36 protein-coding genes and 1 riboswitch (1 of these 37 running past the window's edge) are annotated in these 57671 nt (G+C 43.6%); of the genes, 13 read left to right on the top strand and 23 right to left on the bottom strand.

What is annotated here, in order from left to right; all coding sequences use genetic code 11:
* The 10 genes from DXD68_RS17140 to DXD68_RS17095 all read right to left on the bottom strand — a co-directional run.
* Positions 1–1655, bottom strand: partial view of a choice-of-anchor J domain-containing protein gene (locus tag DXD68_RS17140; RefSeq protein WP_122362750.1) — the 5' portion only. 16 nt of this gene lie to the left of the window's left edge; 1655 of the gene's 1671 nt are visible here — the first part of the coding sequence; it begins with the start codon at positions 1653–1655; its stop codon lies beyond the left edge, outside the window.
* A gap of 11 nt (positions 1656–1666) precedes the next feature.
* The gene (locus DXD68_RS17135; protein WP_122362749.1) at positions 1667–2731 is read right to left on the bottom strand and encodes a choice-of-anchor J domain-containing protein; all 1065 of its coding nucleotides are present in this window, start codon (positions 2729–2731) and stop codon (positions 1667–1669) included.
* 17 nt (positions 2732–2748) lie between these two features.
* A complete protein-coding gene (locus DXD68_RS17130) occupies positions 2749–4182 on the bottom strand; it encodes a RagB/SusD family nutrient uptake outer membrane protein (protein WP_122362748.1) in 1434 nt (477 codons plus the stop codon).
* Between the two features lie 20 nt (positions 4183–4202).
* Positions 4203–7274 carry a SusC/RagA family TonB-linked outer membrane protein gene (locus DXD68_RS17125; RefSeq protein WP_122362747.1) on the bottom strand — a complete coding sequence of 1024 codons (3072 nt, stop codon included), beginning with the start codon at positions 7272–7274 and terminating at the stop codon, positions 4203–4205.
* 237 nt (positions 7275–7511) lie between these two features.
* Positions 7512–10178 (bottom strand): glycoside hydrolase family 2 protein, encoded by a 2667-nt coding sequence (locus DXD68_RS17120; protein WP_122362746.1) that lies wholly within the window; start codon positions 10176–10178, stop codon positions 7512–7514.
* A 34-nt stretch (positions 10179–10212) separates the two neighbouring features.
* Complete coding sequence (locus DXD68_RS17115; protein ID WP_122362915.1) at positions 10213–12264, bottom strand: glycoside hydrolase family 20 zincin-like fold domain-containing protein; 2052 nt, start codon at positions 12262–12264, stop codon at positions 10213–10215.
* A gap of 8 nt (positions 12265–12272) precedes the next feature.
* Positions 12273–14726: a sugar-binding domain-containing protein gene (locus tag DXD68_RS17110; protein WP_122362745.1), complete on the bottom strand. Its 2454-nt coding sequence runs from the start codon at positions 14724–14726 to the stop codon at positions 12273–12275.
* 121 nt (positions 14727–14847) lie between these two features.
* Complete coding sequence (locus DXD68_RS17105; RefSeq protein ID WP_122362744.1) at positions 14848–16398, bottom strand: RagB/SusD family nutrient uptake outer membrane protein; 1551 nt, start codon at positions 16396–16398, stop codon at positions 14848–14850.
* Between the two features lie 12 nt (positions 16399–16410).
* The gene (locus DXD68_RS17100; RefSeq protein ID WP_122362743.1) at positions 16411–19698 is read right to left on the bottom strand and encodes a TonB-dependent receptor; all 3288 of its coding nucleotides are present in this window, start codon (positions 19696–19698) and stop codon (positions 16411–16413) included.
* A gap of 223 nt (positions 19699–19921) precedes the next feature.
* Positions 19922–20866, bottom strand: a complete 945-nt coding sequence (locus DXD68_RS17095; RefSeq protein WP_122362742.1) for a FecR family protein — start codon at positions 20864–20866, stop codon at positions 19922–19924.
* A 423-nt stretch (positions 20867–21289) separates the two neighbouring features.
* On the opposite strand from DXD68_RS17095, the gene DXD68_RS17090 reads away from it, so the two are divergent.
* The 10 genes from DXD68_RS17090 (at position 21290) to DXD68_RS17045 (ending at position 40513) form a co-directional block, all read left to right on the top strand.
* Entirely contained in the window at positions 21290–21958 is a 669-nt protein-coding gene (locus DXD68_RS17090) for a FecR family protein (protein ID WP_122362741.1), read from the top strand.
* A 207-nt stretch (positions 21959–22165) separates the two neighbouring features.
* Positions 22166–25549, top strand: coding sequence for a TonB-dependent receptor (locus DXD68_RS17085; protein ID WP_122362740.1), 3384 nt, complete (start codon positions 22166–22168; stop codon positions 25547–25549).
* Positions 25550–25585: 36 nt separating this feature from the next.
* Positions 25586–27214 carry a RagB/SusD family nutrient uptake outer membrane protein gene (locus DXD68_RS17080; RefSeq protein WP_122362739.1) on the top strand — a complete coding sequence of 543 codons (1629 nt, stop codon included), beginning with the start codon at positions 25586–25588 and terminating at the stop codon, positions 27212–27214.
* A gap of 83 nt (positions 27215–27297) precedes the next feature.
* Entirely contained in the window at positions 27298–28662 is a 1365-nt protein-coding gene (locus tag DXD68_RS17075; RefSeq protein WP_122362738.1) for an alpha-L-fucosidase, read from the top strand.
* 222 nt (positions 28663–28884) lie between these two features.
* A complete protein-coding gene (locus DXD68_RS17070) occupies positions 28885–29469 on the top strand; it encodes an RNA polymerase sigma factor (RefSeq protein WP_122362737.1) in 585 nt (194 codons plus the stop codon).
* A 93-nt stretch (positions 29470–29562) separates the two neighbouring features.
* The gene (locus DXD68_RS17065; protein WP_122362736.1) at positions 29563–30777 is read left to right on the top strand and encodes a FecR family protein; all 1215 of its coding nucleotides are present in this window, start codon (positions 29563–29565) and stop codon (positions 30775–30777) included.
* 112 nt (positions 30778–30889) lie between these two features.
* Complete coding sequence (locus tag DXD68_RS17060; RefSeq protein ID WP_122362735.1) at positions 30890–34189, top strand: TonB-dependent receptor; 3300 nt, start codon at positions 30890–30892, stop codon at positions 34187–34189.
* Between the two features lie 22 nt (positions 34190–34211).
* Positions 34212–35798 carry a RagB/SusD family nutrient uptake outer membrane protein gene (locus DXD68_RS17055; RefSeq protein ID WP_122362734.1) on the top strand — a complete coding sequence of 529 codons (1587 nt, stop codon included), beginning with the start codon at positions 34212–34214 and terminating at the stop codon, positions 35796–35798.
* A gap of 153 nt (positions 35799–35951) precedes the next feature.
* Positions 35952–39266 carry a DUF5107 domain-containing protein gene (locus DXD68_RS17050; protein WP_122362733.1) on the top strand — a complete coding sequence of 1105 codons (3315 nt, stop codon included), beginning with the start codon at positions 35952–35954 and terminating at the stop codon, positions 39264–39266.
* A gap of 680 nt (positions 39267–39946) precedes the next feature.
* Positions 39947–40513 carry an RNA polymerase sigma-70 factor gene (locus tag DXD68_RS17045; protein ID WP_122362914.1) on the top strand — a complete coding sequence of 189 codons (567 nt, stop codon included), beginning with the start codon at positions 39947–39949 and terminating at the stop codon, positions 40511–40513.
* A gap of 3 nt (positions 40514–40516) precedes the next feature.
* On the opposite strand, the gene DXD68_RS17040 is transcribed toward DXD68_RS17045, so the two are convergent.
* The 9 genes from DXD68_RS17040 to rimP form a co-directional block, all read right to left on the bottom strand.
* Complete coding sequence (locus DXD68_RS17040) at positions 40517–40969, bottom strand: GNAT family N-acetyltransferase (RefSeq protein ID WP_122362732.1); 453 nt, start codon at positions 40967–40969, stop codon at positions 40517–40519.
* Position 40970: 1 nt separating this feature from the next.
* On the bottom strand, positions 40971–41351 hold the full coding sequence (locus DXD68_RS17035) for a VOC family protein (protein WP_122362731.1): 381 nt from the start codon (positions 41349–41351) through the stop codon (positions 40971–40973).
* A gap of 95 nt (positions 41352–41446) precedes the next feature.
* Positions 41447–42799 (bottom strand): Fe-S cluster assembly protein SufD, encoded by a 1353-nt coding sequence (gene sufD, locus DXD68_RS17030; protein WP_122362730.1) that lies wholly within the window; start codon positions 42797–42799, stop codon positions 41447–41449.
* Positions 42792–43547 (bottom strand): Fe-S cluster assembly ATPase SufC, encoded by a 756-nt coding sequence (gene sufC, locus DXD68_RS17025; protein ID WP_122362729.1) that lies wholly within the window; start codon positions 43545–43547, stop codon positions 42792–42794. The genes sufD and sufC overlap by 8 nt, the downstream gene beginning before the upstream one ends.
* A gap of 24 nt (positions 43548–43571) precedes the next feature.
* Positions 43572–45017: a Fe-S cluster assembly protein SufB gene (sufB, locus tag DXD68_RS17020; protein WP_122362728.1), complete on the bottom strand. Its 1446-nt coding sequence runs from the start codon at positions 45015–45017 to the stop codon at positions 43572–43574.
* Between the two features lie 96 nt (positions 45018–45113).
* Entirely contained in the window at positions 45114–45605 is a 492-nt protein-coding gene (locus DXD68_RS17015) for a CvpA family protein (RefSeq protein WP_122362727.1), read from the bottom strand.
* Positions 45606–45607: 2 nt separating this feature from the next.
* Positions 45608–48652, bottom strand: a complete 3045-nt coding sequence (infB, locus tag DXD68_RS17010; protein ID WP_122362726.1) for a translation initiation factor IF-2 — start codon at positions 48650–48652, stop codon at positions 45608–45610.
* A gap of 21 nt (positions 48653–48673) precedes the next feature.
* On the bottom strand, positions 48674–49951 hold the full coding sequence (gene nusA / locus DXD68_RS17005; RefSeq protein ID WP_122362725.1) for a transcription termination factor NusA: 1278 nt from the start codon (positions 49949–49951) through the stop codon (positions 48674–48676).
* A 9-nt stretch (positions 49952–49960) separates the two neighbouring features.
* Positions 49961–50428 (bottom strand): ribosome assembly cofactor RimP, encoded by a 468-nt coding sequence (rimP, locus tag DXD68_RS17000; protein ID WP_199715723.1) that lies wholly within the window; start codon positions 50426–50428, stop codon positions 49961–49963.
* Positions 50429–50583: 155 nt separating this feature from the next.
* Positions 50584–50699, top strand: a riboswitch (TPP riboswitch).
* A 63-nt stretch (positions 50700–50762) separates the two neighbouring features.
* Between rimP and DXD68_RS16995 the strand changes: the two genes are divergently transcribed.
* The 3 genes from DXD68_RS16995 to DXD68_RS16985 are packed head-to-tail and all read left to right on the top strand — an operon-like array spanning position 50763 to position 54187.
* A complete protein-coding gene (locus DXD68_RS16995; protein ID WP_122362723.1) occupies positions 50763–52961 on the top strand; it encodes a TonB-dependent receptor in 2199 nt (732 codons plus the stop codon).
* 4 nt (positions 52962–52965) lie between these two features.
* Positions 52966–53565 (top strand): nicotinamide riboside transporter PnuC, encoded by a 600-nt coding sequence (gene pnuC / locus DXD68_RS16990; protein WP_122362722.1) that lies wholly within the window; start codon positions 52966–52968, stop codon positions 53563–53565.
* Positions 53549–54187 (top strand): thiamine diphosphokinase, encoded by a 639-nt coding sequence (locus tag DXD68_RS16985; protein WP_122362721.1) that lies wholly within the window; start codon positions 53549–53551, stop codon positions 54185–54187. The genes pnuC and DXD68_RS16985 overlap by 17 nt, the downstream gene beginning before the upstream one ends.
* A 132-nt stretch (positions 54188–54319) precedes the next feature.
* Here the strand turns inward: DXD68_RS16985 and DXD68_RS16980 are convergent, their stop codons facing one another.
* From DXD68_RS16980 to DXD68_RS16965, 4 genes are all read right to left on the bottom strand, one after another.
* Positions 54320–54688: a hypothetical protein gene (locus DXD68_RS16980; RefSeq protein WP_233577207.1), complete on the bottom strand. Its 369-nt coding sequence runs from the start codon at positions 54686–54688 to the stop codon at positions 54320–54322.
* Between the two features lie 57 nt (positions 54689–54745).
* On the bottom strand, positions 54746–56242 hold the full coding sequence (locus tag DXD68_RS16975) for a DUF3868 domain-containing protein (protein ID WP_122362720.1): 1497 nt from the start codon (positions 56240–56242) through the stop codon (positions 54746–54748).
* 8 nt (positions 56243–56250) lie between these two features.
* On the bottom strand, positions 56251–56805 hold the full coding sequence (locus DXD68_RS16970) for a DUF3575 domain-containing protein (protein ID WP_122362912.1): 555 nt from the start codon (positions 56803–56805) through the stop codon (positions 56251–56253).
* A gap of 373 nt (positions 56806–57178) precedes the next feature.
* On the bottom strand, positions 57179–57631 hold the full coding sequence (locus tag DXD68_RS16965; RefSeq protein ID WP_122362719.1) for a DsbA family protein: 453 nt from the start codon (positions 57629–57631) through the stop codon (positions 57179–57181).
* Between the last annotated feature and the right edge of the window lie 40 nt (positions 57632–57671).

The following is a 57671-nucleotide window of genomic DNA, read 5'->3' as shown; positions in this document are numbered from 1 at the left end:
ATTATTACGTTTTTCAGCAACAGAGATTCCATATCCGTACAATCGCCATGAACGAACCCGATATAAACCGTTTTACCGATGTAAGCAGAAAGATCGATTGTCTGATTAACAAAGTTTTTCTGTTTATACTCTTCGGTCAGTTCTGTATACTCCTTTAAAGTCTCCGCATCCCGGCAATTATCGATAGTGATCGGCTGCAAAGATACAACGACTTTATATTTTTCCTTATATGCGTTTTTAGCAGATGCAGCCATCTCGAAAGAGATATCCGCACTGTTTGCATCTTCCGGAATGGATATGGCGGGGGTTACCAGATAGTTTTCCGGTGTCAGAGCGCCTTCTGCCGACAGATAAGAGTCAGAACATACAGTTCCGTAACCTTCATAATACTCCCATCCATGCCCATCTCCATCCTTATCAATCACAGTCCACGAAGCCGGAACCTCCCCTGTCAACGGCTCATTCAGCAAAGTCGTCATAATAACTTCCGGAGTAGAGAATTTCTGTTCTTCCGAATAACTCAGCCCTGCACTGTTTTCGGCAAAGGCACGCACATAATATGTTGCTCCGGGTTGAAGGTCTTTCAATGTGACAGCCAATGTCTGATGAGGGTCTACCGTCTCCACCCTGTTATCTATCGTAGGAGAAGGAGCTGTTCCAAAACAAAAGCCTTTACGTATCACAGACGCCCCGCCGTCTTCCGGTATATCGGCTTTTACATCGACAGAGGTACGCGACAGATTTTCCAATTCACCCATTACAACCTGGGGAATCGTAACATTCAAAGCGGCACCTTCACCTTCGATCTGTATATCGGTGACATACATACAATACAAACCGGTAGATCTATAATGTACCCAAGCTATATAAACATCCTTATCTTTATAGCTGTCCAGGCTGACACTGCGATATAATAGAGTACGGTAAGCCTCAGCCGGCAGTGATTCCTCGAAAAGAACTGTTCCGTTAGTCTGACAGTTTTCTTCTGTAAACGGAGTTTCAGAAATCACTACTTTATAATGTTCCATATAAAACTCATCGTCCATTACTCCAACCGACCATTTAAGGACCGGTTTACCGGCACTAACCGTTATCTTGGGAGTTACCAGATAGTTCTCCGGCGTCAGGTCCTGTTTACTACGGTACGAATCAGACAAAGCAGCAAAAAAGCGATTGTTATAAGCTTCCCAGTTATAGCCGTCACCATCTTTATCGATGATATTCCAGTACTGCGGTGGAAAGACGTCTCCACGGAAACGTTCGTTAAACGGCAATACCATCGCCAACTGCCCCTGGCAAGTAAAATTACGTAAATCACCCAACACAACTTCATTTCCTCTTTTCGCATAAGAACGGGCAAAATACCGGGTACCCGACCGAAGTCCGGTCAGGCTGACTGTAAACTCAGCAGAAACAGAAGAAGAAGGAACATACTGCACCTCCGCCTCGGGTTGTACAGACCAGCAGATACCGGTTTCCGTAACTCCATCCAGTACACCTTCCACCTTACCTCCCAGCGTGGCCGAAGTCTCTGTAATATCAGTCACTACAGATGTACGCAATTGAAGTGGTAAGACCTGATCGTCATCGCTGCACCCGGAAAACAATGCAGACAGAATAAAGAGTATACCGGACCATATAGATAATCTTTTCATATTCTTTCTTTTTAATATCCGTAAACTACAACATTCTTTAATATCAGCGATTCCATATCCACACAATCGCCATGAACAAAGCCGATATAGATCGTTTTACCCACATATTTCGAAAGATCGATATGTTCTGTCTGGAAGGTTTGTTTACTATAGGCAGAAGTCAATTCCGTATAATCACGTAACACATCCGCATCCCGGCAATTATCAAGTGTAAGAGGTGATTCAGATGCAATGATCTTATATTTTTCTTGATAAGCATTCGTTGCAGAAGCTGCCAGATCGAACATTAGTTCGGGAGCAGTAGCATCGGCCGGAATAGCAATAGCCGGAGTGATCAGATAATTTTCCGGACTCAGCGCACTCTCTGTATCATAATCATATGAATCGGAAATAACCAGTCCCCATTTAGCATAATAATACCAACCCAGTCCGTCACCATCTTTGTCTAGTAAGCTCCAGGTCGACGGGAGTTCTTTGGTCAGCGACTCTTCGAAATAGAATGTTTTTTCAGCAGTCAACTTCAGGTTCAGAATCGAAGTCGGACGATTGGCACGCGCATCCTCTGAATCTTCCAGAATAATATAGGCAGAACCACCTTTCCGCTGGAGAATATTCAAAGGGATATACCCGAACATTTCCCCGGCAGGAATTGTAATCGTTCCAGTCTGATATTTAGCATCATATTCGATATTACTTCCGGTACCAAATTCAAAATCTTTCCCGTAAGTGGTTGTTCCGGTATAAACAATATACTGATCAGAAGTATATCCGTCAGGCAATTCCGTCAGATATTCGGTCGTGCTTTTGATATAAAAAAGCTGGTCCGCCAAACGGAAATTTACACGAACTGCGCCGTCAGCCGGTTTAATCAATTGAACACACAACCGATCCTCCCCATTCTTGCCGGCTTCCTTTACAAATATATTAGACAAAACCGACTGCCCGCATTCGGACGGACTAAATTCATAAAAGAGGGGGCCCTGATAGGTACGATCTTCTTTCTCGCAAGAAGAAAAGAGGAATAAGATTACCAGGAAACATATTCCACCCATTAAATTAATATATTTTTTCATCATATTATTCTCCTTGTTAATTAATATCCCGGGTTGTTTTTCAGGTTCTTGTTCGCATCCATCTGCGTCTCGGAAATACGTGCCACTACTCGGAAATCCTCATAAGAGACAGGAGTACGTCCGGCCGGTTTCGAGATTGTTTCACCCCTACGTTTCAGATCGAAGAAACGATGACCTTCCTGGGCCAGTTCCAAACGACGCTGCAACAAAATTTCATTCAATAGTTCTGCTCCGGAAAAGGACACGGCGTCCAGTCCGCGTTTTGTACGAAGTTCGTTCACATCAGCCAAAGCCTCTGTATCCTTTTTTAATTCAGCCTGTGCTTCTGCCCGATTCAATACCACTTCCGACAAACGGATAACAGGCACATTATCCAAACCGAACGCTCCCTGCCAACCGCTGAACTTTTTCGTCCACCAAACTTTTTCCCCATTGATTTTTGCCTTCCGGAAAGCTTTGAAACGGAGATCATTTTTCTGATCGAACAGAGCGATTAACTCTTCAGCAACACACAGGTCGGCATCTCCTACTCCTTTACCAATATCGTATCCTTCACTGTCAAGTTCAGATTCCATCATCCCATTGATCGATTGCAATGAACTTGAACCCCAGTTTTCAGAATTGGTAAAGTACAAATAAAATATCGTTTCTTCTCCTTTGGAGAAAATATCCGTATAGGTACCTCCATATAGATCAAACGGAGCATTAGCTGTTACATAATCGGATGCTTCCACACACTCCTTCCATTTTCCTTCATAAAGATACACACGGGAAAGTATCGCCTGCGTAGCCAGCGAACCCATTCGTTTCGGCATCAAACCGTCGTCGTTTCCTTTCAACAAAGAAAAACCCTCGGTCAGATCTTTTTCTATCTGCCCCCACACTTCAGCCACTGTCGCACGAGCCGGATACACTTCTTCGCCCATCGGACCGCCATCATAGAAAAATGCCTTCAGAATCAACGGCACGCACAAATCGAAATTATCTACCAGATGTCCCGGTTCACGTCCATAGACACGTGCCAGATTAAAATAAGTCAATCCGCGAAGTGCTAATGCTTCCCCCCAGATCGCTTTTGCTTTCGGAGTTTCAGGTAGCTTCTCCGCATACTCGATCACTTCATTCAGTAAAGCAATTATCTCATATGATTCCACCCAAATATCAAGATGGGAACCGATACGGTTATCTGCTTGTCCTTTATAACGGGAGGCAAGCGGAGAAAGACGGGAGTTGTCCGCTAGAACTTCCGGTACAGTCAATATGTCACGACCATAAAATGCTGTTTCCTGCATCAGGTCATAAACTCCATACAACATGGCTTCGCATCCGGCTTCCGTCTGCAATTTATCCTGGGGAAGCAAGGTTTGCGATTTTGTTTCCAACATCTTGTCGCACCCTGTTACAAACAGCAGGCACGAAAGTACCAAGATTGTATATATTCTGTCTTTTTTCATTTTCTGATTATCTGTTTACATTAGAAATCTACCTTCAATCCAACCGTATAGCTACGTGACTGCGGGTAAGTACCCAGATCACCACCGGTAAATTCAGGATCATGTCCGGGATAAGTAGTTGTTGTCCACAAGTTATAGCCGGACACGTACAATTGCAGGTTCGAGATATACAATCCTTTCAGCCATTTGGCCGGGAAGTCATAACTCAGACTAACATTCTTCAGTTTGATATAATCGGTTTTTTCATAACATAAAGTAGAATATTCCGATATCTGGCGCGGATTGCCCGGATAAGCACTCTGGTAAGATGGCTTCGGAACCCAGGTCATATCGCCAGGCTGACTCCAATGTTTATAATACATATCACTCAGCAAATTGGTATCACCTTCATAAGAGGCAAGTACCAGTTTGTCATTCCAAAGACTGACAGCACCACGCTGGAACTGGAAAAATACGGACAACGTAAACCCTTTCCAGGTAAAATCATTATTGAATCCTCCATAGAAAGTAGGATCAGCCGGTTTTGTCCAAATACGATCCTCATCTTTCGGAACATAGGTTATATACCCGTCTTTGTCATAATACATCGGGCGCCCGTCGGCTGAGTTCACACCCGCCCACTGATAAGTAGGCAAGGAAGAGATCGACTGCCCCACCTTATAGTCTCCCAATACATCCAGACCATCCTGTAACTCCGTTATCTCATTTTTTGTAAACGATAAGTTCAGTGCAGAACGCCATTCAAAACCTCCAGCCCGTACATTTACAGTATTCAGCATAATATCAACACCTTTATTACGCACGCCCCCCATATTGGACGGGATAACGGTAAAGCCGGTTGTGGCAGGGATCGTACGGTTATAAAGCAGGTCTTTCGTATCATTCAGATAGAAATCAGTTTCCAATGTGATCCTGTCATCCAGAAAACCTGTAGTAATACCGATATTACGGGAATGATTCTTTTCCCATGTCAGATAAGGGTTACCTATATAAGTAGGTATGATTGCAGAAGAGTTATCATATGCGCCTCCACTTGAATACCAACGGCGTGCCGTATAATCCCCTATGTCCGAATTACCGGTAATACCATAGCTTCCACGTAATTTCAGATCGCTCAACCAACTTTTCACCGGTTCCATAAAAGGTTCTTCAATAATCCGCCAAGCAGCCGATACAGACGGAAAAATTCCCCATTTATTATTTTCACCGAAACGGGAAGAGCCATCACGGCGGATTGTTCCGGTCAGTATATAACGATCTTTCAACGTATAATTTACACGGGCGAATAAACTGGCCATCTTCCATTCAGAGAAAGTTCCGGATACTTCTTTGGCAACAGCTGTCGTTCCCAACAAATGTAATGAAGGATCGGATACTCCCGTTCCGGTTGCTCCGTGACGCTTATATTGTTCATGACGGTAAGAAAAACCAGCAACTGCCGAAATACGATGTATTTCATTAAATACATTATTATAGGAAGCAACTTGTTCTGTCTGAAAATTAATCAATTTACCGGTCATTGAGGTAACCGATCCATTTTCCTTTGCACCTTCACGGGTACGGGGATCAATGAAACTATGTTCTTCGATAGTTGTCAGGTCCGCATTATAACTCGATTTAAAAGTCAGTCCCTCCAGTATTTTAAAATCCAGCGAGTTTGCAGTAATCAGTTTGCTTGTCCGTCCGCTATATTCATTCAGGTTCAGCATTTGCAATGAATTATGCTGATAATAACCATAAGGCAGGTCACGCACAAACTCTCCATTTTTGCCATAAGGCGAGTTAGCTGGGTGTACCAGCACAGCAACACGGCTTGGGTTAGCTGCACGTACGCCACTATACTGATCCTGATCCATCACACTGTAATTGTTATTAGTAGAGATACTCAACCAGGGCAGTAACTCCTGTGTCAGATTCACACGGAAAGCACCGCGCTGAAATCCGGTTTCTTTTACAATTCCATCCGTTTTATTATAAGCAGCAGAAAGAAAATATTTTGTTTTAGCCGTTCCCCCTGTTGCACTGATCTGAGCATCCGAAGTATAAGCCGTACGGTAAATCATATCATACCAGTCTGTCGTCTGAGCCTTTGAGAAACCATCGTCTCCCCAGCCAAAACCCTGATACTGACTCAATCGCCCTAGATATTCGGAACTGGTTTCCCCATAACGATTCTTCATCGCCAGCAAATCCAGTTCTGCCACCTGCGAAGCCGTCAGTAGATCCAGTTTATTGCTGATCTTCTGCATACCGCCTGATAATTTGACCGATATCTTAGTTTTTCCTTCCTTTCCTTTCTTGGTCGTAATCAAAACAACACCATTGGCGGCCTGAGCTCCGTAGATAGAAGCAGAAGCACCGTCTTTCAGTATATCGATCGATTCGATTTCATCCGGATTCAAAGTAGAAAGAACATCCGTACTTTTTACAATACCGGTCGACTGGTCTCCCGTCACCATCTGAACCCCATCGATAATATATAAAGGAGCTGTACCGCCACTGAACGTACTTCGTCCGCGGATATTTACCGATACAGCACCACCAGGTGTTCCGTTCGCCGTAATAATCTGAACACCGGACACTTTTCCCTGAAGTGCTTTCTGGACACTTTCAACCGAAGTCTTGGTCAGTTCCTCGCTGGTAATATTGGATACGGCACCCGCTATATTTTTCTTTTTCTCCGTTCCGTAGCCAATAACAACAACATCAGACAGCATCGTTACATCTTCGCGCAAAGTAATAGTAACCGGCATACCGGCGGTAACCGTAACCTCTTGTGTTGTCATACCTATAAAACTGATTCTCAGTTTTACTTTCTTCACTCCCTCGGGAACAGCCAGATCAAATCTGCCGTTATCATCGGTAATCGTACCCCCTTCTACCTTTTCCGCAACAATTGTTGCACCAATAACAGGCAATCCACTCTCATCCACCACTGTTCCTGAAACCGTTGTTTTCTGCCAGACAGAATAAAAAGCATCCTTTTCAGCAGTTGTTGTCGCAAACGTATTCTGAGATAACACTCCCAATAACAAACAACAACAATAACGATTCAGGGGGGTGCACAATAAATTCCTGACTCCTTTCCTCATAATCCTAAATTTGTGCTAAATTCATAAACATTCACTCAATCTCCCTGAACTAAAGCCACAAAAATAAAGTAAACATTTGATAAATTGCACTATTTTATTAAGAAAATAGGTCCAAATGACAATTATACAAGCAAATAAACCCTACAAAATGTAAGTTCAAATATAAACACACACAAAAAGAGCCTTGATTTTTTATGGAAATTCAAGACTCTTTTACTTAATAATAAATGGACAGAACTACCGTTGTTCTCCAAATTCGGTCTGCTGTCTTTCGACCTCCTTCAGTTTCAGGGCATTCAGTTCTTTCTGAAGACGTTCTACTTCACGTTCGGCTGATGATTTGCTCATTTGTACATCTGTTTTACCGGTTACAGTCAGAGGTATAAGAACGGCTTCCGATTGATTATAGACTAACGGATAAACAGCCGGAGTACTTTCCAGTTCAAGCTCTGCGCTGATCGGCATCTGGGAGCCTTCCATCAAAACACTGGCCATCACTTTGATCTTCCCGGGTTTCAAGGTAGACTGTACCAGTACCGGGGCAGTTCCCCATTTCACCGGAGCCGGATTCGCCATAATATCGGCACTTCCCAAGATACGTCCTTCACCTTCGATATGGAACTTGATGAAATAATTGTTCAAACGCTTAATGTTACCTTGTTTATCGGCAATAGCTGCAACTACTGTTACAAAGTCAGAGCCGTTTGCCTCCAGGTTCGTATCCTCGTTATCTACCCAAAGCAACAGTTTCTCCGGGCGCCGGGCAGGCGTTACTTTATGGGTAGCAACCACTTTTCCATCTATCAGACCTTCTGCCAGTAAATAGACATCCTCCTGTTTCCTGTCTCTCGACAGAGCCTTGTCTACCATAAAATCATACATACCGGGGAAAGTAATTACCGGTGACGGCATTCCTTTCCGGTTTTTGTCTTTCTTATAAGTAGATGTCTTTCCATCTTTATTAAAAGTCAGACGTACCTCATCACAATTGGAATAGACAACGACATCTTTACCGGAGAATGGAGTCATTTCATTGGCAATAAACACCATCGGCCCCGTTTCTGCAATCAAGTCGCTCTTAACAGGCGGACGCTGGGCTTTGAACATATAGTATGAAAACTTGGGCTGACGGAATACATCCATGATACCTCCGTAAAAAGGATCGGGGTGATAACCGCGTTGATGGTCGAACGAATGCCAAAGGCAACCGCCTACATGCTGACGGGAAGTCTGAAACAACGCATCATAACTGGTATAAGGATAGGAAGGTGAAGCATAATGCTGCGCCTGTATCAACATCGCCTGTTCACCCCAGTTACGGGCAACACGACTAGGGGAGTTATGCGAATTCCAGTCATCCACATTATCTCCCCATTCGCGGGTAAAATAGGTTTTCGACGGATCTAATTCTTTTATCGCCCATTCCTTATCTGCATTCTGAGGATGAGCAAAAAGTACCGGAAAGACTTCATGACCACGTGCTTCACTGTCACTACCGCAATAGCAGGACGGGTAAGGATATTCAGCATGTACGATATCGTTTGTGTTCTTGGCAAAGTCTGCCGGATACCAGGTTTCGTTCAGGATCGGTTCCCACAGCCAGACCGAAGGATGGTTACGGTCGCGACGTACCAGGTGACGGATATCGCTGTACACACGCTGGGCAAATTCGGGAGCATCGTTCCAAAACTGCCAGCCGGGAGTATTGACGATCACGAACAGTCCCAGTTCGTCGCAGGCATCCATAAAGGCGGGATCTTGCGGACAATGGGCGTTACGGATCACTTCCATACCTACATCTTTCAGCTTTTTCGCATCACGCCAGTGGATGCTGTTAGCCACCGCATTACCGACAACGGCAAAATCCTGATGGCGGTTTGCTCCGATCAACGGCTTCTCATACCGTTTACCGTTCAACCAGAAACCGTCTTTCCCTTTAAACTCGATACTACGGATACCGATACGGCGACGATAACCGTCGATCACATTCCCTTGTTCATCACAGATACGTACCAACAGATTATACAATGTAGGTGAAGACGGACTCCACAACAACGGGTTCTTTACTAACAATTTATCAGAACTATTTACAGCTTTACCCGCTCTAATCTTCACCTTATCATTCAGAAAAGCGACCTGTTTGCCATCCGGTTGCTGCAATTCATATTCTACTACACCAGTAAACGCTTTCTTCGTCTCGTTACGTACCTGCAATTTCAACAAAACCTCAGCAGAGTTATCCGACACCTTATCGAAAGCCACAAATAATCCGCCTCCGGCCACCTCATCCGCATAATTCGGATCGGTGATAAAGATATTGTTATGGGCAATCAGCCAGCAGTCGCGGTAAATACCTCCGAAATAGGTATAGTCCAATACATCCTGGGCTTTTCCGGGAGGATAGGACGGATCGTCGCTATTGTCTGTCCATACGGCAATCACATTATCGCCATTCCAGTCGAGTACGTCCGTTACATCCACCACAACAGGAAGATAACCTCCGAAATGTTCGGTCAGTTGTTTACCGTTTACAAACACCTTGCTTTTCCCCATAATTGCTTCGAAATGCAGGAATAGTTTCTTTCCTTTCAAAGCGGCATCGGGTGTAAAATGCTTGCGATACCACACTTCCCCCTGATAGTTAATGCAGCCACTGGCCTCAGTCGGCAGGTATTCAATGCCATGTGGCAGGGAAACGACCATCCAGTCTTTATCATTAAACTCTTTTGCATCAGCTCCCTGCGCAGCTCCCTTATAGAAACGCCAGGCCGGATTCATGGAGTAAACATCACGTCCGGTATTTTCCAGCTGAAAGAAACCGGCAGTAGAAAATTCCGGTTGATGTGCCGCCCATAAGGGGAGACACAGCAAACATATCAACATTGTCAATGTTATTTTCTTCATGGTCAAATAATTTGTATGTTATAAATTAAGTCTATTATTGATCAGCCCATTGAAGCACCTTCTTTATCATCGGGATTTCATACAGATAGAGCCAGTCGCTATTTTCTGTTTTCGATGACAAATGGTTATGGTGATTCATATCGGCAATAAAACCTACCGGTTGCTGCATAAAGCGGGTTTCCGAATAAACGGCTTCCAGGTTTGAACGCATTTCTTTGAAATAATTACAAACTCCGACAACTTTATCCAAAGCGGCTTTGCGGGCAGCAGCATCTTTCGCCGTGTCATACTCATTCAATGCCAATATCAAACGGGTCGGATAGTTTTGCAGATTATTCGTTTGCTCATACACCTCCAGGGTATAACGGTTACGCAAAGCATTCTTTTCAGCCGTACGAACTCCACTGGCAATAAGTTCATAGCGTTTCGCTTCTTCTTTGGCTTTCGTTATTTTCTCTTTATATGTTTCGCTCCATGTGCCCGGATTTGCTTTATCCGGCAATTCCATCAGAGTAAAGTCCGTTGTTCCCCAGGCCGGATTTCTCCGTCCGGAAGTGACTAATGCCCCATCAAAGAAGAAGATCGCTTTTTCCAGTTCGTCGAGAAATTGCATCCGGTTCTCTTCCGGACGGAAACCATATTCACGCTGGGCATGAACCTCCTTGAAAGTTTCTATATCCCGTGCTGTCGGATTCCAGCCGAACTCGCCTTGCGCGATATAACCGCGCCAAACTGTTTCCAGATGTGGAGAACCGTCATCCCAAGCTGTTGCCAGAATCCCTTCCAGATGATTTTCCGCAACAAGCTGACTGAAACCTTTCACATATCCCGCCCGTGTGTTATTGCGTGGCAGGAAAGGAGAATCGCCGGCTGACGCAGCAGTAGCACCCATTACTTTCAGCCCTTTATCGCTATACCATTTCAATAGCTTACGATGTGCCGGAGTGGTCGCATCTTCATATTTCCAACGCATATACACACATTCTTTCGGAAAGAGACCGATCGCTTTATCCAGCTTTTCGGTATTCCATTCCTTTGCCACTTCCTCTTCCGTCTTATCGCTCAAAGCCAGTTCCCACAGGTCTGCATATTTAAGCGGCATGTCATCCCAAAATATAGGAATACGACCATGATCGACAGCAAACTGGCAAACCTTTTTCAACCATACCATCTGCAACTCGAATGCAGACTTTCCGGTAGCCTTACAACGGTCATCGATACCGATAGCTGTTATCTCATCCCCGCCCACATGCAGGTATCTCCCGTAAGGCATTGCTTCGAGCGCATCCAGATACAGATCGAACTGCACCTCGTAGGTACGGGGATCGGACGGACAGAATTCCCAGTCGCTTGCCGGATTCTCCCGCAATTCCCAATGATGTTTCAGAATAAATCCGGCATGTCCCAGACCTTGTACCAACGGACTGATCTCTACATTCCGCTCCTTCGCATACCGGCATAAAGCCTGCATCTCCTGTTTGCTGATTGCATTCGGAGCACCGGCTTCAGGGCGACGAGTGAAACGCAACTTATCTTCCAGTTCCCAGATTATTGCATTCACTTTATAACGGGCCAGCTTATCCACCATACGGTAATAGTACTCCATCCGATCCAGATGATGCTTGGTATCCAGATGGACAGCACGATAAGCGATGGCCGGATAATCCGTTATCTTCATCGAAGGTATTTCCTTCTTAAAATCCCGGCTGTCTTCCAGCAACTGTTCCAAGGTCTGTGCACCGTAAAAAAGCCCGGCATTATCTCTCGATGTAACGATTACCCCTTTATCAGATATTTCAAGCACATATCCTTCGGGAGAGTCAGGTACATTTGTCGTCGACAATTGAAACCGGACACCTTTACCGTTACGTTTACTTTGAGGCAATCCATCTACAATTTCACCCAGTACTGGGATCGATGTGCCCTCAGCCGACGATACATACGACAATTCACCAAAGCTCAATCCTTTACCGGAAAGGACTTCTACCGATTGCGGTTGTGGTAATAGCTGGAATGTTTTATCCTGGTTACGGGCAAACAAACTACCCGTAACGAATAATAAACAAGCAAATAGAGTTGTTTTCATATGTATTGTCATTTTATTTCCAACATTATTTTCTTTTCAGTCAACTTCTCTGAACGTACAGTTACGGCCGCTTTCCCTGGTATATCGGCAGCCTGTATCAATAAAACACATTTTCCCCTAAAACTCCTGCAGCGGGGCTGTTTGTATGGGAACATATCAACCGGATCTCCATTATCCACTCCTAACAAGCGAATAGGTCCATCCAAATCGAATGACAGTTCATCTGACGCATACGGACATAAAACACCATTCCGGTCGACTACTGAGAACTCAAGCCTTGCCACCTCAGCAGAACCAGCCTGTAACTCCAATTTGTTTGCAGAGCAGCTGACCGTATAGGCTAACGATGCTGTTTGTTGCATATCTGTTGCCACTATTCTATTCCCGTTCTTCGCCTTTGCCTCAATACGGCCTGATTCATAAGGTATATTCCAAACCAATTGTTCTCCTTTATAAGGTTGAGTGCCCAAAGATACATTATTTAATAACAATTCAACAGAATCACAATTCGTATATACGACAACCGGTACTATTTTCCCTTCTTTTCCCATGTGAGTCCAATGAGGCAGCAAATGTACCATCGGTTTATCAGTCCACAGACTCTGATACAGATAATAAGCATCTTTAGGCATGGCAGCCACATCAATAATACCGAAATTACCACAACGTTGCGGCCACTCAGCTTCTCCCAAATAATCAAAACTACCCCAGCGAAACTCGCCCATCAACCAAGGGAATGCACAGGTCCTTTGCCAGGCTCTGCGAACACTGATACGTACCGAAGCATTGTCATACGATGATTGATAATATGGATGAATCTCCTCTTCCGGAAAAAACTCTTCCGCAGCAAGGTCGGGGATTGGGAACACCCGCTTCTCAAACAAATCCCATTTAATCGGATTTTTCTTTTCCCAAGGAGCTGGGAAGTCTCTCCTTCTCCACTGAGTTTTTGTCCTGTAAACACCACGCGTTTGGTAAGTATGGGGTACTTCCGTCGCAACAGCACATACAGACGGATATTTATCCCTAAATTTCTCCAGTTCACCGATTTCCTCCCCATTACCATTGAAACCGACAATATCAAGCATTCCAAAATTCTTTTTATAGTCTACAGACATTCCGCGAGTAGGATCAGCCCCACCTTGTGTTACCGGACGCACGTCTAGCGAATGAAACAAATCCACCAAATTACGTTGTATCTCTTGTGATGCACCATTCACCTCATTTCCAATGCTCCACATAATAACAGACGGATGATTACGATCACGCTTGATAAAGTCTGTCATATCTTTTTCCCACCATTCGTCAAAATAGTTTCCATAATCATCTACTGCTTTCGGGATATTCCAGCCATCCAACCCTTCATTCAAAACCATTAATCCCATTGTATCACACATCGTATAAAACTCCGGAGAAAAAGGATTATGAGAAGTACGAATCGCATTACACCCCATTTCTTTCAGCAACTTCAATCGATAATACAAAATATCTTCCGGCACAGCGGCACCAACAGCTCCTGCCGTATGATGATCACATACCCCTTTTAACTTTGTAACCTCTCCATTCAGCTTAAAGCCAAATTCCGGACTAAATTCCAAAGAGCGAAAACCAACCAATTGTCGAACCTCATCCAATAACTTCCCAGACTTTTCCAACCGGCATATCAACGTATAAACAATCGGATTCTCAGGAGACCAGCGCTTCGGAGATACAACAGTCATCCGCATTTTATCTTGCCCAAAAAGATCTTCTGTTCCAAAACTTTCAGCTACGATTATCCCATTCCTATCCTGTAAGCAGGAAACGATCCGTACTTTCTCCTTTTCCGGATTTACAACGGAAACCTCAACTGAACACAGCGCCTTCTCTGGCAAAAAGGTATCTACTTTAAAATAAACACCCGAATAGGAAATATGTACCGGAGAAGATATGATCAGATGAACATGCCGATATATACCAGAACCTGTATACCAACGCCCGGTGAGAGGTTTAGACTGGTCGACTTTCACCGCAATACAATTATTCCCCTTTCTCAAATAAGGAGTCAGATCATATTCAAAACCGATATAGCCATTCGGCCGTTTACCTAAAGAATGACCATTAATCCAAACTTCACTATTCAGATAAATTCCATCAAACCGGATACGGACTTTTTTAGTAGCCCATGCAGGATCATAAGCAAACGTTTTACGATACCATCCTATTCCTGCCGGCAAAAAACCGCTTTGCCAGTCTGTCCCGTTGGCCGTTTGCTCATATGTCCCCTCTATACTCCAATCGTGAGGCAAATTTAATGTCCGCCAGGCAGAATCATTATAACCGGGAAAGACAGCCTCCTCCCCCACATCATTCAAACTGAATTTCCAACCCAAATCAAAACGAATAACCTCCGCAGCTTCCGCATGAAAAAAACAGCAAAGCAACAAGGAGAGAATCCATTTCCATTGACTTATATATTTCATAGAATCAATTCTTTAAAATACATTCATACATCATATCAATTATCACAGAAAAAGAATGCCGACTATAATATAGTAAATACTTATAGCCGACATTAAAATCATCCATCAAGACCAGTGCAGACTACCAACCCTCATTAGGTGTACATAACGTATTCGTTTCCAATTCCTTCGAAGGTATAGGATAGTAATAATAACGATTCGTGTCTCCAACTTTTCCTGTCATTAGCTGCTTATAGCGAACAGAATTACAAGTTTCCATACGCTTTTCCAACAATCCCCAACGACGCAGATCGTAGAAACGTTCGCCTTCTACAAAGAACTCAATAGCACGCTGACGTTCCAAATCATTAAAAACAGCCTCGTATGTCTGTGCTCCACTATAAGGATTCAAGTTTGCCCGTTCACGGATTTGGTTCAAATAAACAATTGCTTTTGATAAATCCTGCGAACCACGCAGATAAGATTCTGCCAATAGTAAAATGACATCTGCATAACGGATAGCACGCTCATTGATACAAGACATAGGAGGTGAGGCCTCAGATTCTGCCGTATTCCAATTCTGGTATTTCAATATCCAATAAGAATTCCACTTGTCTGACCCGAACTTTTCACGGAAAGGCTTCAAATAATACATACAACCTTCATAGTCCCAAGCCACAGAAGCGCGTGCCCGATAATCCGAATTGCCATCCTTATCTTTTTCAGCCCAAAACATATCCATCATCTGTTGGGTCGGTTGTGCTTCATACCAGCCTCCAGCTTCGGGGGCGGCATATTCTTTCGGACGAGTATTGGTTTGCGTCGAGTTGAGGTTTTCTCCGTCTCCCCAAATATCTGTACCACCAACCGGCTCCATCAACAATTCGAAAATGCTTTCCGAGTTGTTTTCATGTGCTTCATCAAAATTCCATGCAAAATCATCTACCAGGCTATAGGTATAAGGCGACTTGGTCAGTGGTTCCAGCACCTGGATAGCCTTATCAAAACTTTCCGCATACACATACAGCTTACCCAACATTGCATAAGCAGCTCCTCGGGTTGGTTTTCCTATCACATCGTTTACTACCGGCAACAAAGAAGCAGCCGTCATCAAATCCTGTTCGGCCTGTGCCCAAATCTCTGCCTGAGTCGCTTTTTCCAAAGGGAAAGTGGAAGGAGACTGCGAAGCCGTCATACGCAACGGAGCATTCTTAAATTCTTTACCCAACTGAAACAGATAGAAACCTCGAATAAATAAACATTCGCCTTTTACCTTATCCACAAATTCAGATTCAAACTCTCCTCCTTTTTCTTCCAGTTTCTGCATAATGGAATTGGTTCGATACAAAGCATTATAAAACTGATAAAACATTCCTTGAGAAAGAGAATTACCATTTGTATTCGTAAAATAGCAAGCTTGGAATACATCGCTAATATCATTCCTGAATTCTACCTCATCGGCACGTGCGATACGCATCATCACCCCTCGTGTTCCATAATAACCGCCATTCAAAGCATTTTTCAATGGAGTATAACAAGAAGTCAAAGCCAGTTCAAAATCCGCCTTACTCTCCCAAAACGTATCTTCTGTCGCTTTATTTGGATTTATCTGATCCAATTGAGAGTCACAGGATGTACTCAAACCCAAAACGGCTGCAGCACAAAACATAAAATATAAATATATTCGCTTCATATAATTATCTATTTAAAATGTAACATTCAAACCAACCATAAAGGTACGGTTGGATGGATATATAAACTCATCGAAACCACGAGAATAGACATCAGAGGAATTCACATCCGGCGTATATCCGGAATAGGACGTAATCGTAAAGAGATTTTCCGCATTCACATACACACGTGCTTTCTGCACCAGACCACGACACCATGCAAGAGGCAATGTATAACCAACCTGCAGGTTTCTCAAACGGAAATAAGAGCCACTTTCCAAATAACGATCAGACTCGGAACGGGCATTCCGGTTCGGATCTGTCCAAATCAAACGAGGGCTGGCTGCATTTTGATTATCTGGAGTCCAATAATCCAAGGTACTTGCCAAATAATTTGTACCTCGTGTGACATCTGTCAGTTCCAGATTCGTCGCGTTATAAATTTTATTACCCGTAACTCCCTGGAATCCAATTGAAAAATCCCATTTTTTATACGTAATATTACCATTGATTGAGTAAGTGAATTTCGGGAATGGGCTACCACAATATACCCGGTCGTCATCGTTGATTGTTCCATCATTGTTCGTATCCTTGAAGCGAATATCACCCGGTTCTGCACTTGGCTGGATTAAGTTGCCATCCTTTTGATGGGCATTCACTTCGGCTTCACTATTGAAATAGCCATCGGTCGGAATCAACCAAAACCCTCCGATCGGATAGCCAGCCAACGTCTTGCTTGTGTAAGTTCCACCATGTATTGTTCCACCGGTGATAGCCTGTGACTCAGCTCCCATTTCCACCACTTCATTCTTATTATATGTCCCCAGGAAATTTACGCCATAAGAAAAGTCTTTATTCAATGTTTCATTCCAACCGATATTAAACTCAACTCCTTGATTACGGATTTTCCCGGCGTTGCGGATCGGATCATTAGAACCTCCGGTTGATATAGGAATAGGGACATTCAATAGAATATCCTTTGTGTTTTTCACGTACCAGTCAGCCGTCAATGTCAGTCGGTTTCGCAAAGCCATAAAGTCGATTCCGACATTCGTCATGGCTGTTTCTTCCCACTTGATATCCGGATTTGCAAATGTTTTCGGAAAAGCTCCCTGTATCAGACCACCATTACCATTTGGATAGTTAATACCTGTCGACACAACTGACACAAACTGATAATTGGAAATCTCCTGATTACCTAATACCCCATAACCGGCTCTCAATTTCAACTGATCCAGCCAGGACACATTATTCTTCACAAAACCTTCTTCTGCAATATTCCAACCAGCAGAAATAGAAGGGAAATTGCCATAGCGATGATTCGATCCGAATTTGGAAGAACCGTCACGGCGAATTGTAGCCGTAATCAAATAACGATTCTTATAAGAATAGAAAGCACGGCCTAAAATAGACGTCAACACACTACGAGTAGAATTACCACTTACAGCCAAACCACCGGCCGCAGCATCAATTTCCATAATTCCAACGGGCATTCCCTGACCAGAACCTTGCAAGAAACGATAGCGGGAATCTTGATAAGTATAACCGGCCAACAATGATACCTTATGTTCGCCAAATGTCTGGTCGTAAGAAAGCAGATTTTCAACCAACACATTACGTGTTCTTGTCTGTTGCTCCGTCACCTGTGTCACTTCATTCTTTGCCAAACCATAACTATACAATCCTTCATAATCATTATAACGATAGAACTGGAAGTCCGGAGCAACATTCAGCTTATATTTTAATCCTTTTATCGGCTCCACGGATACATAGGCATTCGCATAGATCTTTACATTATCACTATACCGGTTTTCCAACGCGTCATCAACCATTCCCATAGGGTGTTGCAAATTCACCACATCACCATACAAGCTACCGTAGCCCCCTTCATTGCTTGAATCATATTTTTCCAAAGTCGGAATTGACTGCAAAGTGTGCCCAACCATACCGCCTCGGATAGCTCCATACAACGGATCACTCTGATCGTAAGTCAAAACCACATTCGTTCCGGCTGTAAAAATACCCTTTTTAAAATCCTGCTTGCTCTGCAATGTATAACGCTGATAGTTGGTACCTTTCATCACACCGTCTTGATTCGTATAACCGACACTGTTATAATAAGTGGAGTATTTTCCTCCCCCTTTTACGGAAAGAGCATAGTTCTGCATTAATGCCGGACCAAACATAATATCCTGCCAATCATTGTCTGGTTTGGATGACAAATCAAGAGCCATATCAAGAGGCTCCAACCCTGCGGCCCTTCGGGAAACAGTTGTAACCTCAGCCCATCCAGCAGCATTTAGCAGATTCAAATATTTGGATGGTGCACTGACACCGATATTGGCCGAAAGGTCAATAATAGGTTTGCCCTCCGTATTTGATCCTTCTTTTGTAGTCACGATGATCACACCATTGGCTGCACGAGAACCATAAATAGCTGCTGAAGAAGCGTCTTTCAATACGTCGATACTGGCAATATCGTTCGGATTGATATGGTCTATCCCAGTCATATACATACCATCGACAATATATAAAGGAGCTGAATTGTTCAACGTACCGATACCACGAACCATAATACGTGTACTTCCACCAGGTGTTCCGCCTTGAGAGACAATATCTACACCGGCAATCTTTCCTTGCAGAGCCTGTCCGATCGTCGTATTACTTTGTGTGTTCAGATCGTCCGTATTGACATTGGCCACCGAGCCTGTCAAGTCCGCTTTTTTCTGTGTTCCATAACCGATTACCACAACTTCGTCCAGTGTTTTCGTATCCTCCAATAATATGATACGGATCGATTGTTGATTCCCGACAGTAATTTCTTTCGTCAGATACCCAATATAAGATACATTCAATACAGATTTAGAATCAGCTTCGATGGTAAAACGGCCGTCCAAATCTGTAATTGTCCCGTTAGTCGTACCTTTTACAACAACATTAGCACCAATAACAGGTTCATCATTCACATCAATGACAGTACCTGTTATATGTCTCGTTTGCTGTTGCGTAGGATTAGCATTTTCTGCATTTTTAGTCAGAACGATATGTGTCCCTTCCATTGCGTATCTGATTCCTGTATTTTTGAACAGATCATCCAAAACAGAGGATACAGGTTTATTTTTTACTTTTACAGAAACTTTCCGATTAACATCTACCTGATTATTATAAATAAACAAATAATCTGTCTGACTTTCTATCTCACTTAATACATTGTCCAGTCTAGCATTACTCTTACTAATGCTTACCCGGGCATTCTGAGAATGTGTATTTTCCGCGAAAGAGCAAAAAACACAAACTAATAACAGGAATGTGGTGATTCGCATAATTCTAAAGATTTGTTTAAGTTGCGGGGATTTAGGATAATACCTACCCGACAAAGAGTTTTTTTTCATACCTTTGTTGATGATTTGAAGTTAATACAGTTTTTAATTGAATTGTGTTGATTGAATGCCGGTAATTGCCCCCCAGCGCTTGCCGGCATTTTTCGTTTTCATGTATATTCCATAAGCAACTTTTTAAGGTTAATAAATATGTTATTACAGTCTCTTACTCTATATAGATTATTTGATTTTCATCATCTCGCTGATAAGTAAACTTTATATCCTTCTGTAGCACCCTCAGTGCATAATCTATACCGTCTGTCTGACGGAATTTACCGGTGTAAGCGTATTTAAGCACTTCCATATTCCGTACCCGGATCGACAATCCGTAATACTTCTCAAAATCTGCCATAATAGATGTAAACGATTCATTTTTAAAGCAGATCAAGCCCTCCTTCCACCTGTAAGGATTGAAATCGTCTACAGTAGTCACATGCAATTTACCATCCTGCAAATAGACCTTATTGTTCGGTTTCAACGTTAATTTCTGCTCCGGATCACTCGTGGAAGCTACCCGTACGCTACCTGACATTAACGTTGTTTCAAACTCTCCCGTTTCAGCATAGGCATCCACATCGAATTTAGTCCCCAACACTTCTACGTTATATTGATCCGTTTGTACGATAAAAGGCTTGTCTTTGTCTTTCGCCACATCGAAATAAGCCTCTCCATCCAATACCACCCGGCGATTCTTTTTACCGAACTTTACCGGATATGTAAGTGAAGTCCTGGCATTTAACCAGACATTCGTACCGTCAGTCAAAGTAATATTAATCCGCTGTCCGGCAGGAACCCTAATTGTATGCATCGCCATCAGTTCTTTTTCCAATGCGTACTGGTGGAACAGATAGCTGCCTCCCAAAGTGACCGCTATGACAGCTGCTATTTTGATTAACTCAGTTCTAAGAGAACTAAGGTCTATTCTGAATCTTTTCTTTCCGGCTTTTATTACTTTTTCATTTCCTAAAAGTAACATCGCATCAAATAGTTTTCGCTCTTTCAGAAAAGCCTGACGGTTTTCAGCGGACTCTTCCATCCACTGTCTTACAGCCATTTCCTCATCTAAAGATGCGTTGCCTTCAAAAAAATTATATAATGTATCTTTATCCATTTCCGTTGTTTAGAATGTCCCTTCTATAACTAATAGCAGTTCACAATTGAATATCCCTAGTAAAATAATAAAAAAAATACAATTAAATCAATTTCTCTTTTTGAACAGATTATTTCCACTTTGCCAGAGTGATACAAAAAGGATTATTTCTTCAGCATACTGATACGTTAAAAAATATTACCCGGTATACTAATTCAATTTACATGGGGTAGAAATTTGATTTACCCGCTATAGTACTAGCAAAATGATATTTTACATTTTGTATGTTTTTTTATTCTCTCGGGAGTATTTTCGATTTCTTCCGAATGAAAATTAAATTTCTTTCGGAAAGAATTTTATCACCTTAGTTCTCTTAGGACTGAGGTTATCAAAATTGCATCGATTATCGTCCTAACGCTTGGAGGGAGTTTTATCTACCAGGAAATGCAAACGGAAGAGACCCCCGTAGCCTTACAGACAATCTCCGTTCCGGCAGGCCAGCGGATCAATATCACTTTGGCAGACGGAACGAATGTCTGGCTGAATGCGCGTACCACGATCCAGTATCCTGTCAGCTTCAACGCCAAAGAGCGTTTGGTAAAACTGGACGGTGAGGCCTATTTCGACGTAGCAAAAGATAAAGACAAACCATTCATCGTGCAAACGAATAAATATAACGTAGAAGTATTGGGAACTAAATTCGACGTCGACTCTTATTCGGAAACCGAGATATTCGAAACAACCTTGATGGAAGGAAGTGTCAAGATTTCATCGCTGACGGATGCTGCGGAGAACCTGCTGCTCACGCCCCACAACAAAGCCTATCTGTATAATGGGAAGTTAAGGATAAAACCGGTCGACGACTATTCTCCTTATCGTTGGAGAGAAGGATTGATCTGTTTCAAGAACGAAACATTCGCTTCGATCATGAAAGATTTTGAAAAATATTATGGGATAAACATCTATATCACAAACCAACAGGTTCAGAAATATCTGTATACCGGAAAGTTCCGCCAGACAGACGGTGTGGATTATGCACTGAGAGTCTTGCAGAAAGATATAAAGTTTACTTATGAACGGGATGACGAAAATCACATTATTTATATCAAATAAACACTATGTTTCACCTAAAATTAAATGCTTATGGGATAAACCTGTTAACCGTACTGCCGGTAAACGCTGGGGGGCAATAGCCGGCAGGTATCAATTGACACAAACGAATTATTAATTTATTAATTTCAAATCAAAGAAAGTATGAAAAGAAACACTTTGTCGAGGTGCAAATATCGGGCACCGCGACCCTTAAAAATTTTCAGAATTATGAGAATCACGACGTTCCTGCTTTTGGTCTGCATACTTAACAGTTATGCGGATAATACTTTTTCACAAAATGCAAGAGTCAGTATCAACCAAAAAAATGTTCAACTGGAAAAAGTCCTGAACGAGATAGAACATCAGACTGATTATCTGTTCATCTATAACAACCAGGTAAATGTAAACAAAAAGGTATCTTTAAAAGCCAAAAATCAACCAGTTGCAGAAGTTCTGAAAGAGTTGTTAGCTGATTCGGGTATCACATATTCTGTAGAAGGAAACCATATCGTACTTGGTAAACAGAATATGGCTGCTGCTCCGCAACAAAACAGTACTATCAAAGGGAAAGTTATCGATACGAATGGTGATGTCGTTATCGGTGCCAACATCGTTGAAAAAGGAACGACCAATGGTACTACGACAGATGTAGACGGACTCTTCTCGATCAATGCCCGGTCAGGCTCCACACTGGTAATCACGTTTATCGGCTATGTTAAACAGGAGGTAAAGGCGAATCCTAACAGGAGAATGGAAATTATCCTGCAGGAAGATGCAGAGACACTGGAAGAGGTGGTTGTTGTAGGATACGGTACAATGAAAAAAGCCGACTTGACAGGTTCCGTAGCAACTGTCGGTTCGGAAGTCATCGAAGACCGTCCGCTGACCAACCTGGGAGCCGGTCTGCAGGGTGCCATTGCCAACCTGAACATCACATCGTCCAACGGTGCACCGGGAACAGGTACATCATTCAATATTCGCGGTACAACCAACTTATCGGGCGGTGGTCCGCTGATCCTGGTCGACGGTATCGAAATGGACCCGAACCTGATTAATCCACAGGATGTAAAAGACGTTACCGTTTTGAAAGATGCCGCATCGGCTTCTATTTACGGAGCACGTGCAGCGTTCGGTGTGATCCTGATCACGACTAAAACAGGTTTCGTTTCACAAAAGCCGGTCGTTTCTTTAAGCGCCAACTACTCTATAAATGTCCCGACCGTTCATGCCAATTATATGAACTCGTTGGAGTATACCCAGTGGATGAACGATGCCAATACGACCAGTAACGGTAGTAACTATTTCGATGACATCACGATGCAGCATGTCAGAAACTATTACAATGATCCGGTCAATAATTCTCCGGTATTCCATCATCCGGACGATTCTCCCAGCAAATACCGTTATGCCGGTAATACAGACTGGTATGAAGCATTGAATAAGAAAAGCTATCCGATGCAGCAGTACAATATCAGCATACAGGGCGGTAGCGAAACTGCTAAATACATGACTTCAGCGGGTATGTTCCAGCAGGATGGTATTTCCAAATGGACGGATGAGGATTATAAACGCTTCAATGTATTGCAGCATGTGAATTACAAGGTGAATAACTGGTTGCAGTTAGGATTGAGAGCGACCCTGTCAATGGTAAAAATGAATACTGGTCCGCAGAATAAATACGGCAATAACTCTTTGGGAGCTACGATCCCGGGCGATAGCCGTCCTCTGATGCCTATTACTCATCCGGACGGACACTTTGCCGGTTATTGCGGCGACGGTTATTTCACTAATCAGGCTGCCTGGTTGTCGCAAGGTGGTAATGCCGAAATGAGAAATAATAATATGTATGCAACGGCCTTTGCAAAACTGAACCCGTTCGAAGGTCTGGAGATCAATGTGGACTATACATATAATTATTACAACTACTCTTTCAAGAATCATGTTCGCGAATACATCGATTATGATGCGGATGGAAATCCGGGGTCTATCTTCCCGCATACTTCACCGAACCAAGTATCGTATACCAAAAATGAATCACAATATGACGTGTTCAATGCATATGCCACTTATAAAAAGAAAATCAACGCTGTACATGCCTTCGAGGGAATGATCGGTTTCAACCAGGAAAATGCCACTTATAAAGGCGTTGGACTGAGCAGAAACAATCTGATTGCCAATGATATCCCATTCCTGAATCTGGCAACCGGTGACCGTTCGACCAGCGATTATATGAATCAGTGGGCTATACGCGGTGCTTTCTTCCGTCTGTTCTATGCTTACGACGATAAATACCTGGTACAGGTAAACGGACGTTACGACGGTTCTTCCCATTTCCCGAAAGACGATCGTTTCGCGTTCTTCCCTACATTCTCATTAGGATGGAGACTATCACAGGAGAAATTCTGGAAACCGATCTCCCATATCGTGAATGATTTCAAGATCAGAGGTTCTTACGGTGCGTTAGGAAACCAGGTATTAAGCCAGGGCGGTTACGCTTCTTATTATCCGTATATTTCCACCTATTCTACAGGCGAAGTAGGTTACCTGTTCAACGGAGAGAAACAGATGGGTGTATATGCTCCGGGATTGGTGAGCGACCAGCTAACCTGGGAAACAGTGAAGCAATGGGACTTAGGTTTCAACTTCTCTATGTTTGACAGCAAGCTGACCGGTGAATTTGACTATTATGTTCGTACAACGGAAGATATGTTGACCAAATCAAAAACATTACCTTCTATCCTGGGCGTATCAGAACCTCAAATGAATGCAGCCGACCTGAGAACAAAAGGCTGGGAAGTTGCTTTAACCTGGAAATCGGCATTACAAAACGGCCTTGCCTATAGTGCAACCGTGTCTTTATCGGACTATCAGGCAGAAATCACCAAATATGATAATCCGACAAAAAACTTGTCCGACAGTTATTATGAAGGGAAAAAGTTAGGAGAAATTTGGGGATTCGTCACAGAAGGTTTGTTCCAGTCAAATGAAGAAGCATCAGCATGGGATCAGTCGAAAGTTGTCGGTTATACCCAATATGCAGGTGATATAAAGTTCGCAGACCTGGATGGTGACGGTAAAATCACCAAAGGTGAAAACACTGCAAATAACTCGGGAGACATGAAGGTTATCGGTAATGAAACGCCGCGTTATAACTTTGGTATCCGTGGTACGGCTGAATATAAAGGCTTTGATTTCACATTGTTCTTCCAGGGAACCATGAAACGTGATATCATTCCATCTAAGACATTCTACCTGTCACATTATGGTTCTCAATGGTCTGTTCCTCAGAAAATGAATTATGACTATTGGAGAGAAGACAATCCAAATGCATTCTTCCCACGTGCACGTTTCAATGCTGATGCTGTCAATCAGAATCAAACACGCTTCATGCTGAATGGTGCTTACATTCGTTGTAAACAATTAGCTTTAGGTTATACGATTCCCAAGTTTATCACGGAAAAAGCAAAAATATCCAAGCTGAGAGTTTACTTTAATGCAGACAACTTGTTTGAATTCTCCGGAATGCCCGACACTTTCGATCCTGAATTGGCTACAGTAAACGCTTATCCATTTATCAGATCATTCTCATTCGGTGCAAACCTGACATTCTAAGATGGTACATTGTAGAATAAATAAATTAAAAACAGAATGAAAAAAGTATATTATATAGCAAGCTTGTCTTTATTACTTGGATTCTCTGCATGTAATAATGATTTTATGGACTTATATCCGGAAGATAAGATCAACGACGAGACCTATTGGAAAACAGAAAATGACCTGAAAAACTTTGCCAATCAGTTCTATACTACACTGGATAATACCGGTGCTTACGGCAACGACAATGCTTCCGACAACCAGGCACATCAGACAAAAGATGCTTTTATCTGGAGCGATTATACCATTCCTACAGCCGGAGGTGGCTGGGCAAAAAGCGATTGGGCTAATATCCGGAGCTGTAATTATTTTCTGAATCGTTATCATACGGTAGAAGGTATTCAGGAAAATATTAATAGGTATGTCGGTGAGATTTATTTCTTTAAAGCTAAATTTTATTATGAGAAAGTGCTTCGTTTCGGTGACGTGCCCTGGTTGACGACAGACCTGACCACTTCTTCAGAAGAATTGTATAATCCGCGAAATGACCGCGGGGTAGTTATCGATTCTATTTGTGCCAGCCTGGATAAAGCCAGTGCATGGTTGCCGGAAACGATGAACGACTCACGCCTTAGCAAATACGCGGCGTTGCTGTTAAAATCCAGAGTTTGTCTGTTTGAAGGAACCTGGAGAAAATATAGAAATCTTGAAAATGCGGATAAATATCTTCGTATGAGTGCGGAAGCTGCTGAAAAAATCATGAACAGCGGTAATTTCGATATCTACTCTACCGGTAATATTGAAGACGATTATCATGCGCTGTTCAACCAACAGGATTATACGAATAATAAAGAAGCCATATTCTTTGCCGCCTATGTGACGGATAAACGTATGAACAATCGTCCCCGTACTGTTCGTGAAGCTGGAACAGGTATGACTAAAGATTTTGTAGAATCATTCTTATGTAACGACGGTAAACCTATTGCATTGAGCAATCTTTATAAAGGAGATGCCAAGTTCATGGATGAGTTTGAAAACCGTGACCCGCGTTTGAAACAATGCGTTTACACTCCCGACCGTCCTATCGCCATATTGGCTGACGGTTCGGAAGAATATGAAAACTCTCCGGTCTTCAATAACCTGACATTCACCGGCTACCGCTTGTACAAGATGTATTCTCCGTTAGCAGAGGATAACGAATATATTAAATGTACGCTGGACGACCTGATCTACCGGTACGGTGAAGTTCTGCTGAACTACGCAGAAGCAAAAGCCGAACTGGGAGAATGCGACCAAACGGTTTTGGACAAAACGATCAATAAACTGCGTGACCGTGTCGGTATGAAACACCTGACGGTAAATGTAGGATTCACCGATCCGAACTGGCCGAAATGGGAAGTTGCCATCTCTCCGCTGCTGAATGAAATACGCCGTGAACGTCGTGTGGAACTGGCTTGTGAAGGTCTTCGCTGGAATGATTTATGCAGATGGAAAGCCGGTAAATTACTGGAAAACCAAAAGACTTATTTAGGTCCGCGTGATCCGGCAACAGGTGAATACCGTGTCCTTTATCCAGGTATGACACGTACCTGGTACGATCGTTTGTACTTGTATCCGATACCAACAGACGAGTTTACTTACAATCCGAACTTATTACCTCAAAATCCGGGTTGGGCAAATTAAAATGACCTCATTTGTAGGAGCGAGAAATATTTCGCTCCTACATCTTTTTTTATTATACTTGCATCGTAAAATATAAGTTCATCATGAAAAAAACATTTGCAGGATTACTGGCAGCCCTGTCGGTTCTTATATCCTGTTCTTCAAACGAAACAACAACAATTGTTACCCCGAATGCCCGCCAGCTGGCCTGGGCAGATGCAGAAATGGGTGTATTGATCCATTTTGACATGCCGGTTTACCAACCGGATTATAACTTCAGGAATTGGGGTACGCACCCGGATGCTTCAATCTTTAATCCGACAGAATTGAATACCGACCAATGGCTGGAAACCGCGCATAAACTGGGAGCCAAATATGCCGTCCTCGTAGCCAAGCATTGCAGCGGATTCAGCCTGTGGCCTACAGAGGCACATGACTACAGCATCAAACAATCTCCCTGGAAAAACGGTGAAGGTGATATCGTTGCCGACTTTATCGCTTCCTGTAAAAAATATAATATCAAACCGGGCATTTATGCCAGCACAACGGCAAACGGCTATCTATATGTTGATAATCCGGGAGTTGTGCAGGGAGGAGGCCCTGTCAGCCAGGAAGAATACAATAAAATCGTAACCCAGCAATTAACCGAGTTATGGAGTAATTACGGCGAACTGTTTGAAATATGGTTCGATGGGGGTGTATTGTCTAAAGAACAGGGAGGTGCCGATGTATTATCACTTGTACAGAAACTACAACCGAATGCAATTGCTTTTCAGGGTCCGTACGGACACCCTAACCTGGTCAGATGGGTTGGTAATGAGGAAGGTGTCGCACCTTATCCGTGCTGGGCTACAGCCGACTCGACTACGAATGCCGACGGAACTCGTGTGATCAACGGTCTGAACGGCGATCCTTCTGCCCCGTTCTGGTGTCCGGGAGAATCAGACTTCACCCTGCGCTGGAACCGCTCTTTCCAAGGCGGATGGTTCTGGACAGCCGGACAGGACAGCATGATGTTCACGATTCCCGAACTGCTTACCAAATACGAAACCAGTGTAGGCAGGAATACCAATATGCTGCTGGGTCTGGTTATCGATAACAAGGGCCTCATCCCCGAAGCCGATGTCCGCCAGGTGGAAATGCTAGGCAAAGAGATTGTCCGCCAATACGGAACTCCGTTTCAGCAAACATCCGGAACCGGCTCAGAGTATATCCTGTCGTTTGATAAACCGACCAGCATCAACCGCGTCATCCTGCAGGAGGACATCGCCAAAGGGGAACGTATCTTAAAATATTCCCTGAAAGGAAAAAAGAATAACGAATGGATCGACCTTGCTTCCGGATCATGCATCGGACATAAGCACATCGACCGTTTCGAACCTCAAACGCTCGACGCAATCAAATTAGTTGTAGACGAATCAAAAGCTGATCCCCAAATCATGAACTTTTCAGTTTTTGAAACTATCTGAACGACCTATCCGGAAAGTAACGGACATTTCCCGACTTCATCGAAATGTCTTTACCAATAGAGGTACGTCTAATTGAAATTAGAGGTAGGTGTAAATTAATTTACACCTACCTCTATTTAAAATAAGGATAGGACGAATTTTAGAAAAGAAGCTGACTTATCCATAAATCAAACGTTTTGATTATATATTATTTGTTTTATATTTGTATATCAAAACAGCAATATGCAGGATAATGAGACTAAAATAAAATGGCGCCAGTTTATCGCAGGGGATAACGACTCGTATAGTTGGTTGTATAATAAATATGTACAAACCTTATATCAGTACAGCTTTCGTTTTACCTCAAACCCTGAACTAATAAAAGATTGCATACAGGAAGTTTTTACTCAACTGTATAAAAACAGAGAGCGTCTCATCGTTCCCGATAATATTAAAGTATATTTGTTTGTTACCATAAAAAACTGTGTATTACGTGCTCTTTATAAAGAATCAATCTACGAAAGAAGTACGATGGAACAAGTTCCGTTCTTACTCGAACCCACAGTGGAGGATGAGTTCATCAATAATGAACAATACAATAATCAACAAAAGAAAGTCAAAGAGATTCTCTCCATACTGACTCCCCGTCAAAAAGAGATCATATACTATCGGTTTATTCAAGAAATGAGTATGGAAGAGATATGTATATTAATGGATATGAATTATCAGTCTGCACAAAACCTGATACAACGATCATTGAAAAAAATCAGACAAAATTATAGCGATACAGGATTATTCCTTTTATTACTTTACCTATCAATGAAATAGTACAACAAAAAACGACTCTTTCAAAAAAAATACTCTTTAGTGAGTATAAAATAGGCAACAACGTCTCCTTATATAAAATCCTTCTTTATATAAATGAGAAAAGATTATACAAAATATAAAGCAGACGAGTTACTGAACGACGATTATTTCCTGCAATCGGAATTATATCCGACAGAAAAAGACCGAAAGTTCTGGCATAAACTTCAGCAAGCTGACAACGCTCTTGCCGAAGAGATCGAATCTGCTCGTTTTTTCTTAAAAAGTATAAAAAGGACATCCTGTAATTCAACTCTATCGATCAACGATGAAAAAGAATTATGGAAACGCATACAAACAGCCAATACGTTATACGATAGACACAAAAAGAAGATTCATTTCCTGAAAATAGCGGTTTCTGTAGCAGCCTCCTTGCTGATAATCTCCGCTTATGGATGGCATACTTTATACAATCAGGAACAAGCGATCGATTATGAAGCCATGATAAGTTCCATTCCGCAAACCGACAATCCGTCGGAAAACGTTCAACTGATCCTTTCAAAAGAAAAAAAGATATCTATTGAAGGGAAAGACACCCAATTGGAATATACAAAGGAAGGAAATATCAACGTAAACTCGGAAGAAGTAAACATTGAAAAAGAAGACATAAAAGAAGAAAAAGTTCAATCATTCAATCAATTAATTGTCCCGATAGGAAAACGTTCTTCCATTACATTCACAGATGGAAGTAAAATGTGGGTAAACGCTGGCTCAAAAGTGATTTATCCCGCTCAATTTACTGCCGACAGCCGGGAAATATTCGTAGAGGGAGAAATCTATCTGGACATTGTACACGATGAAAAAAGACCTTTTATCGTAAAAACCAAAAAAATGGAGGTCAGAGACCTGGGAACCCAGTTTTGTGTCTCTGCCTACGATAATGAAACAAGCAGTCATGTTGTATTGGTAAAAGGAAAAGTTGAAATAGAAACAAAAGGAAAAAGGAAAAATACATTAAGTCCTAATCAGTTGTTCCTATATGACAACAAGAGTGATGAAGAATCCGTGTACCACGTAAATACACAAGATTATGTTGCCTGGAAAGACGGATATTATCAGTTCAATCACCAGAAGCTGGATATTGTTCTTGAGAAGCTCTGCAAATACTATGGGATTAAAATCCATTGGGACGAAAAAGTCAGTGAACTCACTTGTAGCGGAAAACTGGATTTGAAGGAAACACCCGAGAAAGTACTCAGTGCACTTCAGAATGCCGCCCCGATCAAAGTCGAGCAAACAGGCGAACAGATTTATATTATTGTCAAACATTAAAACTCACAAAATTATGGGACCTTAGATTTAGAGGGATAAAATTTTAGAAATTTCCCCTCACTAGTAATTTACATGCATTAAACCGTATTATAAACTTAAATCGTTACACAACATGAATGAGAACACCAGGTTTACTCAAAGGAAAATCCAATCCAAAAGACTAATACGTGTCATGAAGTTTTTTTTACTTTTTGCGTTTTTAACAGCAGGATCATGTTTTGCCTCAGAGATATATTCTCAAGAGACATCATTCTCCATGAACTACGAAAACAAAACGGTTAAAGAAGTTATTAATGAAATAGAAAACAACAGCGAGTTTATCTTCTTTTACCTAGACAAGTCAATTGATCTGAACCGTAAAGTATCTATAAATGTAAAAGATCAGAAAATAGATACTATCCTTAATCAATTATTTTTCGGTACGGAAAATAATTACTCCATATCTGACCGTCAGATAATCATTTCCCGAAAAGAGACACCTGTAAACACTGAAACAAAACAGAAAGACACTCGTACAATTTCAGGTACCGTAAGAGATAACATGGGACCGGTTACCGGCGCTAATATCGTTATCAAAGGAACTACAAACGGAACAATCAGTGATCTGGATGGGAAGTTTACATTGGAAAATGTTCCGGCAAACGCTATCCTGCAAATTTCTTATATCGGTTATCTTCCGCAAGAAATTACAGTCGGCAGCCAATCTTCCTATAATATCATGCTGAAAGAAGACAGCCAGTCACTCGACGAAGTTGTAGTCGTAGGTTACGGTACAGTTCGTAAAGCCGATTTAGCAGGTTCCGTAGCCGTTTTGGATAATAAAGCATTTAAAGATCAACCGATCACCCAGGTATCAGATGCTTTGCAGGGTCGGGTATCGGGTGTTCAGGTACAGAACAGCGGCGTGCCGGGAGGAACCGTTAAGATTCGTGTTCGCGGCTCCGGCTCTATTAATCGCAGCAATGATCCGTTGTATGTAATCGACGGTATTGTGCGTGAAAGCGGTCTGACAGGATTGAATCCGGAAGACATTCAGTCTATGCAAATCTTAAAGGATGCGTCTTCAACTGCCATCTACGGTTCCCGTGGTGCAAATGGTGTCGTTCTGATCACGACAAAAACCGGTAAAGCGAATGTCCGTCAGATTATGTTCGATGCACAGATCGGTATAGGTACCGTAGCCAAACGTTACGAAACACTCAGTCCATATGAGTTTGCTACATTATATAACACATATCGGAAAGATACATTCTCTCCGGAACAGTTGTCTGCATTCCAAAACGGAACAGCCGGTACAGATTGGCTGGACGAAATCTTTCAAAATGGTATCACACAGGATTATAAACTGACTCTTTCAGGAGGTAGCGATAAAATCCAGTACATTGTTTCCGGTAACTATGCCGGTCAGGAAGGTGTCGTAAAGGAAAATACAAACAAACGCTACCAGGCACGTGCCAATATCACTTCGCAGCTGACAGACTGGTTACATCTGACAGCCGACGTGAATGCTTCTCATAATGTGAAGAAAAGTGCAGATTTCAGTGCAGCAAAAGGTAACATTGTCAATATCGCAATGAATTATGCACCGGTACTTGGCATCATGAATGAAGACGGTACCTATATACGTGACCCGTACAGTGCTATTACACAGTTAAATCCGGTTGGTCTGCTTAATGAACAAATAGGAGAGTCGATGAGAGATATCGTCAATGCTCATATCGATTTAAAATTCAACATTCTTCCTGGTCTGACTTTTACTACCAGTAATGGTATCGATTACAACGACGTGAAAAATTACTCTTTCGCAACAACAAAGGTGTCCAGTTCAAGCAGTATGGGAAACAATGATGCGTATCGTATGACTTTACAAACGACAAACAACCTGACTTATAATGGGAAATGGGGTGACCATGCTCTGACTGCCACAGCCGTTTATGAAGCTACACAATCCGAATACCGTTATATGGATATCAGTGGAAATAATCTGATGACCGAAAGTGTCGGATGGTGGAACGCAGAAATGGCTGGTACCCGCAATGCGAAAAATGATTATTCAAAATGGGCGCTGATGTCCGGTGTAGGCCGCGTAATGTATAACTATAAAGACCGCTATATGCTGACCGGAACGATTCGTGCGGACGGTTCATCAAAGTTTTTTAACGACAAATGGGGTTGGTTTCCCTCTATTGCTGCCGCCTGGTCAATGGGTAATGAAGACTTTATGCAACATCAGAATATTATACAAGACCTCAAAATTCGAGCCAGCTACGGTTTAATCGGCAGTCAGGCCATTGACCCGTATGAAACATTGGGACTGATGTCTCAAGCCATGTATGCATTCGGAGGAAATGCCTATTACACAGGCTATTGGATTGGACAAACTGTCGCAACTCCGGATCTGTCGTGGGAAACAACCCACCAATTCGACTTAGGTTTGGACTTTTCTATTTTGAATCGCAGATTGAACGTTTCTTTCGACTATTTTGACAAACGAACAAAAGACGGTCTGTTAAAACGGACAATTCCGAATTATGACGGTGGAGGTTCCTATTGGGTGAATGCGGCAGAGATCAGTAATCGAGGTATTGACTTTTCTATCAATGCAAATATTTTCGAAGGCTCGGATTTCAGTTGGAACACGACCTTCAACGGCACTTATCTAAAGAATGAAGTAAAAGATCTGGCGGGTCTGGACTTTATCCAGGGAGCAAATATTGCTAGCGGAATGTTTTCAACAGACGGCGTTACCCGTATAACAGTAGGGCAACCGATCGGTGCATTCTACGGCTATGAATGGACTGGATTGGATGCTGCAGGTAATGATTCATTTGTCGATCGGAACAAGGATGGTATAATCGACAGTAAAGATCGTACCTTTATCGGCAAAGCCACTCCTGACTTTACTTTGGGCTGGAATAACAGCTTGCATTGGAAAAACTGGGACTTGAACGTGTTCTTTACCGGTTCATTCGGAGCAGAACGTTTCAATATGGTACGTTATACCGGAACATCCATGACTGGCGACTTTGCCTTCATCACATTAAAAGAGTATCTGAATGATAATTTCGATACAAAAGGACAATCGGCCCGCTATCCTTCTGTAAATGTTAAAGGAAATAATTATCAGGCAGCGGCAACCTCTACCAAGTATTTGGAATCAGCCAATTATTTCCGTCTGGATAATATCAGCCTATCGTACAACCTACCGAAAGCTGTATCCAAATTTGCCGATCTTCGTTTTACATTCAGTTGTCAGAATTTATTCACTATAACCAGTTATAAAGGAATGGATCCGGCCGGTATTTCATTTGTGGATACAGGTACAGGTAGTGTAGATGTAAACGACGGTATCGACCTGGGGGCTTATCCGTTGACTCGTTCATATACATTCGGAGTTCGCATGAATTTCTAATATTAAATAAAGAATAATTATCATGAAAGCGAAATATATATTATATACTTTAGGCATAGCCTTGTTGTCAAGCTCATGTAGTGATTTTCTCGACGAAGATCCAAAAGGTAAACTGACACCGGGAACTTTCTTCTCTACACAGGAGGAACTAACAATGGCAACCTATGCATTGTATAAGAATGTCTGTCTGACACAGACCAACACTAACCCTACAATTCCTTCCTGGTTGGGTGACGACGTAACCGCTAATCCCGGCAGTAATAAACAAGCTTATGCAGAAGTAGACGCATTCCGTGGCTCAGACGCCAATAAGGGGGTAGAAGCTGCATGGTCTACCTCTTACGTCGTGATCAAGGCGGCCAATTATATCATCGAAAATGGGGCTAAAACACCTACGACACAAGAGGAAATAAATATTGCATTAGGTCAGGCCAAATATTGGCGTGCAGTACATTATTTCTGGTTGGTTCGTCGTTGGGGAGCCATTCCTCTGATTTTGGACACCGAAGTTAACTACGAACGTCCTTTAGCCAATATTCAAGATGTATATGACCAGATTGTCAAAGATTTACAAGACTGTGTTGCTACACTTCCGACCGACTATTCCAAACCTCCCCAGAAATTCCAGGGAGCCAACATCTTCATTACCAAACAGGCAGCTCAGGCTACACTAGCAGCCGTCTATATGGCTATGGCAGGATGGCCTTTAAAACAGACACAATATTATGCTTCGGCAGCAGAACAGGCAAAAGCAGTTATTGATGGTGTTAATAGCGGAGCGTATGAATATATTCTGGAGCCGGAATATAAATATGTATATGCTCCAAGCCATAATTATACAAATGAAACAGTTGTCGGTATCAATTTCTCAAGTGCAGTAGGAACATGGTCTGAAGATTCACAAATGACAAATAGCCACTTATTCGAATCACTTACCGGGTGGGGTGATGCACTGGGCGAAATAAAATTCTGGAAAGAATTCCCTGCCGGTCCGAGAAAAGATGCAACCTATAACCCGAAAATTCTGGAAGGGAATAAAGAAGGGGGTAAGTTGCTGGATTGGTGGGACGAAAGTATACCCGAACAGCAGCCTATGTTCTGTGCATTTACCATCAGTGAAGACGGTGGAGACTACGATTATACAAAGCCTGCCAATACTTCTTTAATGACCAACGATCATCGCCATCGCCTGATCCGCTATTCGGAAGTATTGTTATGGTATGCCGAAGCACAGGCTCGTGCTGAAGGTGCACCGAACGCAATGGCTTACGAATGTATAAACCAGGTACGTGAACGAGCTGGCCTGGAGCCACTACAATCAGGTATGAATGGAGAAACATTTGCCAATGCAGCCTTGAAAGAACATGGTTGGGAAGTTGCCGGCTACTTTGTCGCTTTAGTAACACGCCGCGATGATCAGATGCGTATGGAATTGCTGGAACAATCATTCAATGAACGTAAAGCCAATGCGGCTATCGAAGTTGCTCCGGGTATTATGCGGAAAGAAAAGGTGGAATTACCGGCTTCTCTAATCTGGCAGGGTGAAAAATCTATTTATCTGCCGTATCCGGCATCCGATGCCCAGCTGAATTCGAACCTGACTCGATGAATTGCTCCTTCAAATAAGGTATTAGTCAAAAGTGTGTTTCTAAGGCTTATGCCTTGTTGGGAACTGTCCCGGGAGCAATCCCGGACAGTTCTTTACTCTCTCAAATTCACTCTATTTTTAGTATACTTAATAACAAATCAAAGTTGCGATACCATGAATTCTAAACTTCTATCAGCATTATTGTTATGTGCAACTCCTCTTTTAGGCCAAGAGGTTCACATGAAGTCTGTAACAGAGAAAATTCCGACCTACCAGATCGGTGCCCCGGAAATCGATCCTATCTTCTTTACCGGTCGTGTTTATCAAGGAGCGGAAGGATATATTTATCCTTATCCCCTTTACGATGTCCTGACGGAAAAGCAAGTCGAGCAGGACTACAATGTACTCCGGCTGGACAATCAGTATGTCGACATCGCCATTCTTCCCGAAATCGGTGGCCGTATCTTTGCCGCCTCCGACAAAACCAACGATTATCCTTTCTTTTATACACAAACGGGCGTAAAACCAGCCTTGATCGGCATGTTAGGAGCCTGGCTTTCGGGAGGTGTCGAATGGAATATCCCCGACCATCACCGTGCCAGCAGTTACATGCCTATCAACTGGACAATGAAAGAAAATGAAGACGGAAGCAAGACAATCTGGGTGGGAGAGACGGAATTACGTCACCGGCTGAAATGGTCGGTAGGTGTATCGGTATATCCCAACCGTTCCTGGGTGGAAGCAAAAATCAAAGTGATCAACCCGACCCCGATGATCCAGTCGATGTTGTACTGGGCTAATGTATCCGTACATTGCAATGATCAGTATCAGGTCATCTTCCCGCCTGATGTACAATTCGGAGCCGACCACCACAAAGTCTATTTCACCGACTGGCCAGTCGGAGAAGCAAACCTCGGCAGTGGAGAAAATGCCGATTTATCCTGGTGGAAGAATTTCACGGGTAACTCCCGCTCTATATTCGCCTGGGGAAGCGAAATGTCTTTCCTTGCCGGTTACGACTATGGAAAAGATGCAGGAACAGTACATGTAGCCAACCGCCATGTCGTACCCGGAAAGAAGTTCTTCTTATGGGGAAACAACGCGAACGGCGAAATGTGGAACAAAATATTATCTGATAAAGATGGCCATTACCTGGAACTGATGGTAGGTGGCTACTCAGACAACCAACCGGATTACAGCTGGATCAATCCGGGAGAAATCCGCGAATTCAACCAGATATGGTACCCGATCAAAGGAATCAAAGGGGTGAAGAATGCAACGGAAGATGCAGCTGTCAACTTTGAACCGGAACAGGGTAATAACTATCGGATCGGTTATTGCGCGACCACCGCATACAAGAACGCACGGGTAATTGTAAAATATAAAGATCAGACACTAATGGACAAACAGATCGACATCGACCCGGATAATTACTTCCTGGATAAAGTATCTGTACCCGATATTTCCGATCCGTCAGCCCTGTACACGGCTCTTTATGATACCGAGGGCAACCTGCTGGTCGATTATCGTCCGATCGTGAAGGAAGAAAAACCATTACCGAAAGTTATCGACGGCACCCGCCCGGTCAAAGAATATAAGACAAACGAAGAGCTTTACCTGGCCGGACTCCGTGTCGACCAGTTCAACAATGCCCGCCTGGATTATACGGACTTCTACAACGAAGCCCTGTTGCGCGACTCGATGGATGCACGCGTCAATATAGAAGTCGGGAAACATTATATCCGGCAGGGGAAATGGGACAAGGCTGAACAACATCTGCTACGCGCCCAGGCCCGTCTGTCGCACGACTACACAACGGTGAAAAACACGGAAGCACTTTATTATCTCGGTTATGTATATCAGATGACCGGCAATATAGGCAAAGCGACCGACGCTTACTGGGCTGCTACCTGGACTCCCGAATACAAACATCGTTCCTTCTATGAACTGGCAGTCCTGGCTGTGAAAGACAAGGATTACAAACGAGCAATGGATATGATCACCCAGTCGCTTTACGTAGGTGGACGCGATCTGCAGGCACTTACCCTGAAGGCCTATATTCTCCGGATGCAGGGGAAGAAAGCCGAAGCGCAGGAAACCATCCGTTATATCCAGCAGATCGACCCGCTGGATTACTGGAGTGCCGCCGAAGCCAGCTTGTCCGCCTCACAAGGTGCTTCTTTCCTGAAAACAGGAACGAATCACAATAGCAAAGGCATTATTGCCGTTCAGGAGCTATTGGAGGTAGTAACCAATTACATGACTATCGGAGCGACCAAAGATGCCCTGGCATTGTTGGATGGTGCCATTGCCATAGGCGAACCTTATGCCTCTTATCCGTTGATGTATTATTACAAAGCCTATAATCTGCAGAAAGAAAACAATCAAGCAGAGGCTACAAGTTGTATGGAAAAGGCTAAACAGCTCTCCCCGCTGAATAATTATCCTTTCCGCCTGGAAGAGATCGGTATGTTTGAAGATTTGTTGAAAACAAGCCCGGACGATCCGTATCTTCAGTATCACTTAGGAAATTTACTTTACTATCTGGGGCAAAAAGAAAGCGGTTTGGATCATTGGAAACTTTCGGCAGACCTCAACCCCTCGTTCGCCATTGCTTGCCGGAATGTCGGATTCGGTTACGGACGTTTGAACGAGCTGGATAATGCCATAAAATATTATGACCTGGCAATCCAGGCGAACCCGAACGATCCTCTCCTGCTGACAGAATCGGATAAAATCTGTGAACAAGCCAACATCGCAGAAGCACAACGGTTGAAACGATTGGAAGCACATCTGAAAACAGTCATGAAGCATGATGATGCCGTCATGCGCCTGCTCACATTATACAACGCAGCCGGTCAGTACGACAAAGCGATAAAGATTCTCGACAACCGGCATTTCCATCTGTGGGAAGGCGGCGGACAGGTTCACGACATCTATGTGGATTCGCATATGCTGAAAGGTATGAAACTCCTGAAAGGCAAACGCTATAAAGAAGCTATCCGCGAATTCGACCTGGCCAACCAATATCCGGTCAATCTCGAAGTAGCTCCTTCACCTGGAGGCGGATATGAAGCGAAAGTTTATTACTTGTCCGGAGTAGCCTACGAAGCTATGAATCAGGCAGACAAGGCTCGGGAGTGCTTTGAGAAATCAGCCGATACAGAATTCAGGAATCGTCTGACAGACTTGAATTACTACAAAGTGAAATCTCTCAGGAAGCTGAATAAGAACAAAGAAGCAGACGCAGCCCTGTCGGAGATACAAAAAAGCCTGGAACGTATGCAGGAAAACCTGATGGACTCGTATGCCAAGTTCGGAGAAGCGAATCAGAACGTACAGCAAAGTAATATCCTGTATTATTCGGGGTTGATACATCTGTTAGAAAATAAGCCGGCTGCAGCAAACGCCGAATTCAAGCAGGCCATCGAACTATATCCCGGAAATATATGGGCTAAACTGATGAACGAGGAGGCTTTCCGGTTATAAATAATTCATTGTTTTCACAAATCAACTATCATACTATCATTATTCGATATAATCAATTGTATATCAATAATATATAGTATGATAGTTATTGTTTTTTACTATCACTCAACCATCATAACACTGTTATTTAACTCCATTTTAACACTTTAATCGCATTTTTCCTCTCTAAAAGTGCCTCCAAGTGACTGTTTTATGGCTTACATCTTGCTGTTGCTGTTTTGCTGTGACTTACTACCTTTTTTGAGAAGACACAGGACCTATCTTCACCGGAATACTGACTTTTTGTTGCCAAAACCCCCATTTTAGCGGTATTTAGACCCGGATCTGAACGATGCCGACACCCGGATCTCGACACTATCAACACCCGGGTGTCAAACGACTAAAGTAACTATCTAATTGATAATAAGACCTATACTTCGTAAAAATAGATAGGCATCTATCTTGTTTTAAGATAGGGAAATGATAGTTGATGATGGTTCAATGATAGTTAAAAAGAGATACTATCATTATATATACAATTAATATACAGCTATTTACATATAACAATGATAGTATGATGGTTGTTATATATATCATATAGTATTATTTCTGCTAATAATATATGTATTTATATCATACTATCAACATATGTGTATTTTATAATATTTTTCATTACATTTACATCGGATATAGAATATGTCATGGAAAATACAACGGATTTAAAAGCATTCAATCAATTATTTACGGATTATCAAGGCCGGTTTATTCGTTTTGCTAATACGTATGTAAGAGATATAGCTGTTGCTGAAGACTTTACGATCGAGGCTTTGATGTATTATTGGGAGAACCGCCATTCGCTGGAAGATAATTCGAATGTTCCCGCTTATATCCTTACCATTATTAAAAACAAATGCCTGAACTATTTGCAGCACCTGCAGGTAAGGGAAGATGTAAATGAACATTTACTGAATCATGCCGAATGGGAACTGAATACCCGGATATCGACTTTGGAGGCCTGTGATCCCGGCGAACTATTTACTGCCGAAGCACAGGAAATAGTCAATAAAACCCTGGCCGGTTTACCGGAACAGACCAGGATCGTATTTATCATGAGTCGTTACGAAAACAAATCTCATAAAGCGATTGCGGAAACGCTGGGAATAACCACTAAAGGTGTCGAGTATCATATTTCCAAAGCCTTGAAAAAGCTACATACCAGCCTGAAAGATTATTATCCGGTTTTCCTGTATCTATTTTATATAAATTAGTTGTTACAGTTCTTTTTCGAGGATTAACCGGTGGCGGCACTGAATGCCATTTTCCCAGATCGGTTCCGGATAATTACGTACGAAATAATCACGGTCCAACTCTTTCAGGTCAAAACCTTCCTGCTGGTACAACATCATGGGACCGGGAGCAGAAGTACCGGTACAGACTTTCAACAGAGTGATCCGGTTCGGTCGCGCCCATTCATCAAAGACAAAGCGAAGCAAACGGCGTGCAATACCTCTCCGCTGGAAAGACTCATCTACGGCAACGTTCAATACTTCTGCCTCGTTTACAGACTGTTTCTGAACGACAATCACTCCTACGGCTTGCCCTTCATACAAAGCGACAAAACAATCAGATGTTTTCAGGTAACTATCTACCAACTCACGGTTCGGATCCGCCAACAGAAGCAAATCATAAGGATAATCTATCGCTTGTTCAATACGTATCTCCATATCAGGCAATTATTTCTACAATATTTCCGTCAGGATCAGCAATGGATCCCTCATAAAAACCATCTCCCGTCATTCGTGGTTCACCGAGAACTGTGTAACCATTTTCACGAAACAGTTCTATCATACTATCTACTTTTTCCTTTGAACCGACAGAGAAAGCAAAGTGGGCAAGACCTATAAAAAATCCATTCCTCTCTTCTGTAACATCTGTCCGTTGCATAATTTCCAGGGAAGCACCTCCCTCAAAAGTCACAAAATAAGAAGCAAACCCTTTCCTGGGATTCACGTATTTTTCATTGCTTTTCCCATTAAAATACGTTGTATAAAATTCGCGGGAACGTTCTAATTCATTCGTCCAGATTGCTATATGAGTCAATTGCATATGATAATAAATGATTGGTGAAATACAAAGATAGGCAAAAAAGCCCGGACAGACATAACATCTATCCGGGCCTTTATAAAGATCAGAATAATATCTTATTTACAGATACGGCAGTCGGCACAACGTGCCAGCTCTCCGCGAAAACGTTTTTCAACCAACTTATGCAGACGGTCTTTCAACGCATCCAGACGCACATGATCGATCACATCCGATGTAAAAGCAACACTCAGCATCATACGTGCCTCATTCAATGGAATACCACGGCTACGCATATAGAACAATGCATTTTCGTCCAGCTGTCCGGTTGTCATACCGTGTGAACATTTTACATCATCCGCATAGATTTCCAGTTGCGGCTTACTGTACATACGTGCTTCACGGGTAGCACAGAGATTACGGTTTGTCTGGAAAGCAGCCGTTTTCTGGGCATTCTCCTTCACCAGGATACGTCCGCTGAAAGCACCGACTGCATGATCGTTCAGTACATTCTTGAAGAGCTCGTTGCTTGTACAATTAGGGACAGCGTGCGTAATATGGCTGTATGTATCCACCTGCTGTTCACGGTCCATAACAGACATACCGCAAAGCGTCGTTTCTGCATATTCACCGTTCAGCTCGATATAATAGTTGTTACGTGTAAGGCCGTTATTCAAGGTAATGCCATTAACCAGGACATTACTGGAAGCTTCCTGTTTCACATGAACGGAAGCAAAGCGGGAAGTGGAAATACTACTTTCCTCCAGATCGTAATAATCGAAATAAGCTCCTTCAGCAGCAAATATCTCAACGACCTGGGTTGCCAGGAACTTCACATCGTCTATACTATGATCGCAGATCAGCAATTTAGCTTCCGAACGCGGTTCCATAATAACCAGGATACGGCGGTTAGCCATCGCATCCACATCACTACGGAATATATTGATCAGCTGGATAGGGCGTTCCACAGCTACACCTTCCGGCACATAAAGTACGAAACCATCCTGCGCCAGCATTGTATTCAATGCGATTATACCGTCATGGCTACTTTTAGCAGCTTTTCCGTAATAGCGGGCAGCCACTTCCGGATATTTCTCTGCAAAGTTTTTCAAACCACCGGCGTATACACCCTCAGGCAAATGCGCTTTCGGCATCATCTTGTCGTAAAAAGTATCATTCACGACAAAATACAAAGAAGTACTCAGGTTCGGGACATCACAACGAAATACGTCATAAGGATTGACCGGAATAGCCAGGCGGTTTATATTCACTCCATAATCAGGAGCAAAAGCCTGCGCCACATCTGTATATTTATAATCTTCACTCTTTACCGAAGGAAAACCCAGGCGGTCGAAATCGGCTAAAGCCTCAGCACGCGGAGCATTCATCACCGCAGTACTATGCCGGCACACCAAGTCTTCATATTGGGTAAAAAGATCGATATATTGTTGTTCGGCTCTCATTTCACTCATCCCCCATCTCTTTCTTGATCCAGTCGTAACCTTTTTCTTCCAGTTCGAGGGCCAGTTCCGGACCGGCAGTTTTTACGATACGTCCTTTGTACAAAACATGTACAACATCCGGTTTGATGTAATCCAACAAACGTTGGTAGTGAGTGATTACGATCGCTGCATTTTCCGGCGTACGCAATTGATTCACACCGTTTGCCACGATACGGAGGGCATCGATATCCAGACCACTGTCCGTTTCGTCCAGGATAGCCAGTTTAGGTTCCAGCATAGCCATCTGGAATATTTCATTACGTTTCTTTTCACCACCGGAGAAGCCTTCGTTCACACTACGGCTTGCCAATTTGTTATCCAGTTCGACGATGGCACGCTTCTCGCGCATCAGTTTCAGGAAATCGGTGGCAGAAACCGGAGCCAACCCTTTATATTTACGATGCTCGTTCAGTGCGGCACGCATAAAATTCACCATGCTTACACCCGGAATTTCTACCGGATACTGGAAGCTGAGGAAAATACCTTCACGGCTACGATCTTCCGGTTCCAGTTCCAACAGGTTCTTTCCGTTGAAAATAACTTCACCCTGAGTCACTTCGAAAGCCGGATTACCAACCAATACACTGCTCAGGGTACTTTTACCCGAACCGTTCGGTCCCATGATGGCATGTACCTCACCAGCCTTTACAGAAAGGTCGATTCCTTTCAATATCTCTTTGCCATTTACGTTGGCATGTAAGTTCTTTATATCTAACATAACTTTATGAATTGACAATTTGATTTATCCTACACTTCCTTCCAGAGAAATAGTCAGTAATTTCTGAGCCTCCACGGCAAATTCCATAGGCAGCTTGTTCATTACTTCACGGGCATATCCGTTTACGATCAGGCCGACCGCCTCCTCTACGGAAATACCGCGTTGCTGGCAATAGAACAATTGTTCTTCACTGATCTTACTTGTCGTAGCTTCATGCTCTACCACAGCCGTTTCATTCTGAATATCAGCATAAGGGAACGTATGTGCACCACAGGTCGAACTCAACAGCAAGCTGTCGCACTGGCTATGGTTGCGGGCACCCTCGGCACGCGGAGAGACTTTCACCAGACCACGGTAGCTATTTTGGCTATGCCCGGCAGAAATACCTTTGGAGACAATCGTACTTTTCGTATTTTTCCCCAAATGAATCATCTTCGTTCCGGTATCCGCCTGCTGGTAATTGTTGGTAACAGCAACCGAATAGAACTCGCCGACTGAATTATCTCCAGCCAGTATACAGCTCGGATATTTCCAGGTTATAGCTGAACCAGTCTCCACCTGAGTCCAGGATATCTTACTTCCTTCTCCTTTGCACAAACCGCGCTTGGTCACAAAGTTATAGATACCGCCTTTACCCTCCTTATCACCCGGATACCAGTTCTGAACAGTCGAATATTTCACTTCGGCACGCTCTTTGGCCACGATCTCAACGATCGCCGCATGTAATTGGTTCTCGTCACGCATCGGTGCCGTACATCCTTCCAGATAGCTGACATACGCCTCATCGTCAGCGACGATCAGCGTACGCTCGAACTGTCCCGTATTGGCAGCATTGATACGAAAATAAGTAGAAAGTTCCATCGGACAGCGTACTCCTTTCGGTATATAAACAAACGAGCCGTCAGAGAAAACTGCCGAATTCAGAGCGGCAAAGAAATTATCCCGGTAACTGACCACACTTCCCAGATACTGCTGTACCAGGTCCGGATGATGTTGCACCGCTTCACTGAATGAACAGAAGATAATCCCCTTCTCTGCCAGTGTTTCTTTAAATGTTGTCTTAACAGAAACACTATCCATGACAGCGTCTACCGCCATACCTGCCAACTGAGCACGCTCATGTAAAGGAATACCCAATTTGTCGAATGTCTTCAACAACTCCGGATCCACTTCATCCAGACTTTTCGGACCCTCTTTCTTTTTCGGAGCAGCGTAATAAATTATATCCTGATAATCAATCGGCGGAATGTTCAGATGAGGCCATGTGGGCATCTCCAGTGTCAGCCAGTGGCGGAAAGCCTTCAGACGGAACTGCAACAACCAGTCCGGCTCATTCTTCTTGGCAGAAATGATACGGACAGTCTCCTCATCGAGACCACGGTGAATCATTTCCGTATCGATATCGGTAACGAAACCGTACTTATAATCACCACTCGTTACCTCATTAATTATGTCGTTTGACTCCTGCATATCTAATTAATTGAAAGTTAAGAATTGAGAATTGAAAATTAAAGACATCCACCCCGGTAATTCTCAATTTTCAATTCTCAATTCTCAATTATTATACTATTCCTTCCATGAAAACAAATTTCCGGGGTAAATGGTTGGAACTATTTCTTTAACAGAATTATAGAAGCGTGATTCTATCTTCGATTCGCGGGGTATCAATACCGACCCACGGTCGACCGCCTCCAATATATTCAACAGCAGACTGACGAATATAACCGTCAGGCACAACCCGAATACGCCCCCAGCCAGATGGTTCAGAATACTGAGCGGCGTCACCCCGATCACTCTGTGAACAATCTCTCCTGCCAGCATAACCACACCCAGTATCAGGATAAATCCGGCTATATAACTAAGTATAGTCACTCCCTCTTCCGGAAACCAACCCGAAGCCAGTATATATCCCCTCAGCCAGGCTGCCGCTTTGGCACAGAAAAATATCGCAGCCATCAGGGCTATAAGCGAAACAACCTGTTTGATGACTCCATCAAACAGGCCCTTCGCAAATCCAATTCCTGCCAGACATACTAATACAATGTCTAACCAGTTCATGTTTATAAAGTTTTCTTTATTTCAGTTTCTTCGTACGATTCAATTACGTCGCCAACCTGGATATCATTGAAGTTCGTAATATTCAAACCGCAATCCAATCCGGCAACCACTTCCTTCACGTCATCCTTGAAACGTTTCAGCGATCCCAGCTCACCGGCATAGATTACAATACCGTCGCGGATCAGGCGGATCTTGTTCGTACGCTTGATCTTACCTTCCTTAACCATACAACCGGCAACCGTACCCACTTTCGTGATCTTGAATACCTGCTGTACTTCCACATAAGCGGTAATTTCTTCCTTGATCTCCGGTGAAAGCATACCTTCCATAGCACTCTTCACTTCTTCGATCGCGTCGTAAATGATAGAGTACAGACGGATTTCAACACCATCCTTCTCTGCATTACGGCGAGCCTGTACAGACGGACGCACCTGGAACCCGATGATGATCGCATTCGAAGCAGCAGCCAGTACAACATCCGATTCGGAGATCTGACCGACAGCCTTGTGGATCACATTCACCTGGATCTCTTCCGTAGACAAACGGATCAGAGAGTCGGACAATGCTTCTACAGAACCGTCCACGTCACCCTTCACGATCACATTCAATTCCTGGAAGTTACCCACGGCGATACGGCGACCGATATCATCCAGCGTCAGCATCTTCTGTGTACGGATACCCAACTCACGCTGTAGCTGTTCACGACGTGTTGCTATTTCACGTGCTTCCTGCTCTGTTTCCAAGACATTGAATGTATCGCCAGCCTGAGGAGCTCCGTTCAATCCGAGGATCAATACAGGTTCGGAAGGACCGGCTTTTTCCACGCGCTGGTTACGTTCGTTGAACATAGCCTTGATACGTCCGTAATGTGTACCTGCCAATACGATATCTCCCATCTTCAGCGTACCGTTTTCAACCAATACGGTTGAAACATATCCACGTCCCTTATCCAGAGAAGATTCGATGATAGAACCGACTGCTCGTTTCAGCGGATTAGCTTTCAAATCCAGAAGATCAGCTTCCAGCAATACTTTTTCAAGCAGCTCTTCCACACCCATGCCTTTCTTGGCAGAAATATCCTGGCTCTGGTACTTACCACCCCAGTCTTCCACCAGATAATTCATATTAGCCAACTCTTCCTTGATCTTCTCAGGGTTCGCATGCGGCTTATCTACCTTATTAATTGCGAATACAATCGGAACACCGGCAGCCGAAGCATGATTGATCGCTTCAATAGTCTGCGGCATGACGGCATCGTCAGCTGCTACAATAATAATAGCAATATCCGTTACCTTGGCACCACGGGCACGCATAGCGGTAAATGCCTCATGCCCCGGCGTATCCAGGAAAGTAATGCGGCGTCCGCTTGCCAGTTTCACATTATAAGCACCGATATGCTGAGTGATACCACCCGCTTCACCGGCAATTACGTTTGCTTTACGGATATTATCCAGCAAAGAAGTTTTACCGTGGTCTACGTGTCCCATCACAGTTACGATAGGCGGACGTGCAACCCAGTCTTCTTCATTATCATCTTCTTCATCAGCATTGATGGCTTCAACCACCTCTGCACTGACATATTCTGTCTTGAAACCAAATTCGTCGGCTACGATATTGATCGTTTCCGCATCCAGGCGCTGGTTGATGGAAACCATGATACCGATACTCATACAAGTAGCGATAACCTTTGTCACAGGTACATCCATCATGTTGGCAAGGTCGTTTGCCGTAACGAATTCGGTCAGTTTCAATACTTTGCTTTCCTGTTCCTCCAGTTCCATCAATTCATGCTCACGTTTGACGGCGGCATCACGTTTATCACGACGGTACTTGGCACCTTTGTTATTCTTGTTGCCTTTATTGGTCAGGCGGGCAAGCGTTTCCTTGATCTGCTTCTGTACATCCTCCTCGCTTACTTCAGCCTTAACCGGCTTTTTCAAACGCGGTTTGCCACGGTCGTCACGCTGATTAGCCGGACGGCTGTAGTTTGTACCCGGAGTATTGTTCACATCCACACGATCCTTCTTGATACGGTTACGTTTCTTTTTCGCATCCGCACCGACTTCACCCGGTTTAACAGGAGCACCCGGTTTGGCAACAGCTCCCGGCTTTACCGGTGCACCCGGTTTAGCATTCGGATCTTTCGGTCCCTTATGGAATCCCGGTTGTCCCGGTCTATTATTGTTATTGAACTTTTCGCGTTTGTCGTCGCGTTCTTTTCGTCTCTCTTCCTTTGTTTTCTTCTTAGGACGGGTAGACTGGTTCAAGGCAGTCAGGTCAATTTTACCGGTTACCTTGATATTCGACTCGAACTTCGGAGTATTCAACCGGAACAGGTTATCGTCTTCCGATTCTGCAGAAGGCTGACCATCTGCGGCCGTTTTGTCCACTTCTTCAGAAGAGCTTTTCGTCGCTTCCGGCTTCACTGTAACTTCCGGTTTTTTCTCTTCGATTCTTTCTTTTTCCACAACTATCTCTTTTACTTCTTTTTTCTCCACAGGTTTTTCTACAGGAGCTGTCACCTGTTTTTCCTGTTTAGCAGGGGCTTCTACCTGTTTTTCTTCAGGAGCAGGAGCAGAGACTACAACCGGTTGCGGCTCGGCAACGGGCTGAGTTTTAACTACCGGTTGCGGTTCGACTACAGGCTGAGGTTTTACCTCTGGCTGCGGTTTCGCTACCGGCTCTTCTTTCACTTCAGGAGCCTCCTGAGATTTTTTATGTTGTCCTTCCAGGTCGATACGGCCTTTCGTAACGATTTTAGGCCTGAACTCTTCCGGGATCACTGTTTTAATTTCCGAAGCCTTCTCTTCTTTCACAGAAGCAGCTTCTTTCTCTCTGTGAGGACGTTCTACCCGCGGACGTTCAAAGCCTCCTTCAGGCAGATCCTTTCCAAACTCTTTTACGAGCAAAGCATACTGTTCATCACTGATCCTCGTATTGGGATTTGCATTCTCCTCAACAGGATTACCTTTCTTATGCAGAAATTCAACAACCGTGTTGATTCCCACGTTTAATTTTCTTTGTACTTGTATTAATTTTATAGGCATATCTAACTTTGTCGTAATACTTTATTCCTGACTTTCATCCTTACTTTCTTCCTCAAATTCGGCAGATAAGATAGCTAGTACCTCGTCAACTGTCGTATCTTCAAGGTCGGCACGTTCAATAATTTCTTCACGGCTCATTGCCAAAACCCCCTTCGCCGTATAGACACCTATATTCTTCAACGCTTCAATCACCCAGCCATCTATTTCATCTGTAAATTCATCCAGATAAATATCTTCCTCATCAGCACCTTCCACATCACGGAATACATCGATCGTGTATTCTGTTAACATACAGGCCAGCTTAATATTCAAACCGCCTTTGCCAATAGCCAATGAAACTTCTTCAGGACGAAGATAAACCTCCGCCTTGTGTTCTTCTTCGTTCACTCGTATAGAAGAAATTTTTGCCGGGCTTAATGCACGCTGAATAAACAGTGATACATTGGATGTATAATTAATGACATCAATGTTCTCGTTTCTCAATTCACGAACAATTCCATGAATACGAGAACCTTTCATACCCACACAAGCACCTACCGGGTCGATACGGTCGTCGTACGACTCGACTGCCACTTTTGCTCTTTCACCCGGGATACGCGCGATAGCCTTGATCGTGATCAGGCCGTCATTAATTTCGGGGACCTCCAGTTCGAACAAACGCTGCAGGAACATTTTATCTGTACGCGACAGAATAATCTTCGGATTATTATTATAATTATCCACTTTCTGCACAACCGCACGAACAGTTTCACCTTTACGGTAGAAATCAGAAGGGATCTGCTCTGTTTTCGGGAGTAGCAATTCATTCCCCTCGTCATCCAGCAACAGGATCTCTTTTTTCCACACCTGATATACATCAGCTGCTACAATCCCACCTATTTTATCTTTATATTTAGCATACAAACTATCTTTCTGCAATTCAAGTATCTTCGAAGCCAGCGTCTGACGCAGGTTCAGAATGGCACGACGTCCGAAATCAGCGAAATGCACTTCGTCGGTCACCTCTTCACCAACTTCACAGTCGGCATCGATCTTACGGGCCTCGGTCAACGTAAGCTGCAGATTCGGATCTTCCAGTTCGTCATCAGCCACAACCGTACGGTTTCTCCAGATTTCGAAGTCACCTTTTTCAGGGTTGATAATTACGTCATAGTTCTCATCCGTACCGAACATTTTAGCGATTACGTTACGGAAGGAATCTTCCAGCACGCTGATCATCGTATCCTTATCTATATTCTTCAACTCCTTGAACTCCGCAAGTGTGTCAATCATACTGATTGTTTCCTCTTTCTTGGCCATAATCTTTCTTTACTTGAATCTTATTAGGTATTTTGTATATTTTATTTCATCAAATGTATAGGATTGATCTTCCTGGACAGTAACTTTACGTTTGGCTCCGTCGGGTTTTACTTGTTTTTCAACAGTAACTACCACCCCGTTTTCATCTGCCGATTTCAAAACTCCGGCCAGTTTTACACCACTTTTCAGCAGTATTTCTACTTCGTTTCCTATATTCTTCACATATTGACGAAGTACTTTAAAAGGAGAAGTAACTCCGGCCGATCCGACTTCCAATTCAAAGTCTTCCACCTCACGGTCCAGATGTTCTTCCACATACCGGCTCAACTCCGCACAATCATCAATACAAACTCCCTCATCATTATCAATCTCAATAATAATAAGGTTTCCCGGTTTAACCACTACGTCAACCAAATAATTGTCGGAAGAAGCCAATTTTTCTTCAACCAACTGAGTTATTACGCCCTTTTCAATCATAAACATACAGTTAAGAACAAAAGAAGGGGACTACCCGCCCCCTCCTCATCTTCGCTTAATCGCCCGCAAATATACAAATAATCAGTGAGTTTTCAAACATATGTAATCTTTTTTTTCAATTTGTGCAATCTCTGAACTTTCCCTATCTTTGCCACTCGAATACAAAGGGGTGCTTGCAGCGTACCAAACAGGTACGTGCCGCAGGCTGAGATTATACCCATATTACCTGCTACGGATAATGCCGACGAAGGGAATTGTAAAACAATGGTATATTTCTTCACACAACACACCTCTCCTATTCACTTATCAGGTTTTAAACATTAAGGTAAAAAGGATGAAAAGTGTATTATTATTGATTGCCGGTTCACTGGCCACATGGGCGACAGCGGAAAACAAGCCGGATCTCACCGATTCTTTAAAAATCTCACACGACTTATCACTGGACGAGGTAGTCGTCACAGCCACCCGGGTAGCCAAGGGAACTCCGGTTGCTTACAGCGAACTATCCAAAAACGAACTCAACCGTAAAAACGACGGTCAGGGTATCCCCTATCTTATCTCACAGTCTCCGTCCGTCATCATGACCTCGGATGCAGGGACAGGTATCGGTTATTCCGGCTTCCGTATCCGCGGAACAGATGCCAACCGTATTAACATCACGGTCAACGGCGTACCGGTCAACGACTCCGAATCGCATACCGTCTTTTGGGCGAACATGTCCGACTTCGCCTCTTCCGTCGATAATATACAGATACAGCGAGGTGCCGGAACATCCACCAACGGAGCTGCCGCTTTCGGTGCCACCGTAGCTATGCAGACACAGAAACCTGATCTGAAACCTTACGCCGAATATACGTTTTCGGGAGGTTCGTTTGGGACTGTGAAAAACTCGGTCAAGATGGGAACCGGATTGCTGCACGACCATTTTGTGTTCGATGCCCGCTACTCCAATGTTCAGAGCGACGGATATATCGACCGGGCGACAGCCAACATGCATTCGTATTTCGGTTCCGCCACCTATTACGGAGACAACACCCTGGTCCGCTTCCAGACATTCGGAAATATAGAAAAAACGTATCAGGCATGGACCGGCGTTCCCTCCTCTCTCCTGAAAATCGACCGTACCTATAACCCCTGTGGGGAATACGAAGAAAACGGTGTCAAAAAGTTTTATGACAACCAGACAGACAACTACTGGCAACAAAACTACCACCTGATGGCAAGCCAACGCCTGGGAGATTTGTGGAATATGAACCTGACCCTCCACTACACACACGGGGAAGGATATTACGAAGATTATAAAGGGAACGCAAAATTCAACAGTTACAAGCTGCCTGCTTATATAAACGGACAGGGCGACACCATCCGCAAGTCAGACCTCGTCCGTCGTAAATGGCTGGACAACGATTTCTACGGTGTTGTCTACAGTGCCAACTACCGTACCGAACGTCTTCAGATGAGCTTCGGTTCTGCAGTCAACAAATATGTGGGCGATCATTTCGGGCGTGTCATGTGGGTGAAGAACGGCGAAGCACTTCCGCAACCGGACTACGAATATTACCGTAACAGAGGAAACAAACTGGATTATAACTTTTATGTAAAAGGCAACTACCGGTTTCACCCGTATTTGAACGGATACCTCGACCTGCAATACCGCGGTATCCATTATACCATTAAAGGGAGTGACGACAAAGGCGGCGACAACGTCGATGTAGACAAACACTGGAACTTCTTTAATCCGAAAGCGGGTATCAATTTCCAAAAAGGCGGCCATAACGCTTTTATCTCTTTTTCCGTTGCCAACCGGGAGCCGAACCGGGACAACTTCACGGAGGCTGCAGCCAATGAACGGCCCGCACATGAGACCCTGTACGATTACGAGGCCGGTTATAGCTTCGGCAACGAACGTTTCCGTGTCGGTGCCAACCTCTATTTTATGGATTACAACAACCAGCTGATCCTTAGCGGTAAAATCAGCGAGATAGGTGAAGCACTGACCAGCAATATCAAAGACAGCTACCGTATGGGTATCGAACTGACCGGAGGCGTAAGCATCACCCGCTGGCTGGACTGGAACGGAAATGCAACCCTGAGCCGCAACAAAATAAAAAACTACACCCATTATATGGATGATTACGATAACGGCGGCCAGGCAAGTGAATATATGGGAACGACCGATATCGCCTTTTCCCCCGGCATCATCGCCAATAGCATGTTCAATTTCAGCCTGAAAGGATTCTCTGCCAGCTTCAACTCACAGTTCGTAGGCCGCCAGTACATCGACAACACCTCCACCAAAGACCGTTCGATCGATCCTTACTTCGTGAACAACCTGCGTGTCGGATATGTCTTCAAACCTAAATTCATCAAGGAACTCGGTGTAGATGTAAGTGTCAACAACATCTTCAACGAAAAATACGAAACAAATGCCTGGGTCTACACCTACATAAGCGGAGGTGAAGTCAGCAAGGACGACGGCTACTTTACACAAGCCGGTACGAATATCATGGCAAGAGTAACATTCAAATTCTAAGAAAATGGAGCATCTTTTGGAATATTTCGGTGTCATCACAGGAATCCTTTACCTGTTGCTGGAGATCAGACAACATAAAGCGATGTGGGTGGTAGGCTTTCTGACCTCACTGGTCTACGTTTTTGTTTTTTTCTTTGCCAAAATATATGCTGATATGGGACTGAATATCTACTATGTTGCCATCAGTATTTACGGTTTCAAAGAATGGACCTGCGCGAAAAAAAACGTATCTGAAGAAAAAGTCTCCGATGATACAATTTTCTACCGTCATATTACCTGGCCTTTATTCATGGGGATAGCATCGGCTATCCTCATTACATACGCCCTGCTCTATTACGTACTTCACAATTTCACCGACTCTCCCATCCCGATGGGCGATGCCTTCACCACCTCCGTCGGAATCGTTGCCACCTGGATGCTGGCACGCCGTATCATCGAGCACTGGATATTCTGGGTTATCGTCAACTTCGTATCTGTCTATCTTTATTATCTGCGGGGCTTATATCCTACCATGTTTTTGTACATTTGCTACGGTATTTTAGCCATTGTCGGATATTATACCTGGAAAAAGAAAGGAATAAATACAAATGGAAACAATATATGATTGTGTAGTGGTTGCTAACGGAAGCTTTCCGCAAACAGCCGGACCGTTGGAGCTTTTAAAATCTGCACCGGCTATTATTGCCTGTGACGGAGCGGTACAAAATCTGCACGAACGGGGACTGGAGCCGACAGCCATTGTCGGCGATCTGGACAGTATTCCACAGGAAATGCTCCGGCTATATGCCGACCGCATCCATACCGTGGAAGATCAGGAGATAAATGACTTGACCAAAGCAGTCCGTTTTGCCCACGCTGCAGGTTACCGGAAACTGTTGATCCTGGGAGCTACCGGACTTCGTGAAGACCATACGCTCGGTAATATCTCCCTACTGATGGACTACGCACCGTTATTCGAACAGGTGGAAATGCTCTCCGACTACGGACACTTCGTCCCCGTACAACAAACAATGCCCCTGGCTTGTACCCCCGGCCAGCAAATATCCATCTTCTCGATGTACCCCTGTGGCGAAATAACCACCGAAGGTCTCCGCTGGCCCATCACCCGCCGTCGCCTGACAGCCTGGTGGCAAGGAAGCCTCAACGAAGCCCTGGGAAACGAGTTCACCCTCACCCTCTCACCGGAAGCCCGGGTAATCGTCTATTTCCAAACCCCTTCCCTCTAACTGTCAACCGTCACTTATCAACTGTCAACTAAAAAAAATGCCCCGGAAGGATAACCACTCACTTCCGGGGACTTAATACACCCTCAATTTTACAACTTAGTATACTTAACCAAAGCCTCACGGCTTCACCTTTTATGCTGGTAATTTATTCAGCTGACAAGCTTTCCATTCAGGAAAACCGTCAATCTGATCGTTCAACTGGAATAGTAACTTATCATCAGCCACCGATTTCAACACTGTTTTCGGAGCTAGAGGCAGACGCATGTCATCCACTTCAAAAAAAGCTTTTAACAAAACGACGTCGTATCCGTCACGAACTATTTCCTTCTTTATTACAACCGGTACTTTTAACTGTGCCAGATAATAAGCGGAACGTTCATAGGCGCACCATTTATTTCCTTCCAGATAGAGATGAACCCCGTTCTGGTTGTCGATCTCGTTCACTAGAACGTTCTCAACTTGTGCAGCATGTTCCATATTATTATTTTTATGCTTTTTCATAAATCATTCCAATGCAAAAATAGACTTTATTTATCATGATTCTACGCGGTATATGTATCAATTATGCGCGTCGAAACTATCAAACAGAGCATTATCCTCTCTTTTCAGCTGTAATTCTCTCAAATTGTCTGCTGCTCCTATCACACCGGCATCTTTTGCCTTTTTCAACAACACCTCAGCTCCGTCGAGGTCACCCTCAATCAATTTCAAAACACCACGGGCATGAATCGCTTCTGCCGAATCACCGGCTTTCGCCAGATAATTTTTAGCAGCAGCATAATCGCCTTTTCCTATAGAGATATTAGCAGCATTCAGATTTGCCACCGGATCAGAACTGTACATGCGCACAGCAATTTCAAATACATCATTATAATCCTTGCTTCCCGTTTCATAGCTGTTGGCTACGGCGAACATTTCACTCAGACTCAACTGCTGCGGGCGGGTCTTGATAATCTCACGGCCTTCTTCCACCGTAAACTCACGAACCGTGTAATCGATACGGTATTCCGAACGACGCAGTGACGGGAAAATATTTTTCAATACATAACTGAAAGCAGCTCCCCCTTTCAACGCACGCAGTTTGGCTTCTTTCTGGTCAGGCTGCAGATCGCTGTTAATAATATCGAGCACTTCATTGCGTGCCGGCATATCCTGATCGGCTTCAGCCTGTGCTTTGAATCCAGCCCAGTCTTCCGGTTCGTTTTCCAACGTAAAGAAACTCATCGGGAAATCGTTCTTTGAACGTATATATTCGCGCAATGCTTTCACACGATTATCCGACAGACGGTCGTTCGATGCATATGAACCTTCCGGAGAAGCGTATCCTTTCAACAGGATCCCTTTCGGAGTGATATTTTTATCCGATGTCACCGAGCGGATCGTACTGTTGATCTTATCCAGTTCAGAAGCATTATTCCGGAAATCTGGCAAAATCTCAGATTTACCCACCTGGAAATCCAGATAAGCCGTACCCACTTCTGCACGATGTTTTTCCGTTTCCGCTACCGGTGTTATATACGCCAGCACAGGTTTAACCTCATAACGGGCATCCGGACGACGACGAATATGATCAGTCACCAATAATTTATTGGCATCTTCCTGTCCGCAGCCGCAAAGATCGGCAGCCAGCGAAATCTTCGCATGTTTCATCCAGTCTTCCCAGCCGATAGCAGCCTGGTAAAGGATCACCTCTTCCGGTTGCTGTTTGTTCACTTTCGCCACACTATAATGAGGTATTTCCGCCAGGTTATTCAATTTGATCTCGCGGGTATACACCTTATGGCGGATACGTCCGTTACGCAAGACAGAAAGAAAACCTTCTTTCCGGTCGCCTGCTTCCACCACCGGAGTCAGTTCAAGCGACTTACACGATTTAACAGCACTACTGTTCACTGTAATGACAGCATCCAGATAAAGCGAATCCCCTTTTTGCACCGCATCATTACAAACCACTTTCACGGCATTGGACAGTGCATCTTTCTGTGCCATTGCAGCCGGAGAAACCACCGCCAACGCTGCAGCCAGTATATATATATTTTTCATTTTCTTATTCATCGTCCTGCTTATTTAAAGAAATAGATAAAAGAAAGAGCCGCTTTCGTCACACCGAAATAATCTTTTGACTTATCATACCGTTCTCCGCAAACAGCACAAGGATATTTATCCTGATCGAGATGTGCCCAGCCGATACCTATCACAGCTTCCATACTCCAATGGCTACCCAGCAGCCACTGATATCCGTATGACAAACCTGCACCATACAAGCTTCCCTGATAACGACTATCCTCCATACTCTTACCCAGAATTTTCATTCCTCCCACATTATAATCCGCATAATGGGCATGTACGCCAAAGAAATGGCCGTTAAATTTTTCACACAGCCAATAGCGGGCTTCGGGCTGAATCAGCCAATGTTTAAAACGGGCTTCATCTCCCAGCATCCAACCGTTATAATTACCCGACAGGTCCAACGACCATTTCTGAGCCAACCCCACTTCTACCCCCAGGTTAATGGTAGCAGTCGCATCATAAAGTAAATTTGACTTTACCGCAAACTTCTGTCCATAGACATTCGTCATACCTGCCAAAAGCAAAAAGAGGAAAAGTACTTTTTTCATATACATTATTATTATATTATTCATTCTACCCTGTAAATCTACATAAAAAGAAAGATTTTCAACGTTTACAAAAGTAGTTATTCCGATAATCCCCAACGATAGGCAAGTCTTTCAAGTTAATAGGGTAATCCTACCATATTTCCCGTTTTTGATAGAAATACCAACCCTGGATAGAAACACCGACTTTCCATACTAGTAAAAATAGTCCGAGTTGATCACCGTTTCTAAGATTATCCAATGTGAAAATCCGAAAAAATACAGACTTTCTCGGAATAGAATCCGAAAATGTCGAAACATTCCTGTTATAACTAACCAAAACAGGCACGAACCGATATACGATCCGTGCCTGCTTTATTCATTTATTCGGGGAAGCCTATTCGATTACGGGGCGGTCGTCTTCGCCGTTGCCGCCACCGGAACCGCCTGTTTCGTCGGTTTCCGGGATATCGAACTTCTGGATGCTGACTTTGCGCAGCATCTCTTTGAAATGACTGCCGGGGGTGAAGATGATTTTACGGTGGCGCAGTACATCCGCCGTTACATCCTTTTCTTCTTCCTGGCATTTACAGCCGAAGGCAGGACGAAAAGTTCCGAAATCCCCCAATTTCACCGAGAGGTGATTGGTCAGATTCCATTCGAGGGCATCTATCACGCCATCGATAACCATTTTTACTACACCGCGCGGCACCAATCCTACCTTGGTTACCTGATCGCACAGAGCGGAATAATCAACACTACCTGCCAACAACGGACGGGCTACATACTTCGCTGTCTTGGTTTCATCGAAACCGAAAACTGTTTTCTTTACTACATACTTTAATGCCATAACATTTTGTTTTTATGATTACGAAACAAAGGTACGGCAA

The organism is Parabacteroides sp. TM07-1AC, from assembly GCF_003480915.1.
Taxonomy (GTDB): Bacteria; Bacteroidota; Bacteroidia; order Bacteroidales; family Tannerellaceae; genus Parabacteroides; species Parabacteroides chongii.
The sequence above is the reverse complement of the archived record's forward strand: the minus strand, read 5'-3'. Positions and strand labels throughout refer to the sequence as shown.

Bases quoted from the DNA above. Each gene is read 5' to 3' on its own strand.
- DXD68_RS16975 (WP_122362720.1), bottom strand. From the start codon at position 56,242: ATGAATAAGAAAATGAAAAATATATATATACTGGCTGCAGCGTTGGCG.
- DXD68_RS17095 (WP_122362742.1), bottom strand. From the start codon at position 20,866: ATGGATAAAGATACATTATATAATTTTTTTGAAGGCAACGCATCTTTA.
- sufB (WP_122362728.1), bottom strand. From the start codon at position 45,017: ATGCAGGAGTCAAACGACATAATTAATGAGGTAACGAGTGGTGATTAT.
- DXD68_RS16995 (WP_122362723.1), top strand. From the start codon at position 50,763: ATGAAAAGTGTATTATTATTGATTGCCGGTTCACTGGCCACATGGGCG.
- DXD68_RS17115 (WP_122362915.1), bottom strand. From the start codon at position 12,264: ATGAAAACAACTCTATTTGCTTGTTTATTATTCGTTACGGGTAGTTTG.
- DXD68_RS17015 (WP_122362727.1), bottom strand. From the start codon at position 45,605: ATGAACTGGTTAGACATTGTATTAGTATGTCTGGCAGGAATTGGATTT.
- DXD68_RS17120 (WP_122362746.1), bottom strand. From the start codon at position 10,178: ATGAAGAAAATAACATTGACAATGTTGATATGTTTGCTGTGTCTCCCC.
- DXD68_RS17125 (WP_122362747.1), bottom strand. From the start codon at position 7,274: ATGAGGAAAGGAGTCAGGAATTTATTGTGCACCCCCCTGAATCGTTAT.
- DXD68_RS16985 (WP_122362721.1), top strand. From the start codon at position 53,549: ATGGAAACAATATATGATTGTGTAGTGGTTGCTAACGGAAGCTTTCCG.
- DXD68_RS17110 (WP_122362745.1), bottom strand. From the start codon at position 14,726: ATGAAATATATAAGTCAATGGAAATGGATTCTCTCCTTGTTGCTTTGC.
- infB (WP_122362726.1), bottom strand. From the start codon at position 48,652: ATGCCTATAAAATTAATACAAGTACAAAGAAAATTAAACGTGGGAATC.
- DXD68_RS17060 (WP_122362735.1), top strand. From the start codon at position 30,890: ATGAATGAGAACACCAGGTTTACTCAAAGGAAAATCCAATCCAAAAGA.
- DXD68_RS16980 (WP_233577207.1), bottom strand. From the start codon at position 54,688: ATGAAAAAGCATAAAAATAATAATATGGAACATGCTGCACAAGTTGAG.
- DXD68_RS17045 (WP_122362914.1), top strand. From the start codon at position 39,947: ATGGAAAATACAACGGATTTAAAAGCATTCAATCAATTATTTACGGAT.
- DXD68_RS17100 (WP_122362743.1), bottom strand. From the start codon at position 19,698: ATGCGAATCACCACATTCCTGTTATTAGTTTGTGTTTTTTGCTCTTTC.
- nusA (WP_122362725.1), bottom strand. From the start codon at position 49,951: ATGGCCAAGAAAGAGGAAACAATCAGTATGATTGACACACTTGCGGAG.
- DXD68_RS17135 (WP_122362749.1), bottom strand. From the start codon at position 2,731: ATGATGAAAAAATATATTAATTTAATGGGTGGAATATGTTTCCTGGTA.
- DXD68_RS17080 (WP_122362739.1), top strand. From the start codon at position 25,586: ATGAAAAAAGTATATTATATAGCAAGCTTGTCTTTATTACTTGGATTC.
- DXD68_RS17090 (WP_122362741.1), top strand. From the start codon at position 21,290: ATGCAAACGGAAGAGACCCCCGTAGCCTTACAGACAATCTCCGTTCCG.
- rimP (WP_199715723.1), bottom strand. From the start codon at position 50,428: ATGATTGAAAAGGGCGTAATAACTCAGTTGGTTGAAGAAAAATTGGCT.
- pnuC (WP_122362722.1), top strand. From the start codon at position 52,966: ATGGAGCATCTTTTGGAATATTTCGGTGTCATCACAGGAATCCTTTAC.
- DXD68_RS17065 (WP_122362736.1), top strand. From the start codon at position 29,563: ATGAGAAAAGATTATACAAAATATAAAGCAGACGAGTTACTGAACGAC.
- DXD68_RS16965 (WP_122362719.1), bottom strand. From the start codon at position 57,631: ATGGCATTAAAGTATGTAGTAAAGAAAACAGTTTTCGGTTTCGATGAA.
- DXD68_RS17055 (WP_122362734.1), top strand. From the start codon at position 34,212: ATGAAAGCGAAATATATATTATATACTTTAGGCATAGCCTTGTTGTCA.
- DXD68_RS17040 (WP_122362732.1), bottom strand. From the start codon at position 40,969: ATGGAGATACGTATTGAACAAGCGATAGATTATCCTTATGATTTGCTT.
- DXD68_RS17075 (WP_122362738.1), top strand. From the start codon at position 27,298: ATGAAAAAAACATTTGCAGGATTACTGGCAGCCCTGTCGGTTCTTATA.
- DXD68_RS17130 (WP_122362748.1), bottom strand. From the start codon at position 4,182: ATGAAAAAAGACAGAATATATACAATCTTGGTACTTTCGTGCCTGCTG.
- DXD68_RS17070 (WP_122362737.1), top strand. From the start codon at position 28,885: ATGCAGGATAATGAGACTAAAATAAAATGGCGCCAGTTTATCGCAGGG.
- sufC (WP_122362729.1), bottom strand. From the start codon at position 43,547: ATGTTAGATATAAAGAACTTACATGCCAACGTAAATGGCAAAGAGATA.
- DXD68_RS17050 (WP_122362733.1), top strand. From the start codon at position 35,952: ATGAATTCTAAACTTCTATCAGCATTATTGTTATGTGCAACTCCTCTT.
- DXD68_RS17105 (WP_122362744.1), bottom strand. From the start codon at position 16,398: ATGAAGCGAATATATTTATATTTTATGTTTTGTGCTGCAGCCGTTTTG.
- DXD68_RS17085 (WP_122362740.1), top strand. From the start codon at position 22,166: ATGAGAATCACGACGTTCCTGCTTTTGGTCTGCATACTTAACAGTTAT.
- sufD (WP_122362730.1), bottom strand. From the start codon at position 42,799: ATGAGTGAAATGAGAGCCGAACAACAATATATCGATCTTTTTACCCAA.
- DXD68_RS16970 (WP_122362912.1), bottom strand. From the start codon at position 56,805: ATGAAAAAAGTACTTTTCCTCTTTTTGCTTTTGGCAGGTATGACGAAT.
- DXD68_RS17035 (WP_122362731.1), bottom strand. From the start codon at position 41,351: ATGCAATTGACTCATATAGCAATCTGGACGAATGAATTAGAACGTTCC.